This is a genomic window from Anabaena sp. AL93 (genome assembly GCF_001672085.1).
GTDB lineage: Bacteria > Cyanobacteriota > Cyanobacteriia > Cyanobacteriales > Nostocaceae > Dolichospermum > Dolichospermum heterosporum.
On the sequence record NZ_LJOU01000007.1, the window covers coordinates 1 to 57,671 of the forward strand.

General features: G+C 38.6%; 43 protein-coding genes and 1 pseudogene (1 of these 44 running past the window's edge). 9 read left to right on the forward strand and 35 right to left on the reverse strand.

Features of this window, described 5'->3' with window-relative positions:
- The 23 genes from AN486_RS02965 to ilvN form a co-directional block, all read right to left on the reverse strand.
- Nucleotides 1–1,386: DUF4347 domain-containing protein (locus tag AN486_RS02965; RefSeq protein ID WP_290599183.1), on the reverse strand; the 1,386-nt coding region annotated here is incomplete at its 3' end.
- 593 nt (nt 1,387–1,979) lie between these two features.
- Nucleotides 1,980–4,166, reverse strand: a complete 2,187-nt coding sequence (locus AN486_RS02970; protein ID WP_053537479.1) for a polysaccharide biosynthesis tyrosine autokinase — start codon at nt 4,164–4,166, stop codon at nt 1,980–1,982.
- Nucleotides 4,167–4,194: 28 nt separating this feature from the next.
- Entirely contained in the window at nt 4,195–5,325 is a 1,131-nt protein-coding gene (locus AN486_RS02975; protein ID WP_290599186.1) for an aminotransferase class I/II-fold pyridoxal phosphate-dependent enzyme, read from the reverse strand.
- A 13-nt stretch (nt 5,326–5,338) separates the two neighbouring features.
- Nucleotides 5,339–6,352, reverse strand: coding sequence for an ATP-grasp domain-containing protein (locus tag AN486_RS02980; protein ID WP_053541144.1), 1,014 nt, complete (start codon nt 6,350–6,352; stop codon nt 5,339–5,341).
- Nucleotides 6,353–6,363: 11 nt separating this feature from the next.
- Nucleotides 6,364–7,605, reverse strand: coding sequence for a hypothetical protein (locus tag AN486_RS02985; protein WP_290599188.1), 1,242 nt, complete (start codon nt 7,603–7,605; stop codon nt 6,364–6,366).
- 334 nt (nt 7,606–7,939) lie between these two features.
- The gene (locus tag AN486_RS02990; protein WP_290599190.1) at nt 7,940–8,587 is read right to left on the reverse strand and encodes an acetyltransferase; all 648 of its coding nucleotides are present in this window, start codon (nt 8,585–8,587) and stop codon (nt 7,940–7,942) included.
- Nucleotides 8,588–8,599: 12 nt separating this feature from the next.
- Entirely contained in the window at nt 8,600–9,652 is a 1,053-nt protein-coding gene (locus AN486_RS02995) for a 3-oxoacyl-ACP synthase III family protein (RefSeq protein ID WP_290599192.1), read from the reverse strand.
- A gap of 34 nt (nt 9,653–9,686) precedes the next feature.
- Complete coding sequence (locus AN486_RS03000) at nt 9,687–9,932, reverse strand: phosphopantetheine-binding protein (RefSeq protein WP_053537484.1); 246 nt, start codon at nt 9,930–9,932, stop codon at nt 9,687–9,689.
- A 340-nt stretch (nt 9,933–10,272) separates the two neighbouring features.
- Nucleotides 10,273–15,000: a MupA/Atu3671 family FMN-dependent luciferase-like monooxygenase gene (locus tag AN486_RS03005; RefSeq protein ID WP_290599195.1), complete on the reverse strand. Its 4,728-nt coding sequence runs from the start codon at nt 14,998–15,000 to the stop codon at nt 10,273–10,275.
- An 80-nt stretch (nt 15,001–15,080) separates the two neighbouring features.
- On the reverse strand, nt 15,081–16,208 hold the full coding sequence (locus AN486_RS03010) for a DUF362 domain-containing protein (RefSeq protein ID WP_053537486.1): 1,128 nt from the start codon (nt 16,206–16,208) through the stop codon (nt 15,081–15,083).
- A gap of 61 nt (nt 16,209–16,269) precedes the next feature.
- A complete protein-coding gene (locus AN486_RS03015; RefSeq protein ID WP_053537487.1) occupies nt 16,270–16,926 on the reverse strand; it encodes an acetyltransferase in 657 nt (218 codons plus the stop codon).
- Nucleotides 16,927–16,929: 3 nt separating this feature from the next.
- Entirely contained in the window at nt 16,930–17,613 is a 684-nt protein-coding gene (locus AN486_RS03020) for a sugar transferase (protein WP_053537488.1), read from the reverse strand.
- A 355-nt stretch (nt 17,614–17,968) separates the two neighbouring features.
- Nucleotides 17,969–19,201, reverse strand: coding sequence for a glycosyltransferase family 4 protein (locus AN486_RS03025; RefSeq protein WP_053537489.1), 1,233 nt, complete (start codon nt 19,199–19,201; stop codon nt 17,969–17,971).
- A gap of 136 nt (nt 19,202–19,337) precedes the next feature.
- On the reverse strand, nt 19,338–20,348 hold the full coding sequence (locus tag AN486_RS03030; protein WP_027403384.1) for an NAD-dependent epimerase: 1,011 nt from the start codon (nt 20,346–20,348) through the stop codon (nt 19,338–19,340).
- An 11-nt stretch (nt 20,349–20,359) separates the two neighbouring features.
- On the reverse strand, nt 20,360–21,637 hold the full coding sequence (locus AN486_RS03035) for a nucleotide sugar dehydrogenase (protein ID WP_053537490.1): 1,278 nt from the start codon (nt 21,635–21,637) through the stop codon (nt 20,360–20,362).
- A gap of 37 nt (nt 21,638–21,674) precedes the next feature.
- Nucleotides 21,675–23,639, reverse strand: a complete 1,965-nt coding sequence (asnB, locus tag AN486_RS03040; protein ID WP_290599202.1) for an asparagine synthase (glutamine-hydrolyzing) — start codon at nt 23,637–23,639, stop codon at nt 21,675–21,677.
- Between the two features lie 246 nt (nt 23,640–23,885).
- Nucleotides 23,886–25,247, reverse strand: coding sequence for a glycosyl hydrolase family 28-related protein (locus tag AN486_RS03045; protein ID WP_290599204.1), 1,362 nt, complete (start codon nt 25,245–25,247; stop codon nt 23,886–23,888).
- Between the two features lie 163 nt (nt 25,248–25,410).
- Nucleotides 25,411–26,661, reverse strand: coding sequence for an O-antigen ligase (locus tag AN486_RS03050; protein ID WP_053537492.1), 1,251 nt, complete (start codon nt 26,659–26,661; stop codon nt 25,411–25,413).
- Nucleotides 26,662–26,673: 12 nt separating this feature from the next.
- Complete coding sequence (locus AN486_RS03055) at nt 26,674–26,892, reverse strand: hypothetical protein (protein ID WP_053537493.1); 219 nt, start codon at nt 26,890–26,892, stop codon at nt 26,674–26,676.
- A 55-nt stretch (nt 26,893–26,947) separates the two neighbouring features.
- Entirely contained in the window at nt 26,948–28,375 is a 1,428-nt protein-coding gene (locus AN486_RS03060) for an oligosaccharide flippase family protein (protein WP_325064594.1), read from the reverse strand.
- Nucleotides 28,311–29,294, reverse strand: a complete 984-nt coding sequence (locus tag AN486_RS03065; protein ID WP_053537494.1) for a hypothetical protein — start codon at nt 29,292–29,294, stop codon at nt 28,311–28,313. Before AN486_RS03065 ends, AN486_RS03060 begins: the two co-directional genes overlap by 65 nt.
- A gap of 58 nt (nt 29,295–29,352) precedes the next feature.
- A complete protein-coding gene (locus AN486_RS03070; RefSeq protein WP_053537495.1) occupies nt 29,353–31,398 on the reverse strand; it encodes a nucleoside-diphosphate sugar epimerase/dehydratase in 2,046 nt (681 codons plus the stop codon).
- 571 nt (nt 31,399–31,969) lie between these two features.
- Complete coding sequence (ilvN, locus tag AN486_RS03075; protein WP_027403392.1) at nt 31,970–32,488, reverse strand: acetolactate synthase small subunit; 519 nt, start codon at nt 32,486–32,488, stop codon at nt 31,970–31,972.
- A 362-nt stretch (nt 32,489–32,850) separates the two neighbouring features.
- On the opposite strand from ilvN, the gene AN486_RS03080 reads away from it, so the two are divergent.
- Nucleotides 32,851–33,189, forward strand: a complete 339-nt coding sequence (locus AN486_RS03080; protein ID WP_290599210.1) for a BON domain-containing protein — start codon at nt 32,851–32,853, stop codon at nt 33,187–33,189.
- 106 nt (nt 33,190–33,295) lie between these two features.
- Here AN486_RS03080 and AN486_RS03085 read toward each other — a convergent pair whose 3' ends face one another.
- Nucleotides 33,296–34,198, reverse strand: a complete 903-nt coding sequence (locus tag AN486_RS03085) for an alpha/beta fold hydrolase (protein WP_168635633.1) — start codon at nt 34,196–34,198, stop codon at nt 33,296–33,298.
- A gap of 551 nt (nt 34,199–34,749) precedes the next feature.
- On the opposite strand from AN486_RS03085, the gene infC reads away from it, so the two are divergent.
- Both infC and AN486_RS03095 read left to right on the forward strand, forming a co-directional pair.
- Entirely contained in the window at nt 34,750–35,283 is a 534-nt protein-coding gene (gene infC, locus AN486_RS03090) for a translation initiation factor IF-3 (RefSeq protein ID WP_015083285.1), read from the forward strand.
- Between the two features lie 580 nt (nt 35,284–35,863).
- Nucleotides 35,864–36,844 carry a folate-binding protein YgfZ gene (locus AN486_RS03095; protein ID WP_053537497.1) on the forward strand — a complete coding sequence of 327 codons (981 nt, stop codon included), beginning with the start codon at nt 35,864–35,866 and terminating at the stop codon, nt 36,842–36,844.
- 149 nt (nt 36,845–36,993) lie between these two features.
- Here AN486_RS03095 and AN486_RS03100 read toward each other — a convergent pair whose 3' ends face one another.
- The 11 genes and pseudogenes from AN486_RS03100 to AN486_RS26595 all read right to left on the reverse strand — a co-directional run.
- Nucleotides 36,994–37,584: a DUF5331 domain-containing protein gene (locus AN486_RS03100; protein WP_168635632.1), complete on the reverse strand. Its 591-nt coding sequence runs from the start codon at nt 37,582–37,584 to the stop codon at nt 36,994–36,996.
- A gap of 57 nt (nt 37,585–37,641) precedes the next feature.
- Nucleotides 37,642–37,965 (reverse strand): (2Fe-2S) ferredoxin domain-containing protein, encoded by a 324-nt coding sequence (locus AN486_RS03105; protein WP_052149939.1) that lies wholly within the window; start codon nt 37,963–37,965, stop codon nt 37,642–37,644.
- A gap of 144 nt (nt 37,966–38,109) precedes the next feature.
- Nucleotides 38,110–38,526 (reverse strand): type II toxin-antitoxin system VapC family toxin, encoded by a 417-nt coding sequence (locus tag AN486_RS03110; protein ID WP_053537499.1) that lies wholly within the window; start codon nt 38,524–38,526, stop codon nt 38,110–38,112.
- A 4-nt stretch (nt 38,527–38,530) separates the two neighbouring features.
- The gene (locus AN486_RS03115; RefSeq protein ID WP_027403399.1) at nt 38,531–38,752 is read right to left on the reverse strand and encodes a hypothetical protein; all 222 of its coding nucleotides are present in this window, start codon (nt 38,750–38,752) and stop codon (nt 38,531–38,533) included.
- Nucleotides 38,753–39,398: 646 nt separating this feature from the next.
- A complete protein-coding gene (locus AN486_RS03120; protein WP_290599222.1) occupies nt 39,399–40,379 on the reverse strand; it encodes a cysteine synthase A in 981 nt (326 codons plus the stop codon).
- Nucleotides 40,380–40,638: 259 nt separating this feature from the next.
- Nucleotides 40,639–42,510, reverse strand: a complete 1,872-nt coding sequence (locus tag AN486_RS03125; RefSeq protein ID WP_168635630.1) for an ABC transporter ATP-binding protein — start codon at nt 42,508–42,510, stop codon at nt 40,639–40,641.
- A 23-nt stretch (nt 42,511–42,533) separates the two neighbouring features.
- The gene (locus tag AN486_RS03130; RefSeq protein WP_053537502.1) at nt 42,534–44,696 is read right to left on the reverse strand and encodes a tetratricopeptide repeat protein; all 2,163 of its coding nucleotides are present in this window, start codon (nt 44,694–44,696) and stop codon (nt 42,534–42,536) included.
- Nucleotides 44,697–44,911: 215 nt separating this feature from the next.
- Nucleotides 44,912–45,091 (reverse strand): ssl1498 family light-harvesting-like protein, encoded by a 180-nt coding sequence (locus AN486_RS03135; protein ID WP_015083315.1) that lies wholly within the window; start codon nt 45,089–45,091, stop codon nt 44,912–44,914.
- 617 nt (nt 45,092–45,708) lie between these two features.
- The gene (thiO, locus tag AN486_RS03140; protein ID WP_290599227.1) at nt 45,709–47,667 is read right to left on the reverse strand and encodes a glycine oxidase ThiO; all 1,959 of its coding nucleotides are present in this window, start codon (nt 47,665–47,667) and stop codon (nt 45,709–45,711) included.
- 292 nt (nt 47,668–47,959) lie between these two features.
- Nucleotides 47,960–48,391 carry a hypothetical protein gene (locus AN486_RS03145; protein WP_053537504.1) on the reverse strand — a complete coding sequence of 144 codons (432 nt, stop codon included), beginning with the start codon at nt 48,389–48,391 and terminating at the stop codon, nt 47,960–47,962.
- 269 nt (nt 48,392–48,660) lie between these two features.
- Nucleotides 48,661–48,731 (reverse strand): annotated as a pseudogene (locus AN486_RS26595) ((2Fe-2S)-binding protein); the annotation flags it as partial.
- 444 nt (nt 48,732–49,175) lie between these two features.
- On the opposite strand from AN486_RS26595, the gene cimA reads away from it, so the two are divergent.
- The 6 genes from cimA to AN486_RS26600 form a co-directional block, all read left to right on the forward strand.
- On the forward strand, nt 49,176–50,855 hold the full coding sequence (gene cimA, locus AN486_RS03150) for a citramalate synthase (protein ID WP_053537505.1): 1,680 nt from the start codon (nt 49,176–49,178) through the stop codon (nt 50,853–50,855).
- 457 nt (nt 50,856–51,312) lie between these two features.
- A complete protein-coding gene (locus AN486_RS03155; RefSeq protein WP_290599231.1) occupies nt 51,313–53,412 on the forward strand; it encodes a hydantoinase/oxoprolinase family protein in 2,100 nt (699 codons plus the stop codon).
- 164 nt (nt 53,413–53,576) lie between these two features.
- A complete protein-coding gene (locus AN486_RS03160) occupies nt 53,577–54,257 on the forward strand; it encodes a Uma2 family endonuclease (RefSeq protein WP_053537507.1) in 681 nt (226 codons plus the stop codon).
- Nucleotides 54,258–54,329: 72 nt separating this feature from the next.
- Nucleotides 54,330–55,880: a hydantoinase B/oxoprolinase family protein gene (locus AN486_RS03165; RefSeq protein WP_290599234.1), complete on the forward strand. Its 1,551-nt coding sequence runs from the start codon at nt 54,330–54,332 to the stop codon at nt 55,878–55,880.
- Nucleotides 55,881–56,387: 507 nt separating this feature from the next.
- A complete protein-coding gene (locus AN486_RS03170; protein ID WP_290599236.1) occupies nt 56,388–56,651 on the forward strand; it encodes a glutaredoxin family protein in 264 nt (87 codons plus the stop codon).
- A gap of 148 nt (nt 56,652–56,799) precedes the next feature.
- On the forward strand, nt 56,800–57,671 hold the start of the coding sequence (locus AN486_RS26600; protein WP_367142415.1) for a GUN4 domain-containing protein. 1,471 nt of this gene lie beyond the right edge of the window; only the first 872 of its 2,343 coding nucleotides appear in the window; its start codon is at nt 56,800–56,802; the stop codon falls past the right edge of the window.

The following is a 57,671-nucleotide window of genomic DNA, read 5'->3' on the forward strand; positions in this document are numbered from 1 at the left end:
ATTACCCGCTTCACCATAAAGGTTATCATTCCCCCCTAACCCTGAAAGAGCATCATTACCGTCCCCACCATAGAGGTCATCTCGATTGGTATCACCTCCTTGTAGACTGTCATCTCCGGCTTCTCCAAACAGTTGGTTCCATCCCGTTGCACTACCAATGACCGTATCATTGCCTGCACCCGCATAAATTTGATTTTTCCAATGGCCATCGTAATTATCTGTAGCCGAAACGTTGATATTATCGTTCCCTGAACCTGTTTTGAGTCGAGTTCTTTCTATTCCTTGGAAAACTGTGCCGTTATTTGACCCACCTGTGATAGTGCCATTGTTGACATTGGTATAGATAATGGTGGTGTCGGCTGTGTCGTTACCGTTGTCAATGTCTAGATAGTCGCTGCCATTTCCCCCATCAATACTATCTGCACCTGTTCCTGGAGCTAAATAGTCGTCTCCGTCTCCCCCATTGAGGGTATCGTTACCTGCTTCACCAAAAAGGTAATCATTCCCCCCTAACCCTGAAAGAGCATCATTTCCTTCTCTTCCACTTAGGGTATCATTTCCTTCATTTCCAGTCAGGATATCATTGATCAAACTGATGGTATTAGAACTATAGATGGTTGCATTGATATCTGTAACTAAGTATGGCTCATCAACTGCTAAGATGCCACTGTATGCTGCTAATACATCCGGGCAAAAAGCTAAAACTACGGATTTTCTGTCATCTGTAACGGGAAAACTCACCTCTAACTGCCAATTTCCGCCTAAAGCTGCATTGCCTGTTTTTGTTGCCGATGCCCTAATATTTGCTTTTGTAATCTGATGTAACTTACGAATAAATTCTTCCCCAACATCTCCAGCAGCCACATTACACCCATAAAATAAAATGCTATTGCTTTGCCAATGCTGTAATAAATCAGCATATTTACTGATATTATCTAAATTAAGTTGACTATTTCCTAAATATAAACATCCGGGCGCACCGTGAGAAACGATATGAATAGTGGTAATTTCGGGATGCTGTCGTAAAAATGCGGTGATTTGTTTGATACCGTCTTGATTTGGGTTAAGAGCGATCGCTTCTACCCCCTCTGCAACTCCCGCCTGTAGAGTTTGATGATCGGAAACAGATGGATCAATAAAGACAACTATTCCTGAATCTTCTTTTGTCTTAAATCCCACATTCCTCACCCCATTTGCCCAAGCACCCTGTAAACCTGCTGGTAATCTACCAAAGGCCAGTATCATCTTTTCACGAAAATCCGGTCTTTGAGTAAACTTCTGAAGCTGTTCCTCAGTATCTCGAATTGCTATTTGCACAACACCTAATAGATCATTATGGGTTAGCCCATTCAAGTTCAGTGTTTCAGAGGATTTGATTAGGATCATCGGTTTAACTGGGTGCTTGGTGTAGATATTGTCAGATTACTTATAATTGACAATACACTAAAGCGTAAATACAAGCAAGTGTTACTTTGAACAAATTAATAATTGTTCACTGTAGTACCTAATCCCCATTACCCATTAAACATCTAAGTAGGTGAACACAATAAAACCAATCTGTGTAAAGAAACATAAAATCGCCCAAACCCTCTTCACTCTTGCCTTGCCATAACAACGATTTTCAACGCCAACCTACTTAGTATAAGATTGGAGGTAGGAATAATGCTAATTTTTGAGTTTAAAACGTAAAATTAAGATAAATAAGTAAAAATATGACTCAATATACTGAGATAGTGTTGGTGGCTGATTCTATCTTCATTTCTCACTCCTGACTGGGCGCAGACCCTGCGCCCCTACCTCCTATCCCTAAGTAGGGTTTGCTGATAGCGTAGCGTTAGCCATACTCCTAGTACACTGTGGCGTAAGTGAATGAACTATTCTAAATCCTCCAAAAGCCTATACTGTCTTCATTTTGACTTTTGACTTCCGCCTTGCGGTACTAGCACTCACAGACAACTTTTTCAGCAAACCCTAATTAGTTAAATTTTTACAGATTCCTGAGACTCTACATTGATTGTTTGTAAATAGTCTTCTTTTTGGAAGTAGTAATAGCTATGGGGTTCATTTTTCACAATTAGACCATTAACTACCTGTCCTAAGACATTTTGACCAGATTTTGCCAATAGTTCTTTAGCAAAAGTCGCATTCACAGAATCAACTACACCAGGACGCACTACCAATAAAACACCATCAGCCATTTGTCCTAAAGTAACAGCATCAGCAGCCACATTTAAAGCTGGTGTATCAACAATGACAAAATCATACTTGTCAGAGAAGTTAGCCATTAAAGTTGCCATGCGTTGTGAGTCGAGAAGAGATGCTGGACTGGGAGGAACTATACCAGAAGTCAAAATATCTAAATTAGGCATGACTTTTTTAATTATCGCAGTAATTTCTTCCTGTTTGAAAATTAAATTACTTAAACCTTGATTATTTATTACGTCCCAAATTTTATGCTGAACTGGACGGTGCAAATCTCCATCTATTAATAAAACTTGTTTATCCATTTGTGCCATTGCTGTAGCTAAATTAGCTGCTACTGTTGATTTACCTTCCTTGGGTACAGAACTGGTGACAATAATAACCTTTAGCTCTTTATCAGCACTGATAAAATTAAGATTTGCCCTCAACATTCGGTAAGCTTCACTAATAGAAGAACGAGGAAAATCTCGAATTATAATTCTTTGACTATAGCATTCATCTGGTTCATTATTTTTAGAGGTTCTTTTCCACTTAGTAGCGGTAGGGATAACTCCTAACAAGGTTAATTCTAGTAATTTTTTGGCTTCATCAATAGTCTTAATAGATTTATCTTTCATTTCTAGGATGTATATAGTCATAAGAGCTGCCAGTATACTCAGTAATGCTGAACTGAGATAGGAAATTATGACAGAAGAAATAGGTTCATCAGGAACTTGAGCTTCGGATATTCTAGTTGCATTACCTAAGTTTTGATTTTCAGCTATCCTACTTTCTTGGAGTTTCTGAAGTAATAAGGAATAGGTAGATTGTCCTACTTGAAGTTTACGTTCTAATTGACGCTGTTGTTCTTCTAATTTAGGTAACGTATTCAATCTTTGTTTATAGGTAGATTGTAATTTTAATAAGGAATTAGCTTGATTGGCTAAACCTAGACGGTTGGATTCTAATTCTACGAGTTTACTAGAGAGTTGTTGCTGTAAAGCACTCAATTGTAAATTATCTTCTGCTTGTAGTTTATTTTTACCTATGGACTGATTTATCCTTTTGTCAATAACCTTGTTTAGAGAAGCAATTTTATCCTGTAAATCTATGATTTGTGGATGATTTTCCTGTAAAATTGTTTGTCTGTTTGCTAGTTGTGATTGTAGTTGTTGGATTTCTCTAAGAATATCTTGAATTCCAGAGATTTGGCTAATAGAAGTCATTGTTAATGCTTGTTTTGGGTTCATTCCCAATTGCTGAATGACTACTTGATACTGTGACTTAACATTAGCTAATTGAGATTGAGTATCGTTGATCCTTAATTGTAAATTACCAATAACTCGTACTGCTTCAGTAGCTTCTTCTTGTAAGGAAATAATTTTGTTTTTTTCTTTAAAATCTGCTAATTCAGATTCGGCTTGACGGACTACTAATTCGGCTTTGGGTAATTGTTTTTCTATGAATTTACGTCCTGCGCTTGCTTCGGCTCGCCGTGAAGACAGATTTTGCTCTAAATAAACTTTAATTATTTCATTTACAACTTGGGCGGCAATTTTGGGATTAGTATCTTTGTAGCTAATTTGGATAACATTAGTGCCTTTAACTTCTTTGACAACAAGATTTTTGAGAAATAGCTTAGGTTTTAGGGTAAAACCTTGACTATCTTTGAGATTTAGTCGTTTAATAGTTGTTTCTATAATAGGGTAAGAAGTTATTACTTCTACTTCTGTGCTGAGGGGGTTATTTTGTTCCATTAAAGGATCTAATTTGCCTATTTCTGCACCTAATCCTGTGATAGATGAGGCTATATTGCTTCTTTGAAACCGCAATTTACCTTCTGCAAAATAAATAGGTTTTTTCAAAGATGCAGCCAATTGTGCTATGATAAAAACGGAAATAGTAATTAATAAAGTGGCAAGCCAACGACGTTTGAGAATTGTCCAATATTTTTGCGGTGATATAGAAGATTCTTGTAGTTCCATAATAAATTAACTTTTTTATGTATGTTTTTCAAGTTGTGGAGTGAATGGTTTTAATGGCATTAATTACTCTTGCTAAATCTTCGTCCGTTAAATTAGAACCAGAAGGCAAACAAAGACCATGTAAAAATAAATTTTCGGCGACTTTACCACCAATACATTCATATTCAGAAAACACGGGTTGCAGGTGTAATGGTTTCCATACAGAACGAGCTTCAATTTGTTGTTTAGTAAGTTGGATGCGAATGTATTCTCGATCTGCACCAAAAGCTTCTGGGGTGATTGTTAAAGCCGTTAACCAGCGAGTAGAATAGCCAAAATTAGCTTCGGGCATAAATTCTATTCCTGGTAGATTTCCCAAAGTAGATTGGTAAATTTCAAAGTTGCGCCGTCTAGCAGTTACCCTTTCATTTAAAACCTGTAATTGACCTCGACCAATACCTGCTAGAACGTTACTAAGACGATAGTTATATCCTATTTCTGAATGTTGATAATGGGGGGCAGGATCGCGGGCTTGAGTTGCTAAAAATTTGGCTTTGGCAATTAGTTGATCGTCATCAGAAACTAGCATTCCTCCACCGGATGTAGTGATAATTTTATTACCATTGAAGGAGTAAATACCAAACCGCCCAAATGTACCGGGAGAAAGCCCTTTGTAGGTAGCACCTAAAGCTTCGGCGGCATCTTCAATTAGAGGAATATCATATTGATTGCAAGCTTTGAGAATAGGTTCAATATCTGCACTTTGACCATACAAATGTACAACTATAACTGCTTTGGGTAATTTACCAAAGTAGGCGCGTTTTTGTAAAGCCTCTTGCAACAAGTCTGGGTTCATATTCCAGGAAATGCGATCGCTATCAATAAATACTGGTTTTGCGCCTAAATAAGTAATCGGATTAGCGGTGGCTGCAAAGGTTAAGGTGGAGCAAAAAACCTCATCTCCTCTGGTGACTCCAACTAATTGCAAAGCTAAATGTAAAGCCGCAGTTCCCGAACTTACAGCAGCAGCATGACTAGCGCCAGTTATTTGACAAAATTCCTGTTCAAAAGCATCAACATGGGGACCAATAGGGGCAATCCAATTGGTAGCAAATGCTTCTTTGACGAATTCTAATTCTTGGTTTCCGATATGGGGAGTGGAGAGGAGAATTGGCTTCATGGTTTTTTATTCTTTATCGTTTAAAAGTGATCAGGCGATCGCATTTGGCACTTATTATATTAGTTTGAACCTTCAGCCATTTGTCATTTGGCATTTCCCCATTAGCCCAAGCAATCAAAGCTGCGGGAATATTTGCTCCGGCTACATGAGAAAATGGATATCCACCACCAAAACGCGGGTTCATTTCTAATACGTAGTTCCCCTTTTTTCCGACAATTACATCACAATCTAAGTTGCCAATATGACCTAGTTTTTGTCCAATTTTCTCACCTATTTTTTCAAGTTCCTGATTTTCCACTGTGATAGCCCGGTCTGTTTCTCCGGCTCGCATGGTTAGCTTACGCTTCACAAAAGTGGTAATGTAGGAAGTTTCTAAATTACTAATGATATCAAGACCATGCTCTTGTCCAATTAGCTTTTCTTGAATTAAGATACATTTTTCAAAATCAGTAGAGCTTACCGTCGCTAAAAATGACTTTTGAATAGCTTTTTTCACAAATCGGTAGGCTAATTCTAATTCTTCATAATCTTCAGGATATTCAATACCAATTGATGCACTTCCCCACCGAGGCTTAATAACTACAGGAAAATCTATTTCTCCTCGCTCAATAGCTGCTTTTGCTTCTGCAAGAGAAAGATAAGTTTTTGGAGTCGGTATACCGATTGTTTCTAAGAATTGAAAAGTTAACCACTTGTCAAAACAAACATTAATAATTTCCGGTGAAGAGACAACTGGGATAGTTCCTATTTTAAGAAATTGATCACGTTGTTTTGCTAAATATGGTAGTTCCAAATCATTGAGAGGAATTAGTAACTTGACTTTTTTATTCTGACAGATATCCAGCAGCTTATCAAAGTAATCACTATCATTTACAGATGGTAATAAAAAACTTTCATCTGCTTCCTTTAATGCTGGGGCCTCTAGACTAGCATCACCAGCAAATACCAATCCTCTATTTTCTAAAGCTGCTTGAAAGAATTTTAAAAGGTAATTTCTTCTTCCTGCACAGGTCAACATAACGTTCATATTTTTGTCACTCATATTACATAAGTAGAAAACACATCTTGAGAAGTTTCTTGCCGTCTGACTAATGTATAATTCTTAAGGGTGGAATCATAGCTAATAATCGGAGGATTTGGGCGAATAAAAGGTGGTTTAAATACCACTGTATATGCACCTAAATTATCAAAAACTGCATAATCACCAATCCCAATTTCATGAGGATAATCTGGATATAAACAATCATGTTCCATACAAGTATAGCCAACTAAATCTACTGGAATACTTAGTTTCTTGGTTTGATAATTTTCCTCATCACTGTAAACTTGTAGTGATAATTTTTTATCAGTTAAAGTTGGTTTAACATTGTGAATACTGCCAACCACAAGAGCAATCTGGCGTGATTTTATTGTTTTAATTCCCACCACCTTAGCGACAAATTTGAGAACATCTGCAACAATAACTACACCTGGTTCAATAATTAATTCTGGTTTAGGATTATCAGAAAATCTACTGCTTAATTGCGGGGCAATTGCCTCTGCATATTCCTGATAAGTGGGAATATAACAGTCAAATTGTGCCTTTAAATCATCGTTCATTCTGCCAAAGAAACCACCACCAACATCAATAAATTGAGGTGGTTTATCTGGGAAATAATCATCGCTGAGTTCGATAATTTTCTGCGTGCGTAACTTATAGGATTCTAAACTTCTTGTTGACGTAGAAATGTGACAATGTAATCCCAAGACTGAGCAATTATTTAATTCTCGGAATGTTTTAAAAACATTATCTAGTGCGCCTCCTTCCACATCAAATCCAAAGCGAGATATCCTCCCAGCACCCACATCAAAATTACATCTTAAACCGACTGCAATTTTTTGTTCTGGTAATCTTCGTGCTAATGCTGCAACTATTTCTACTTCTTCCAAACAGTCTAAGTTAACAATAGAACCAGCGAGAATTGCATTTTCCAGGTCTTCTGGAGACTTTAGCGGACCATTGAAGATAATTCTAGTTGGAGAGACACCAATACGCAAAGCTAGATCATACTCCATTTGAGAAACAACTTCCGCATAGCCGCCCAAAGAATCTACGGTTTGACACAACTTGGGAATGTAGTTAGTTTTATAAGAATAGCCTAAGTTGGTATGGGGATAAATCGAGCGAAAACCATGCAGGAACTCTTGATAATTGCGTTTGAATTTATCTAAATCAAGGATAAAAAAAGCATCACCAAATTCTTGCTCTAAATTCTGAAGTGTTTTCCAAGAAAGTTGCATTTTTAGTTCCTCAATTCAGTATGGATTGCTAGTACACAACGGCCTAAATAAATCAACCATTCTCAATCTCTCAAAAGCTTACGACCTATTCATTTTGACTTTTGACTTCACGGCAGTACTAGTCTTCACTCAATTAAAAGTAAGTAGGTTGACGTTGAAAATTGTCGTTATAGCAAGGCAAGAGGCAAGAGGCAATAGTAAAGAAGTTTTCAGCGATTTTACGTTTCTTTACACAGTTTGGTTTTATTGTGTTCACCTACTTAGGAACGCAAATTTAATAACCTGCAATTCTGACTTAACCTGAAATGGTGCGTTACGCTGTCGCTAACACACCCTACTTTTGCACTTTATTTAATTCATATTCCTTAGCTTCTTTAATTAATCGAGCCGGCACACCTGCTACTGTACTTTTTGGCATAACATCCTTCATTGCTACCGATCCTGCACTCACAGTAGCCCAAGCTCCAATCTGAACTCCTGGAAATACAGTGCTTCCCAAAGCTAGAAAAGCTCCCTCATGGGCTGTTGCACCGCCAGCAAGGTGGGAGAACGCTAGATGTGCATAATCTCCTACGCAGCAGTCGTGATCAACGCTGGTTCTAGTATTAATAATTACGTGCGATCCAATTCTTGAATAGGGCTGGACTATTGCACCAGCACAAACTACTGTACCTGCACCTAATAAAACTTCAGGATGAACCCAAGCATAGGGATGAATCACTGTTATCCAATTAAGATGAAGTTTTTCTACTAAACGCTTCCGGGTCTCATTTTGACCAATACCAATGATTGCATGAGAGAAGTTGCCAGATGTCAGCTCACTGACTGGACCAATAACTGGAATACCAAAAATATTCGTTCCTCTCTTTTGCAGATTATCATCGTAAAAACCTACTACTTGGTGGCCTGCTGCCATGAGCGTACTTGCTACTACTTTGGCATGACCTCCTGCTCCAATTACAGCTATTCTTTCTTTATTCATAACATCGTGAAATTATAGTGAAGTGACAATTAAATCTTCTACTTCGATAATTATGCTACTAAGAGACAAGCCAGTCCCAAACCCAGTCAGACATAGCCGACCACTAATTTTATTAATTCCTTGATTTAAGGCATAGCGACTAATAGCAATTGGTATGGAGGCACAACTTGTATTACCTATCCCTTCTACAAATATGGGAACTTTTTCTGCACTAATCTTTAATTTTGTGCGGATAGAATCAACCATGAATTTATTAGCTTGGTGAAATATAAATAAATCAATATCGTCACTGCTTAAATTGCAACTTCTCAGCGCAAAATTGACGATATCTGGCACTTCTTGAATTGAAAATGAAAAAACAGCAGCACCATCCATAGCAAGGTTATTCTCGCTTCTGTAGATTCCATTTTTTCTTAAATTAGTAATGTTTGTTTCCTCGGTATTTGGCTTTCTCATGCCACCAGCAGGGACAATTAACTTATCATAATCATCAGCAATAGTTCGCCAGCAAGCTGTTAGCCCTTTGCCTTTTTGATCAAATTCTAAAACACACGCAGCCGCACCATCACCAAATAACAATCGCTCAGTTTTATCTTTGGGATTTACCAATCTTGTAAGTGTATCTCCAACAACCAACAATCCGCATTTCATATCACCATTATTAATTAATCTTCCCAGTACAATTAGACCATGTGTAAAGCCCGCACATCCAGCATTTATATCTAGTGTAAAAATGCTTGCTTTTAATCCTAATTTATGACATAAGAGGAATGAATTACCAGGAATCAAATAATCTGGAGTCTGGGTAACACATACAATACAGTCTATATCTTCTTTCTTAAGATATGTATTTTTAAGAAGATTTTCGACGGCTTGGTACATCAGATCAAAAGCTGTTATATCGTCTTCGGCAACTCTTCTACTGTAAATGCCAATTCTTTGACTGAGACGCTCTATTTCTTCATAATCTAACACATCAGATAATTCATAATTAAATTCAGTTTTTTCAGGTAAAGCAATTGCTATACTTCGCATACTAATGTTGGAAATCATCACTTGTTGCATAGTATTTTCCTAAATTGAGAACAGATATTTCTGTTTAAATTCTTACTTTATCATTTACGCAAATAAGATTAATCAAATCTTTAATTGTTTTACTCTCGACTATAGAATTCACAGGAATAGCCCGATCAGCATAACTATCAATGATTGATATTATAGATAATATAGCCAGTGAGTCCCACACATCTCCTAAGTTTTCTAGCACTGTTTCTTCCGTAAGATTTGCACTGCTGATTTCCATGGCTTCGCCTAAAATTTCCAATATTTCTTGGTGATCTATCATCTTTTATCCCATAAAGTTGTATTGTTGTAATACTCTGAACAGTAAATTATTATTCGCATCTATTAATTACCAATTTCTAAATAATATACTCTAAATTTCCTGGAATAATCTTGTCATCCTGGCATTATCTTTATCAATAAATTACTGAATAAAAATACAGGGGTTAAATTAATTCGTAATTTATAATTAAGTTTTGCAACGGAGATTTAGACCTCGACACGAAACTTGCTGCCTTGAGAGGCAGGGGAATTAAACCCCCAAACTTTGTTAATTACACAATGTCATTGCGATTGCTTCATGCTAATATGGCTACGAAATAACTGGAAATATTTTTGTCCAATTACTTATTATGAGATTTATTCGCAAAAGTTTGTGCTGAAATCTGCTGGGCGAGATCGGTTATAGTTGGAGAGCGGAACAAGCTAATTAATGGTAAATCCACATTAAATGCTGAGAGAATTTCCCTAATTAATGTAACTGCCACTAAGGAATTACCCCCTAGATGAAAGAAATTGTCTTGAGTTCCCACTTGAGGTATCTGAAGCACTTTTTGCCAGATTTCCATGAGGGTTTGTTCAATATCGTTTTTAGGTATTGTTGTATTTACACTATCCTCAGACTGAACAACTAATAGGGGAGCCGGTAAAGCCTTGCGGTCAACTTTATGATTAGGAGTAAGGGGAAATTTCTCCAGAACAACAAAGTTAGAAGGAACCATATACTCAGGCAATAGAGAGAGCAAGTATTCTCGCATAGTTGCATGAGATGGCTGATACCCTGGCTGTGGGAGTAGATAGGCTACAAGGCGCTGATCTCCGGGCATATCTTCACGAACGATAATCACGGCTTCCCGAACTGCTTCATGGCGGCTTAAAATCGTCTCAATTTCTCCTAATTCAATGCGGTGTCCCCGTACTTTTACTTGGAAATCCATCCGTCCCAAAAATTCTACATTGCCATCTCTTCGGTAGCGAACCAGGTCGCCAGTCCGGTATAAACGGGCAGTGGCATCATCACTAAAGGGATTAGGTACAAACCTTTCCTGGGTTAATTCTGGTCTGTGCAAATAGCCCCGTGTCACGCCTTGACCGCCAATATATAGTTCACCAGCGACACCAACAGGCACAGGTTGCTGATTCTTGTCGAGAATGTATAACTCAGTGTTGGCAATAGGACGACCCAGGGGAACTACACCATCAACTTCAGCCAGAGTATGGGTTGCTGACCAGATGGTGGTTTCGGTCGGACCATACATATTGTGAATCTGTCCGGGAATAATTTGCTGAAGTTGATTTGCTAAGGCTTCAGTCAAGGCTTCACCACCAACCATCATTTGCCGAAGTTGCCCCATAGCCTCGTGGTTAGCGGTTTCTGCCATCAATAAACCAGCCATAGAAGGGGTACATTGCAGGTGTGTTACCTGATGACGGTTGATGAGATCCGCTATAGATTCAATTTTGCCCTGTTCCCGATTCCCGATTCCTTCCTGTTCCTTCCTGTTCCTTCCTGTTCCCGATTCCCTGTTCCCGATTTCCTGTTCCCTGTTCCCTGTTCCCTGTTCCCTGATTTGATAATTAGCCCGTGTCTTCAATTCATTCAGCAAGGGTAGTTGAGATAGCACTGTATTCGTATCTACCCCATAGTCAATCAGACAGGCAATTTCATTGATACCAATGGCTTTAATCCGATCAACCATCTGCAAACAGGTGTCCACAGTTCCAAATAGACCACTAGTTTCAAAGTACCGTTCAAAGGAGAAATCTAGGACTTCCGCCATATCCGGTTCAGATAGATGAGATACTGCAAACTGTCCTTTGTCGTTGGTGGTTTTCTGTTTAAAAGTGGGGAAAGACCAAGCTGCAAGCTTGATTAAATCCAGGGAACTAGCTAGGTATTGCCGCATGGGCTGACGGACAATTTCTTTGACAATATCATCACTTTCTCCCACAAAAGTATGTATCATCAGGCTGACAATACCTTCGCCAGAATGTCCGTTTTCTGTATAAGCTTGCCGATAGATGGCAATTTTGGCGGCTAACTCGTCTAAACTTTGCCCCAGTAAGTGAGTCAAAATATTAAAGCCTCTCGCTCCTGCCATTTGAAAGGTTTCGGGGTTGCCGGCGGCTGTGATCCAAACGGGGAGGTTGGGTTGAATGGGAAGAGGTAGGGTTTGCACCTCGATGATTTCGCCTTTACCGTTGGGATATGGTAAGGTTTCTCCGCGCCAAAGTGCCTGTACCTCCTCAATTTGCTGGAACATAATTTCCTTGCGGTTCTCGAAGGTTTGGGGAGAGAGGATAAAGTCATTGGGTTGCCAGCCAGCCCCAAAGGATATTCCTACCCGACCGTTAGAAAAGTTATCTACTAAAGACCAATCTTCTGTGAGTCGCACGGTGTTATGTAGGGGGGAAATACAGCTACCTGCACGAATTTGGATGTTTTTGGTGGTTGTGGCGATCGCTGCACTGCTGACTACAGGATTGGGGAATAGGCCACCAAAGGCGTGAAAATGACGTTCTGGAGTCCAAACTGCTTTAAAGCCGTTGGCATCAGCAAATTTAGCCCCCTCAAACAACAGCCGATACTTGGCCGCTGCATCTTGCCCTTGTTCATGGCTAGAAAAGTAAAAGAGACTAAAATCGGTATCTTGTAATTTATTTACAGCTATGGGTTGTTGGGACTTAGACTGCTGCCGTTCTTGTTTGGGGTTATAGATAACTACTTTAAATCCCCTAGCCAATGTCCAGAACAGTTCCAAGACAGAAATATCAAATGACAAACTTGTAACTGCTAACCATACTCCCGGTGGTTCATGGTCAATGACAGCATCCATACCCGTGAAGAAGTTAGCCACGTTACGATGTTCTACCATCACACCCTTGGGTTTCCCCGTAGAACCGGAGGTGTAAATTACATAACTCAGATTTTCGGGTTTAACTCCACTATGAGGATTCGTGGTGGGTTGTTGAGTAATTTCTGCCCACAGCGTATCAATGGGGATAATGCGGGTCATCCCCAGATCCCCGACTTCTTTGAGAAGTCGGGGATCTTGATCAAGTTTTTCCTGGGTTAAGATGACGGTCGCTTGGGAATCTTCTACCATGAAAGCCAGACGATCTGGGGGAAAACTGGGATCAAGGGGAAGATATGCCCCACCGGCTTTGTGAATTGCCAATAAGCCGATCATCATTTCTAGCGATCGCTCGATCTGAAGACCGACGATTACATCGGGCCCAACCCCCTGTAGTTGCAAATAGTGCGCTAATTGATTGGCTTGGGCGTTTAATTGCCGGTAAGTTAATTCTCGGTCCTGGAAGACGACAGCTACAGCATCAGGAGTAAGTTCTGCCTGAATTGCCAATAACTCATGGATACACAGATCAGTCGGGAAGGGTTCGGCTGTGTCGTTCCAATCCACCAAAATTCGCTGTTGTTGGGCAACGGAGAGTAGTGGTAATTGATGCAGTGATTGTTGAGGATCTTCAATACAGGCGGTGATTAAACTCTGAAGTTGCTGAACAATGGCTTTAGAGTCAGTGTTATTGAGTGACCCAGTATGTACTAATTCCGGTAAAGTTCCATCTTCATAAGCCACCAACGCCATAGACGCTCCCAGGGACTGCCAATCTAGTTGATCAGGGGACGCAACAAGGGCGATCGCCACAGGCAGAAAATTATCATCGCTACGTCCATTCCCATCACCATGCAATTGTGGATAACGTCTCAACAGCGTATTTCTAAAACTACCCAGACGACAGGTATCATCTAGGGCTGTTTCAAATCGCCGTTGAAAATCATGGAAAGACTCATTAACCTGAGTTTGCACGCGAAGAGGAACTCGTTGGGCAAATATTTCGGGAGCAATACCACGCTGGGCATCGGTTTGTAGTCCCAGATCAAATTCCATTTCGCTTGTCAGTCGCCCACAGTAAGCAGCAAACATAGACAACAGGGATTTCGCTGCTACCTGCCCCGTCAGCGACAAAATAGAATAGCGGTGCATAGAGATATCTGGTTTTTGACCAGATGTTGTCAATGGTGAATAGGGATGCCGAAAAGCTGCAAGCTGCATCAACCGTTTTGCCCAAGCTTGTTCATGACCACATAAGAAAGCATTCCGTTCAGTAATTGCCTTTCTGATATTGGTGTCAATTGCCGGTAAGACATCACCGACGCGGACACCATAATCTGTTTGCAACTGTTCTAGGGAAATATCCTTGCCGTTTAATGTGCTGAACTCACTTAACTGCACAGCCCCATTTATGGTGGCGACACACATCCCTTGGGAATCCAGTTTTAGCACTTGTCCAGGAGTACCATACTCAGATGCAATTGAACGGGCAGATCCCACAACAATCACCCCTCCTGGTAGCCAAGTTTTGGGTAGACCCAATTCATTACGAGTTGGACCAAAATCTAATGCTTTGACTAGATTACAGATATCTTTAGTAGTAACATCATAGGAGATCAGAGCGGCGGCTTCTGGGCGATCTCTAGGACTAAAATAACTCCGTTGCGATAGGTCTTGAGGATAGGGCTTGGCAACATCAATTACTAGTTCTTCTACCAGTTCCCTGAAGGAATTAACTGCTGCATCAAAGCATCGCAGATTGAGGTTAAATACTGTATCATCTGCCAAAATTGGCACAGATGCTTGTTTAAATATCCGTCCAGCATCAATTTCAGCAGAGACTTCATGCCAGGTAACAGCATATTCAGTTTCACCGTTCAGCAAAGCCCAAGTAGTGGCATACAAACCAGCATATTTGGGTAACGGCGAGTCATGGTAGTTAATAGAGGCTTTTTTTGCCCGTGTGATCACATCCTCTGGAATGATCCACTGGACGTTATTAATACTGAAAAGATAATCGTATTTAACACCCAGAAGTGTTTTGTGAAACATGGAGCGAGAAGCAGCATGAGTAATGCCATGTTCCTGAGACCACTTTTGTAGTGAATTATCTGTGGAATACACTCCCAACACTTGGCAGTCTTTCTGTAACAGGATTTCCAAGCAACTCAAGGCTAGAATACCATTGCCCACAACAAAACAGGAAAAGCTGGACATAGTTCATTTATCCTCGTGAATTTGCACAAATTTTCTGGGTATGAATGAGAGACTGAGGATAGATCAGAAATCATACATTCTCATCCCAGTATGTATGGACGAATCTGATCCGCAATTTTTTGACTGGTGCGATCAGCAGTAACTAATTCAATTTGTTCTGGACTAGATGCCCCCAAACCCAAGGCCACTGCTGTGCGAATCTGTTCTAATTTCCAAATAGATCCTTGCATTACCTCATTTGTTGTTCCCAGTGAACGCAACATTGCCAACGCAATGACATCAATGGCTATGGGATCTGTACTTGCCAACATGACATTTGCCGCCACTTTCTTGCCGGCATCTGGTCCCCCTGACACAAAGGCTTCCACACCATCTATTAACACCAGACTAGGCCGATAAACTGCATTAATTTCCGCGATCATTTGCTGCATATACGGTGAACGATGCAAGTCACCCATATAGTTAAATGGATCACCCGGAACATACTTAGCTACCATGCCTACAGTATTTTTTAATGCCAGTGTATAGTGCGCTCCTCGATGAGTTTTTAGACAACAGGTATTGATCACTGCTCCCGCTTGGAGAACTGGTCGGGCAAAAGCGAAACCTTGTTGCCAGTGAGTTCCCGATGGGGAAAAGTATTGCCATTGTTCAGTAGACATTTCATCAAAAACAATGACTTCCACCCCATAGCGATCTGCAAGTTGAAATACTCCTTTAAGCTTCATGGCCTCACGAGTCTGCGCCATTCCTGAGCGATCGCCTATGGTAATTTGCCCTACTCCAGCTTTTTGGAGTTTTTCTACCAAAGTTGCTAACAATTTTGTATCTGTTGATGCTGGAGCTGGATCGGCAGTATTATAGTTGGGCTTCAGAAAAATGCTTTTTCCCTCCATCCCCCCTGGCTGCAACAAATCAAGTATTCGTTGAGTTCCCGATACCCGATCTTCAGTGTGAACCAATGCAACTTTGCTGATCCCTGTAGGTTTGGGTAATGGCAACACTTTCATTGCCTGAACGTTCTTGGCATTGGCAGCATCCAGAATATATCTAGATGTTTTCAGGGTATGAAGAAGGGATGCGGGGGAAACACCCAGGGTTTTGAGACTGTGAAGAATAGGAGGAACAATTGCTGCTCCCGCAAAAAGTCCAGCTACTCGGAGAATATTCCGTCTTGTGTGCTTGGGGTGAGAAGATTTAGTACGCATAACACAACTGATTAAGGGAATGTGTTTATATAAGAGTTGATAACAGAAATATCAATCTTTTTCAAATACGTACTAAGTCGCTGGGTACTTCAAATTTTGGGGTTTCTCCTGGGGAATAAACAGCCCTGTCTTCTGTATCACTGAGAATAATTGATCCTGCCCCAATAATATTTTCTTTGCCAATGTTGATGTAATTTCTAATCGTAGTATTCAAACCAAGGAAAGTATATTCTCCTATGTTTACTCCACCACCAAGCACAACATTAGAAGTCAGAAAACAATGATCATTAATTATACAGTGGTGCGCGATAGAATTTACACCCAAAAGCAGACAGTTATTACCAATGGAAGCAAAAGGTTGAATAACATTATTTTCCATGATAAAGCAGTTTTCTCCCACTGATTTACCATAATAAAATGCCTGAGAACTAATATAGGAAATAAAGCTATATCCTCTATTTTTGGCATTTAAATATTTTTCTGCCCGTAATTTATTCACTTGTTGGTAACTAATGGCGATAAATAATTTATACTCATCAGGTGAATAATATTTTTCCAGTTTTTCATAGGGGACTACTGGTAAATTATAAAAACTCTCTGTTTTTAGATAAGCTTCATCAACAGTAAAGCCAACTACCTCATGTTCAGAATCACGGCTGAGATAAAAGTGAGCTATTTCTGCAATTTCACTAGTTCCGAAAATAACCACTTTAGCCATAAATTATCCTCCAATAATATCTTGTTTGTGCTGATAGTCATGAACGGTTTGATCTCCCATAAATTCTTCCATCGTTGCATGATTATCTTGACTGATTCCTTGTTGTTTAATGACTGTCCAAACAGTGAGGAAAATTATTTGTAAGTCTAGTAATAAACTCCAATTGTTGATATAGAAAATATCTAGGTTAAATTTTTCTTCCCAACTCAGAGAATTTCGACCTCGAACTTGAGCTAAACCTGTAATCCCTGGCTTGACTTCTTGCCGTCTTGCTTGTTCTGGGGTATAACGGTCAAGATATTTGACTAATAATGGGCGTGGTCCGACAAAACTCATGTCTCCTTTAGCAATATTCCACAGTTGAGGAAGTTCGTCAAGACTTGTTTGCCGCAAAAATTTACCCAAAGTTGTGAGACGTTTTTCATCAGGTAGAAAATTACCATTGACATCATGATCATTGGTCATAGTGCGGAATTTATAAAAGTTGAAAATTCGCGCATCTTTACCTGGACGGGGTTGGATAAAGAAAATTGGCTGCCCCATCCGTAAATAAATAGCGATCGCAATCATTAGCATTAAAGGAGCTAAAATAATTAAGGCGATTGCTGCTATTATTCTATCCAATAAATATTTAATAAACTGACTAAAATTGATTGCTTTCCAAACCTTAAAATTTCCCTTGATCATAGAACTTCCTTGAACTATTACTGTGTTTTTTGAGGTAAAAACCCAATCAATTGCCAATTATTTATTTGGGATTCCTTGAGATTGTTGGCACTAAAAACCACGATAATTCTCTATGATTTTGCAAATATCTGAGCAATTGCAAAACCAGACTTGTTTTTAAAAGATAACTAAGATGTAAATAAAAATCTTGTCATTTTGACATTATTCCTATCTCAATTATTTTGGGAAATATTTGATACTTTCAGTGTATTTATAACGACTGAGATGAGCATTTTTAGAAGATTAAGAAAAACCTAAATTTGTAGGGGTTTAGCATTGCTAAACCCCTATTTATAGAATCAAACTTAAACTACTTCTACATCAATATTTCTTCTATCTGACGAGGGAGATTAGAAATAGGTAATCCCTGCGCTTTTAAAATTCGCACATATTCCTGATCTAGCGCATTCCAAATATCTTCTTGACGAAATTCTCGCAAAACCCGCTCTCGTCCAGCCAAACCATGTTGTTGTCGGAGTTCGGAATTAACCACATAATGACGAATTCCTTCGGCTAAAGCTGACCCATCATGGGATGGTACAAGTGTCCCTGTTACTCCATCTTCAACTGCATCTATGCAACCAGGAATCTTGGTGGCGACTACAGGTAGTTTCATGGCCGCAGCTTCCAGAGGGACATTAGGAAAGCCTTCACGATAAGTTGGTAAAGTAAACACATCCATTGCCGCGTACAATGGCGGGGTGTGATCTTTGCCCCCTGTTGCATGGATGCGATTCCTGCGGAGCGCTTCGCTATCGTCAGTTTGCAGTATTTCCTTGGTTTGAGCAGATATGGGGTCTTGAGATTCAAAATACCCAACTAGGAGTAAATGCAAATTGGGAAACTCTGCGCGGAGAATTTTCCAAGCTGCAACCAATTCTTCCACACCTTTATCGCGGACAATCCGACCGACAAAGCCAATGACAATGGCATCATCAGGAATACCATATTGTTGACGAACTTCTTTTCTGGTCTGAGGTGGTAGATTAGCGGGATTAAAGCGATCGCTTGCATCCACCCCATTACTACTTCCTCCACCTAATACGGTAATCTTTTCCTGGGGACAAAGACCCTCACTAATTGCCACTTCTCGCAGGGAATGACTCACACAAATCACCTGATGTGCCAGTAAACAGGAAACCTTTTCACTCCATGATAGTAGGATGCGTTTATATCCTGTTGCTGTCATTAAGGGCAATCCCCGAATATGATAAATTCTCACAGGTACTTGTGCTAACCAAGCCGCAATAGTTCCTAATAATCCACCTTTAGGAGTATGGGAATGTACTATCACAGGCTTGATAGTGCGGATTTGTTGCCAAATTTGCCAAATAGCCACAATATCCTGGAGTGGTGTGATCCGTCGGGGCATTGTCACCGTGTGGAATGGTATATTTTCACGGGAACTAACTTCTTCTACAGCTTCTCCAGGTGAGGATAGAGCATGAATATCATATCCTCGTGCTTTCATATAAGCAATCTGTCCACGAAAAAAGGAAAAGGTTTCGGGAACGGTGGTAATGTGCAGCAATTTAATTTTTTGTGACATAGAAAGGTAAGTATTTCTGGCGTTGCTGAATTAAGATATGAAAATCAAAAATTTCATTTCTCTTACTCTTACTCTTTGCGCCTCTGCGCCTCTGCGTGAGATAAATTCATACTTTCATTCGCCAACGCCGGATTTTTTAAACTTGGTAATATGACCGATACCATTTCACAAATCGCTCGATTCCCTCCTCAATTGAGGTATTCGGTTTAAAACCCACATCTGTCACTAAGGCATCAACATCGGCATAGGTTGCTGGTACATCACCAGCTTGCATGGGGAGCAAATTTTTCTCTGCTTTCATTCCCAAGCAATTTTCTAAGGTTTCGATAAAGTGCATTAATTCCACCGGCTGATTATTACCGATATTATAATTTTTGTAGGGGGCATAACTTGTGGCAGGATCTGGGGCATTTCCTGACCAGTTGGGATTTGATGCAGCCACGTTATCAACAACACGAATTACGCCTTCTACAATGTCATCAATATACGTAAAATCCCGCCTCATTTTCCCGTAATTAAAAACATCAATTGGTTGTCCTGCCAAAATTGCTTTGGTAAACAGAAATAATGCCATATCAGGACGACCCCAAGGACCGTAAACTGTAAAAAATCGCAATCCTGAAGCCGGCAAGCCATACAAACTACTGTAGGTATGTGCCATTAATTCGTTGGCTTTTTTGGTAGCTGCGTACAAACTTACGGGATGATCTACATTGTCGTGAACGGAGAAGGGAGTTTTTGTATTTGCACCGTAAACTGAACTGGAAGAAGCAAATACTAAATGTTGAACGTTGGTATGCCGACAACCTTCGAGAATATTCACAAATCCCACTAGATTACTATCTACATAAGCATGGGGATTTTTTAATGAATAACGGACTCCGGCTTGGGCAGCTAAATTGACGACTTTATCAAAACTAGATTGAGCGAATAATTTGGGGATGCCTTCTCGGTCTGCTAAATCCAATAAATGAAAGCTAAAATTGGGGTTCGCTAAAAGTTGCTCTAATCTGTCTTTTTTTAAGGTAACATCGTAGTAATCGTTGAGGTTATCTAAACCTACAACTTGATCACCTCTTTCTAGTAAGCGTTGGCTGAGGTGAAAACCAATAAAACCAGCCGCACCTGTAACTAAAATTTTCGCCATAATTTCACCGTTTATAAACTCCAATAATTAATATTTGCTGGTATATCCGCAGGTTCAAATATTGATTTGATATCCATGAAGATTCCACCTGGACGAATGTGAGCAAATAGTCTCTCTGCTGGCATTTCTAAATATTCTTGATGGGGAACTGCTAAAATTAGGGCATCAAGATATGTAAGTTCTTTCCAATCAGATAATTGAATACCATATTCATGTACTGCATGACTATTTTCGGCTAAAGAGTCATGTACTAGGGGGTCAATCCCAAATTGTTGCAATTCATGAATGATATCCGGAATGCGACTATTTCTTAAATCTGGGACATTTTCTTTAAAGGTAAGTCCCAAAATCCCCACTCGCGCATTTTTGATGGTCACATTGGCTTCTACAAGCAGTTTCACCAACCGACTACCCAAGAATTGACCCATGTTGTCGTTAATCCGTCGTCCCGCGAGAATTACCTGGGGATAATAGCCAACTTGTTGGGCTTTGGCTGTGAGATAGTAAGGGTCTACACCGATGCAGTGACCCCCGACAAGACCTGGAGTGAAGGGTAGAAAATTCCACTTTGTCCCCGCAGCCGCTAAGACATCACGGGTGCGAATATTCAGGCGATCGCAAATTATCGCTAGTTCGTTCATCAAAGCAATGTTAAGATCCCGTTGGGTATTTTCAATGACTTTTGCCGCTTCAGCTACTTTAATTGATTGGGCGCGGTAAACACCAGCGTCAACAACAGCACCATATACATTAGCGATTTGTTCTAATGTTTCCGGGTCTTCACCTGCGACTACTTTAACAATTTTTTCTAAGGTATGTGTTTTATCACCTGGGTTAATTCGTTCGGGTGAGTAGCCCAATTTGAAATCAATACCCTGTTGTAAATCAGATACCCGTGCTAGAACAGCACCACAAACTTCTTCGGTGACTCCTGGATAAACAGTGGATTCATAAACTACTACATCACCTTTTTTAAGAACTTTACCAATAGTTTCCGAAGCTTTAATCAATGGAGTCAAATCAGGAACACGGTTATCATCAATTGGCGTGGGGACTGCAACAATAAAGAAGTTGCAATCAGCTAAATCAATTGGATCACAAGTAATATTGAGAGATGTATTTTTGAGTTCATCACTAGTAACTTCTCCTGTAAAATCTATGCCTTGATTTAATGCGGTAATTTTCTCTTGATTAATATCAAACCCAACTGTATTGGGAAATTTTTTTGCAATTGCTAAAGCCACAGGTAACCCAACGTAGCCAAGACCAATGACTGCGATATTATTCATGTTTTTATTTTCTGAATGGAATTTGAAAATTTTTTATTTATTCAGCAAGCCCTAATTGGTTTTCAGCTAACCAAGCTTGGAACATCAGTACATCCCAAAGATAATATTGCCAGTTGAATTTGCCACTTTGGTGTTCATCCCACTTTTGCCGAATTGGTTGAGGATTGAAATAGCCTTCTTGTCTCAATCGAGACTCATTCAACAAATCTTCTGCCCATTCTCGTAATGGTCCACGCAACCAGCTATCAATGGGAATACCAAAGCCCATTTTGGGACGCTCGATTAATTCTTTGGGTACGTATTTATACAAAAGCTGGCGTAATAACCACTTCCCTTGATTACCACGTATTTTCATGGATAAGGGGATTTGCCAAGCAAATTCTACAACCCGATGGTCTAGAAAAGGTATGCGACTTTCTAGACTCACACCCATGCTGGCACGATCTACTTTCACCAAGATGTCATCTGGTAAGTAGCTGATTAAATCCAAGTACATCATACGTTCTGTGAAATCTGGTAGGCTGTCCGACAAATTGCGCTCATTCAAAACTGTGCTAAGTTCAGAACTACCAATAACAACTTCCTCTGACGCTTGCCAATGGGATACTAAACCCGCATACATAATATCGGGGTTGGGAACTGCTAAAATGCTTGCTAACTTATGTAATTTATAACCGGAAGCTTCTACTTTAAGCTTTGTAGGCAACATGGCATCTACAGATGCAAAACCTTGATTCCAAGTTTGGGGGGAAACACTTGTTAAAGCTTTTGCGGTGGAATGACGAACTGTTTTCGGTATCCAGCCTATTTTCTGCCAAATACTACGTCCCCAAAAATAGCGATTATATCCAGCAAACAATTCATCACCTGCATCACCTGAAAGGCTGACAGTCACATGATTTCTAGCAAGTTGAGATACTAAAAATGTGGGAATTTGGGAAGAATCAGAAAACGGCTCGTCATATAAACTGGGTAGTTTGGGTATAACTGCTAGTGCTTCATTTGCCGTTACATAAAATTCTGTATGGTCTGTACCCAAATGCTGGGCTACAGCTTTAGCATATTGAGCCTCATTGTAAGCATCTTCATAAAAACCAATACTAAAGGTTTTTACAGGTTGATGGCTTTGAGCTTGCATGAGAGCTACAACTATAGAGGAGTCAATTCCCCCAGATAGGAATGCACCCAAAGGCACATCTGCCAGCATTCGCATTCCCACTGCATCTTTTAATAATCCCTCCAGGTTTACTATAGCTTCATTCTCTGAGCCTGTGAAGGGATAAGCAACACCTGATTCTGCTACAATTTTTGCCGACCAATAGGCCACTGGTTGGGGGTGAGTTCTACTCCCATTCCAACTGAGGAGAGTCCCAGGGGGTAATTTATAGATACCTTTATAGATGGAATAAGGGGCAGGAATATAGGAAAAACGCAGGAATAAAGCCAAAGCATCGCGGTTAATTTCTCGCTGAAAATCAGGATGGGCTTTAAAAGCTTTTAATTCCGAAGCAAATATAAAAGTATCACCACACCAACCATAATATAAAGGCTTTTCACCAATGCGATCGCGTCCCAAATGTAAAATGCGTTCTGCTTTGTCCCACAATGCAAACGCAAACATCCCATTAAATCGTTTGGTTGCTTCTATAACCCCCCATTCGCAAAAACTAGCTAACATTACTTCCGTATCAGAATGACCTCTAAAGTTATATCCAAGGCTTTGTAACTGCTTTCTTAATTCCGGAAAATTATAAACTTCACCATTGAACACAATTACATAGCGACCATTAGCAGAGATCATCGGTTGATGTCCTTCTGGTGATAAATCTACTATAGATAATCGTCTGTGTCCTAGAGCTATCCCCACCTCTTCATCAATCCAAATTCCACCATCATCAGGACCACGATGAATCAGAGATTGGCACATATTTTCGACTATATTGCCAATTTCTTCACTAGATAGTTGTTTTTCATTGGTAAAAAAACCAGTTATTCCACACATTTATTGAATTACTCCTTCAAGAAATATATAAATTTTTAGAGGTTATTTCTTTGGCGTGATATATGCAGAAAAAGATCAAAATTTCACTAAGTGAGAATAAATAAATTCTGGATTTTTTGAATTACAGCAAATTGTCATCAAACCCGGAACAAGAACCCCACCCCCAACCCCCTCCCCGCAAGCGATGAAGGGGGCTAAGATGTACCTTTATGTAAATTTTCGCCGATCTAATCTGTTGAAAATTAGCTATTCCCTAAGAATAGGAACTAAAAAATCTTTGGAAATATTGCCCCCACGGACAATTAAACGATTGTTGTTTACTTCTTGATCTTCGCGGAGATATATTGCATAAACTTGATCAGTTTTCTGAATATTTTTATCTATGTTGAAGTCACAATTATCAAATACCAGTCGCTGGTTAGTTTGATTAGAAAAGCTAGGGTGTTGCCACCAAATATCAGCACCAGCAAAAAAATCGTATTGTTCGCCTGTTAATTTTCTCGTGACAGTGAATTGACAATTTTCAAATGTAACATTATGAGGAAATAAAATCCTGTTCATGTAAGTATCCGCTGCACCAATTTTAAATTGAGAATTCGTAAATTTCATTGTTGAATTCAAGCTAAAAATATAAAAAGGTGCATTGCCAGAAATGATATTATTCCCAATTACTGTAGAACCTTCATCAACAGCAATATCAAAATCCCCATCAATTAGGTTTAGGTTTTCAAGTTTAACATCTACCTTTAATGTTTCTCCATAACCTCGTCCATCAACTTCAATATCAATTCCGGTCGGATCAATTTTGCCTTGTGTAGTCAGATTATAAACTTCAGCCGAAGAATTTCCACCCGTTAAGACAAACCCACCTCGAAATACATCAATAGCTTGACAATTATTGATTTTAACATCAACATTTGTATATACAGAGATTCCATCAGCAACCCCATTTTTAAAATTGCAATCTTCAATAAATACTTGCAATTTACCAGGAAGTTCAGGGTCAGCAGTCAAGAATATCAGATGCGCTTGTTCTAATTCATATTTTTTGTAATGACCTTGATTTTGGCTATTACCATCAAAGGTAAACCCTTGAATAATTAAAGGTTGAGAATTCTTCTGACTACTATAATTAGTAGTGAAAGTTCGAGTCCACTTTCCTTGTTTATCTGGTCGTTTAATAGTTGCTCCATATCCTTGATAAGTAATGTTATCTTTGAGAATTACAGACGTTACTATATAAACGCCTTCAGGGAATAATATTACTCCTCCTCCTTGCTGATACACTGTATCTATTGCTGTTTGAATTGCCTTAGTATCGTCATTAACACCATTACCTTTAGCACCAAATCTTTTAACAGATACAATGTTTTTTATGTCATTATCTAATATTTGCATGGTATGTAATTTATTGCCGGACACATTGGCATTAGATGTATTTTTAGAGGTTATAGATTGACTCTTTAGGAAATAAACTTGAGGTTTCGATATGGTAACTGATTGGCTAAAGTGGAGAGATTGTATAATCAGTAAGCTTAATAAACTCCAAAATAACCAAAAACGAAATTTGCGGAAAAACATCTTAGCTAATTTTTGATAAATCAACATATATCACCTAACAATGGTAACTTATTTTTATAGGAGGGGAAAAAAGCTTGACAACAGCTATCAACCGTAAAACCTTTTATATAAAAGGTTTTGTGATTAAAATTTGTATCTCATTTACTTACAATATGTTGTATGTCTCTGATTACTATTGAAATCAGTTGTATCACACATTTATTATTTTCCTCTGATTTTTATAAATTTGAGATTTAGTTTTGGAAGTCTGGTTAGTTAAAGAGTTTATAGATAGTAAATAAAACCAAAAAATTGGCTGTCGTAATACATAGTGAAAGCAACTAAATATCGTTAAGCATATAACGGCTGCGAACATGATAAATGATTGCTTTTTCCATGCTTGCCAACCTATCCATCCTAGTAATGAAATATAGGCTATTATTCCCACAATTCCAGAACTACTACCCCAATCTATAAACGTATTGTGTGCTTCCTCATCTAAAAAAGGTCTAGTCTCACCTGAATGGGCGCCAGGACCAAGACCAAATAAAGGGGAAGAAGAGATTGCAGTGATGCCATTTTTCCATAATGTCACTCTGACGCTTCCTTGATTACCCTGATCATATACATTGGCAGTATTACTATATAGTTGTTGATAGCTAAATTCCGCCAATATTAATATAATAATAGCTGCTGATATACCCATAATAGCTCGAATAAGTCCTTGCATTTCTAATTTAATATTTTTTTTAAGCACAAGATTTTTGTCAATTAATAAATATAATTCTAGAAATATAATTAAAGTAAATCCAATTATCCATCCAAAGAATAGGGCATCAGACTGTGTAGCTGTACCTAAAATAAAGCAAATAACTATTAAAAATATAAATTTTGATTTTGAAAAAAATTGACTACTACTTCTGAAAAGATAGAAAGTAAAAAATGGTATTACCGTTAAAAATAAAGCTAATTGGTTGGGGTTTTGAGACCAACCTAGAAATCTGACTCCTCCATACCAAGAAGTTAAAAAAGGTATAAAAGAAGGAAATAAAAATAAAGTCAACAAAGCTAATAATGAGAAAGAAATCACATAATCAATCATTTTCTTTATTTCCAAATAAAAAAAATAAGAATTAGCTAAACATAGTGAAAAAATAAATGAAAAGCCAAAAGCAAAATAATCATGATGCCATGCGCTACTTTTTAAATTTAGTGAGTCTGCAATTGACAAACCCAAGGTAAGAGAAATAAATCCAACTCCCCAAAACGAGTAAATTAATTTTACAATTGGTGTAATCAATAGACATTTATTAGTTAAAAGTTTAACAAGAACGAATATTATCCAAATAAATAAAATAATTTCGCCAATGCCAATCGGAATTCCAGGGAATCTGAGTTGAGTTGCAGTTGTAAGTATGATTCCAGTTACTAACCAAATTAATTCTAAGTTTGTATTTTTCATCAAATTGGAGCATTAAATTAAATAATGTTTTTCAACGCAATTAGCCCAAAATCTCTGCGATTCATTTAAATTTTCTTCACTTAATGGAGAACCAACACGATGCTTTAGTATCTTAAACTTTAGACCTGTAGTAATAGCAAAAATATCTACTAAAGATTTAGCAGTTTGTTCTATTACTCCCCAAAATAAAAAATAATTTTTATCAGCAAGTCCTCTATGAATTAGAGCCAATGAAAAATGAAAATACTCATAGCGATTGCTTAGTTTAATCGTTTAGAAATTCCCATCATCGCTTGTGTAGTAAATGAAGAATAACTGTAAACGTAAAACCTATGCGAATAACTGCGGCAATCAATAAAGCGATCGCTGCCCCTACCAAACCCAGCTTCGGCAGCAGCCATAGACAACCTACAGTTGAAATACTTGTCACAGTAACAAACAAAGGTATTTGGATACGAAAATATCGAGCTGCCGTCATTCCACAGTCTAGGAAAGATGATATGTAATTAAACCCAGCAATAACCATCAGCCAAATAAATAAAGTTGTCTGCTCGGCATATTCAGAGCTATACAGCAGCATTAGAATTTGTCGTCCACTCGTCACCGCTACTAAAACACCTATTCCGCCTTGTAAAGCAGCTATTCCCACTAGTTTCAGCAGGAGGTTACGAAAACCTATAAGATTTCCACTAGCATAATATTTTGCTAGACGGGGACTGGCTGACTGCCCCAAGGCATTCACTACTATGTTTCCAGCCATCATCATATAAGCCAAAGCCGTAAAAATACCCAGTTTCCTTTCATTCAAGTAATACTCAATCAAGTATTGAGGAATGTTGGTATTGAGCGAAACTAGCATCATCGCAAACCCCAATGGGAAACAAAGCCATACTAGATGTTTTAGAGTTTTCAGGTGCCAACGAGGTTGCAATTCTGAGATATCTTTTAGCATCAAAAGACCACTAGGAAGGTCATAGCCGAGTAGAACCACAGCCCAAACGCAGACTAACCCAAATACACCCCACAAAATATTACCGGATATATATATTCCTCCGCCTAAAAACAGCAATGACAGAAGTCCTTTAATCATCATCGAAATGGCAATCCGATCCATTCGTTCATGCTGCTGAATTAGCCCCTGAAATATATCACTAATAGACTCGAATACCTTGGCTGTTCCTATGAGGAAGATTACTAAAGATGTTTCCCTTTGATATCCACCTAAAAAGCTAATAACTGTAATAGTTAGAAGTGCCAGTGTTGTTGATATTAGCCTTAACCCAAAGTAATCACTAAACAAAAACTGTTTTTGAGCATCTGTTGCTTGGACAGCCCTTAGTTGGAGATCTGTAAACATGATTATAGGTGCTGTTACAGCCAACCCCAAGGTAAACTGCCCTACCATTTTTGGGCCGCCAAGTTTAGCCAAAACTACTAACATTCCCCATTGGCAAGCTGAATAAACAAAATTACCAACAAAAGTCCAAGAGAAATTACGACGTAGACTCATGGAATTATTTTTTTTTGCATTGGCTTTAGTCATGAGATTGAGTCTTTCGTCAGAGGAAATAGTATGAGGGATACCATCTTGAGATTTGACGAGTGAAAGATCAAAAATCCCTGCATCAGTGGAATACTCCGAAATAATATCATGAAAATATCTTCTCGAAATCACTGCTATTGAAGCCAAAATTGAAGGAAGAATGATAGCCATCTACACAAGCTATCCAGTCACCTTTATTAACTATATGAGGATCAATATTATGCATTCCATCAGCATTCCAACCATATCCACTTGCACCTATGATTGGATTTTCATTTACTGATTTTTCTGAATAATTTGTTGTACTCAATTCTGTTATTTCAAAAGCCCGAACTTTGTTTCCATAGCGGAATGGCTGACAATCTTGGCTATATCTAAAAAGCTTATTATCAAATATTGTCATCCTTCCACCAGGTCTAGCGATATGGAAATCTCTTTGAATAATAGGGCTTTTAGGATGCTCAATCCATTTTCCCGTTAAGGACTCAGCATAGTATAGCCGCAAAAAATCATTGTTTCCAGTAGTTGTAAATAGCCACCATTTATCTTGAAAATAAACAACGGATGAATCTTTAAAATTCTGCCCTTCAATTAAGGTGTTTAAGTATGACCACTGTTCAGGAAAATCAGTTGCTTGATAAAGGCGAATAGAATTTGATGCGTTGCTTTCTGGAACCATATAATAACTATTATCCCATTTAAATACATAGGGATAAGACAAATGGAAAGATTCGCGCAGAATAATTTTTTGATAGTTCCATTCTATGCCATCAGTGCTTGTTGCCAAGCCAATTTCTCCTCTATTTGTTTCAATGTTCATAACCTCAAAAAACATATACCAAGTCCCATTTTCATAAACCATAAATGGATCAGCAACAAACTCTGCTGAAACATCTATAACATCTTTAGCTGTTAAAACTGGATTTTTGATATTCTCTTGAGAACTTAACTTAAAAGGTGATTCCCCTGTATAAATTCCTATTGACCAATCACATTTCCTCCGGACAAAAATTTTTGCAATCTTTTTAAGAGAAGATAAATATGTTGACATTGACAAATTTTCTGTCTGAACTTTATTGCTTGATTTCATATTTTTCTACAGATTTATTAACACTACGAAGATAAAAGCAGCAAAAATCTTAATCTATTTAGGCAATTTTGGGTTTGGTACTTTTCGGAATATTTATCCAACTATTTGATGTGTGATTAGTAAATTGACCAGGCTCTAACAAACTTATTTCTTCTGGCAATTTTGGTTTATAACCTGCCACTAATTGTGACAGCAATAGCATAATCGAATCAGCATCATTTTTAGCTGCTACTCCCAGTAAAGTTTCTACCGTAATATCCAAATAACTAGGAATAATCTGGCTCGCATTTTTCACAATTAACAGTTTTTCATGCTCCGTCTTTTCATATTCTTCTCCCTCAATAAACAATTCTTCAAATAACTTTTCCCCTGGTCTTAAACCTGTAAATACTATGTCAATATCTTTGTTAACCTCATATCCTGAAAGATGAATTAGTTCTTTTGCTAAATCTACAATTTTCACCGGTTCACCCATATTTAGCATTAAGACTTCACCACTACGACCCAGGACAGATGCTTGTAAAACCAGTTGCACTGCCTCTGGTATGGTCATAAAGTAACGGCAAATATCGGGATGAGTAACTGTAATTGGTCCACCTGCTAAGATTTGTTTTTGGAAAGTAGGAACTACGCTACCTCGACTCCCTAAAACATTCCCAAAACGCACAGCTACATAAGATTTACCACTTTGTTTTGCAGCTTGTAAAACTAACATTTCGGCTACTCTCTTACTAGCACCCATCACATTAGTAGGATTAACTGCTTTATCTGTGGAAATCATCACAAAATGTTCAACATTATATTGCAGTGCTACCTGTATTAAATTCCGTGTACCAATCACATTATTAGTAATTGCTTCTGCGGGATTTAATTCCATCAGAGGGACGTGTTTATGAGCAGCAGCATGAAAAATTACATCTGGTTTAAATCTCTCAAAAGCGTATTCCAATCTCGACCGCACTCGAATATCAGCAATGAATGTATAAATCTGCGGTATATTGATGACTGATTGACCATTATTTTTGAGAATTTGGATTAGTTGTTCTAGTTCTTGTTGGATATTGAAAACAGAATTTTCTCCATGTCCAATCAGGATGATTTTAGCTGGATGACAACGGAAAATTTGCCGGCATAGTTCACTCCCAATTGATCCTCCTGAACCTGTAATTAAAACTGTTTTATCTTTAATAAATTTAGACACCCTTTTAATGTCTATATGAATAGGTTCTCGTCTGAGTAAGTCTTCAATTTTGATATCTCTAATACTATCCAATCGGACACGACCATTGAGGATTTCATGTATTCCTGGTAAAGTGCTAGGTTGGACTCCATTGGCTTGACAAATATCAACAATTTCTCGAATAATTTGTCCAGAAACTGTAGGCATGGCAATAATAATTTTCTGAATTTTTAATGTTTTGATTACCTCAGAAATTTTATAGCGATCGCCCAATACCGGAATTCCCCGTAAATGTATATGCTGTTTTTTGATATCGTCATCAATAAAGCCTACAGGATAAACCCCAGACTGGGGATTTCTTTGCATATCTTCCACAAGAGAAACCCCCGCATTACCCGCACCAATAATCAGCACTCTCTCCCTATGCTTAGATATTTTCTGTCTATGATTTACCCTTTCTACAACCCGCACACTAAACCGTAGCGCAATCACACAAATACCAGAAAGTATTCCCTCCAAAATCGGTAGTGATTGCGGAAGATTACCTAATAGCATATTGAATGTTTTATCCAATATATTAAATAGCGTTGTTTGGATGACTATCACACCCATCATCAACATGACTATATAGATTACTTCCTCAATACTTGCATATCGCCAATAGCGTTTATAAAAACCACAGCCCCAAAAAACAATTAGTTTAACTACTAAAAATAAAATTGTAGCAACTTCTAACTGTGAAATATATTCTTGCAAATTCAGATCACCATCTAAACGCAAGAATAATGCTAACAATGGTGTCATCGCAAAAATAGTAATATCAAAAATAAACCAATGTCTATTTCTAACTTTACTTAATTGATGGGATAAGGTTTTAATTGTTTTCTGAACAGTAAAATGAGAGACGAAAAACAGGATATTCACATCAACATCTCCAGGAAAATATATGAAATCTTTTCACTAGATAAACACCTGAGATTTTAATTGTTAATCTCAAAGACATGACATATTCAAATCACCGTCTTGCAGCAGAAGTCAGGATTCAGGATTCAGAAGTAAAACTGGCTTACTGTCCGGCTTAAAATTTAGATTCTGTACCTCATTAATCTGCAATCTGCTCCCTTCCAATCACCCTCTTAAATAATTAATTATGTGGTGATTTACAAAAATAAATCTTCACCAATTAAATGAAAATGTCATAGCGTTGATAAATATCAACTAAACATAAACATTAATGTATGGGTTATTATTTTTTATCTTGAACTTATAGAGGTTTTATCAAATTTCCACTGCTTAAGTCATGCCAGTTTGACACAAATTCCCTATTAAATAAAAATAATAGCAGCAAGTATAGTGTTTACACCATATCTGCTGCTTGATTGGAGCGAAAACTCCGATTGTTGACTTTTAATCCAACTATTAAAAATTCATAAACAGCCTGTTGAATTTGCTGTGTGAATTTTTAATTACTAATGTTTAATTCTGTTTTGCGTTACTAGACTTTTGCTTGTAACGACTTCAGTAATTCAGTATTCACACCCGATTCACGAGTCAGAGAAATTTTACCTGTGCGAGCAATTTCTCTCAATCCAAATTTCTGTAGCACTTGCACAATCGCTACCATTTTACCAGGATCACCAACAACTTCCAAGGTCAAAGAATCTTCAGCCACATCTACAATTCGCGCTCGGAAAATCTGAGACAATTCAATAATCTCCGAACGATTAATGCTAGTAGCATTAACCTTGAGAAGCATCAATTCTCTTTCTACACAAGGAATTTCTGTAATATCCTGCACTTTGAGAACATTAACCAACTTATATAGTTGTTTAGTAAGTTGCTCAATAATGCGATCATCGCCAGGGACAACCATCGTAATTCGGGATACTCCATTCTGTTCCGCAGGTCCCACAGCCAGGCTTTCAATATTAAAACCCCGACGAGCAAATAAACTAGCAATGCGGGATAGAACCCCCGCTTCATCTTCCACAATAACTGACAGCGTATGTTTCATCGGCGACTAAAGGAGCATGACATGAACGCAGACCGGCACTCATGACTGCAAAGCGAGTTTCTACTACGCTGCATTGTCGGTCTGAATTTTTATTTTATACTTAATAATTGCAATCATTCCGTTCCTGTGGAAAACTTATCTATAAGAATAATATTTAATTTTTGTATCCCTTACGGGAGGTATCAGCCATAAATATCCGTAAGATGTGTTGGCGACAGAGTAATACACCATGATCATAAATATCTAACTCTTAGCAGGAATATTACTAATTTAGATATATCTATTTTCAAAGGTAGATGCAGCCTTTAAATTAACGCCATATATTGTCATCAGCAGTGAAAATTGACAGGAACAAAGTATTTATGGGTTGGTTACAAAGAATGTTTGGCTTAGAAAAATCGGAAAGCACCCAAGTTAATCCAAATTCTAGCTATGATGCTAATACACAAACCATAGAGTCAGAACGTATAGGACTAAATGGAGAATATGATCAAAGTGGTTTAGCCAAGCGAGTAGCATTAGCATTTGATCAAGATCCTGACCTTAATGATATTGATACTCTCTGGGTTGCTCAAACAGGTAGCATTGTGGTACTAAAAGGTCAAGTTCCCACTCAGGATATTCTTAATCAACTAGTTGCCGTAGCTCACACTGTTGATGGCACTACAAATGTTGATACTACACAAGTTAATTTAAATTAGATTAATTAGGGTTTGCTGAATAAGTTGTTGATGAGGACAGGAAGTAGGGGTAGATGTTTACCAATTACCCATTACCCATTACCCATTACCCATTACCCATTACCCATTACCCATTACCAATCCAACCTAAAATCGCCTGGTTAACTTGTTCTGGTGATTCGTCATGGGGACAATGACCGACATCTTCCAGATATAGCAATTGCAATCTTTCATTGTAGCCCACAAATTGATTTGCTAGTTTTGGCGGCACAAATCGGTCTTTTGTTCCCCAAATTAACAGCATAGGAATTGTTAAGTTTGGTAAAATTTTCTTGACACTAGGACTAAAGTTAATCCCTGTTGTGGCTTTGAACAAGGCTCTAAAGGCACGAGCAGATCCCCTATCCTGGGGTGGTCCTGCTAAAATATCTATAAGTTCATCAGTAATAGCTTCGGGATTGGCATAAGCTAAACTAGCCCAAGGGCGCAGCACACTAGGACGACGCACAAAATAAAATATCGGTTTCAATATTAATCTGGAAGTAAATATACTTTTAATCCCGCTGACAAGAGGTTGCAAAGCAGTCGGAATCATTTCTTGTTCCAAATTAGGATCAGGTAAACTGATCATCACTATCCCCTGTATCATGTCAGGATGGTTAGCGGCTGCGACGAGAGAAATCAGTGAACCGATGGAATTACCTACCAAAACCACTGGTTGACGGATAAAAGTTTTCCAAAAATCGTAAACCTGCTCTACCCACAGTTCCACATTGTAGTTAGTTGCAGCTTTTTCCGAAGCCCCAAAACCAATCATGTCCAAAGCGTAAACCGTGTGAGACTTACCCAAAACCTCTAAATTATGTCGCCAATGACCAATGGAAGCGCCGAAACCATGAAGTAAAATTAAGGGTGTTGTTCTTGCATAATCATGGGGAGGACGAATATAAGTATAACGGGTTTGCCAACCACGCCACACCCAATCCCTTTGATTACCAACTCTTTGCTGCCAATCTCTTGCGGTAGTCACAGTTATCTCTTAGTGATTAAGTAGGTGAACACAATAAAACCAAACTGTGTAAAGAAACGTAAAATCGCTGAAAACTTCTTTACTCTTGCCTCTTGCCTCTTGCCTCTTGCCTCTTGCCTCTTGCCTCTTGCCTTGCTATGACGACAATCTTCAACGCCAACCTACTTAGTTGGAAACTATTAATTTTGTGCGTTCTTTCTTAATATGTTACATTATATTTGGTTAGCTTCAATGTATACCTAATTTTGCTATCATAGAAACATCTTCTAGATATCATACCTCTATGTATCTCAGAAGAAAATTGTAACAATAGTTATTAGTGTCAAATATCATGTAATTTACATTAAATAATGCAGTGGAATCAACTCAGAGTCCGGCTATACAGTCAACGACTTGATCGAACTTCTCTTATAAATTTGCTACACTAGAGAGGGATATTCATTTTCCAATTCTGAGTTACTGTTGTATTTTGCCTTCAATGGCATATCAGACTAAACTAACTAAATCAAGACCAGTCCAAAATCTTAACTAAAGAGCTGCCACTAATCATAATGCCTGTGATTGAGAAAAAAAGAACTCGCGATCTGCCCCAAATTAACGAACGGATTCGCTTCCCGAAAATTCGGGTGATTGACACTGATGGCGCACAACTGGGAATTATAACTCCGCAGGAAGCGATACAATTAGCAGAGGAAAAGGAATTAGACCTAGTGCTAATTAGTGACAAGGCTGATCCGCCAGTATGTCGAATAATGGACTATGGGAAATATAAGTTTGAGCAGGAGAAGAAGGCGCGGGAAGCCCGGAAGAAGCAGCACACAGCTGATGTAAAAGAAGTGAAGATGCGCTACAAGATAGAAGAACATGACTATAATGTGCGCGTTAAACAAGCCGAGCGCTTCCTCAAAGATGGCGATAAAGTTAAGGCTACTGTGATGTTCCGAGGGCGGGAAATTCAACACAGTGACTTGGCAGAAACGTTGCTTAAACGAATGGCTACGGATTTAGAACCTTTTGGTGAACTTCAGCAAGCACCGAAGAAAGAAGGGCGGAATATGATGATGCTGATTTCACCAAAAAAATAATCTTGTCAACAACCTAGTAATGAGTGCTGTATAAATTAGTGAATAATAGGATCTAAAATTGACCCCAGGGAAATTCTTCCCATTCCCTCAGCATTCATCCATAATTAGATTTATGTCAATTTATTCTAAAATGATAGTCCTGACGGCTGAGTGGGAAAAATAATCCTCAGTTGTTCAGGACTTTTCCTATGTTATGAAACAAGAGTCACCGGGTACTATTAAAGCACAGGAAAGTTTATGGGTAAATCTAGTACAGCATGGCGTTATGGGTTGGGGTAAATAAATTTCATGCTGTTATTGATGAATCGTTTCTGGGCGCAGACCCTGCGCCCCTACTTTCTGAATTTTTCATGGTCAGAATCTACTAGTACAGCTTGGCGGAAATAATATGACTATTAAAATTTTCTCTGTTCTCTGTTAAGAGTTTCCTGCCTTCACGGTTATATCATGCTAAAGAACAGGGACGCGATCGCTATTGTATGGCAGAATAGGGTATTGCCAAGAGTTTTTGCTAATTACCAAATTATTTGCTAATATTTTTCAAAAGATAATATTAAAATTAAGGTAAATTTGTACCACTATGTTAACATCCGCAATTGATACTAAAGATGTAAATGCTATGCAATCGGTACAGGAAGGGGTGGTAGTGTGCGATCGCTCTCCCTGGGGACTTATCCGTATTTCTGGCGATGATCGTCTTCGCTTCTTACACAATCAAAGCACTAATGATTTTCAATCTCGCAAACCTGGTCAGGGCTGCGATACTGTGATGGTGACATCTACAGCCCGCACGATAGATTTAGTCACAGCTTATGTCTTAAATGATGCTGTTTTATTATTGGTTTCCCCGAACCGTCGTCAGGAACTTATGAAATGGTTAGATCGGTATATCTTCCCTGCTGATCAGGTTAAATTAACTGATGTGACAGAAGAAACAGCAATATTAAGCCTCATTGGACCCCAAAGTCATGCTGTTATCGAAAAATTGGGGGCTGGTGATTTAATTGGTCAACCAAATGGTAATCACATTTTGGTTGGTGGGGTGATAGTTGCGGTGGGTAGCGGCTTGGCTGCACCCGGATATACACTGATTTTACCCCGCGCTGAAAAACAAACATGGTGGGAGAAAATACGGTCATTGGGGGCTGTGGAATTGGGCGATCGCAATTGGGAAATGTTACGAATATTACAAGGTCGTCCCGCTCCCGACTCGGAACTCACGGATGATTATAACCCCTTGGAAGTGGGCTTATGGCAGGCAGTTTCCTTTAATAAAGGTTGTTATATCGGTCAAGAAACCATTGCCAGACTTAATACATACAAAGGTGTAAAACAATACCTTTGGGGAATTCGTCTTAGTGCTGGGGCTGAACCAGGAACAGTAATCACCATTGGCGAAGAAAAAGTAGGTAAACTCACTAGCCATACAACCACTCCTGATGGTCATTTTGGACTAGGTTACATCAGGAGTAAAGCTGGTGGAGTTGGCTTAAAAGTGCAAGTTGGAGAAGCAGCAGGAGAAATAATTGCTATTCCCTTTGTCTCCCACGAATATCCATAAATTCATGTCTATACTGCAAACGGTTCATAGTTTAACCAAATATGAAACCCCTCTGGTAAACCTCTCCCCGCAACGGGGAGAGGCTTTGAACCTTGTTCTTTGTATGAGAAAAAAGTCCAGCTTCTAGCCGTTTTGAGTATAATTGTCCATTACCCATTTCCCCTACCTGGACACAATTCATCTATCCAAGAAGGCAAAATATTGCTATGAGTAGATGAAATCCGGGTAATATTTGGGCTGGGAAATCCCGTGGTTATCAATCGTTTATCTATTTGTTCCCTTCCCAATCCTAGAGGCAGCTTAACTGAAGAATGGTCATGAATTGGTGTAGCAACTGCAATCACAGAAATGCCTGTAGTCATTTTTAATAACACCTGTTTATGTTCTTTGGGTACAGGTGAATCTGTCAGGACTATATGAGCCGGAGAGGTACTAACAATCTCATTTTTGGCGGTAGAATGCTGGGATTTTAATAAGTTTAGCTCCTGTTCAGGATTGAAGTGTAAACACAAAGCTACAATTATCTGATCAGGATCATTGTTTAAATCCAAAATGAAAGGGAGAATTTTTTTTAACTCTGGTTCTAAAGTAGATAAAGTCGCTAAGATGTAACCAGAAGAAGGTCGGCGAATACCATAATAATCTTTCCATATCCGCATTTTCACTAGCCAAGAACGATTTTGTTCGTAATAAATTAGCCACTTCTTTTTTAATGATTGACGTAAATGCTGAATATCCATTCATTCCCTCACTTCTTACTGTACCAAATTACAGCATTTATATATTTTCAGTGATCTTTATCCCTGGGGATGAAACCGATAATAAAGCATTTTCTTCACTCTTTTACCACCTAATAAATGTTGTTCCACCAATCTGGGTACTTCTTCGGGTAACACCCGACAATACCAAACCATTTCGGGTAAAACTAGCACCATTGGACCATTACCGCATTGACCTAAGCAGCCACTAGATGTAACTGTCACATTAGGTATAGGTAAATCGTGTAAAGCTGCTAAAACTTCCTTTGCACCTTGTTTTCTACAAGTACGATGTTGACATACTTTTACAGAAATCAGAAGAGGCTGTTCCTGGGTTTGGATATTTGATATTAATTCATTCATCGCCTTTTTGACTATAAACGCCAGTTATTTAGTAAGTAGGTTAGCATTGAAAATCGTCGTTATGGCAAGGCAAGAGGCAAAAGGCAAGAGTGAAGAGGGTTTGGGCGATTTTACTTTGCTTTACACAAATTGGTTTTATTGTGTTCACCTACTTATTAGTGAATAACCCAAATCTTGAATTCTTTGATAATGAGATAAATTACCTGTAACTAAGGTAAGATTATGACTAATAGCAATAGCAGCAATCATGCAATCAGGATAACCAATCCTCTTTCCTGTTATTTCTAAATCAGCATAAATTTTTCCGGCTAATACAGAAGCTGTTAAATTAAAAGATAATATTTCCTGTGAAATTAGGATGTTTAAAAATTGCTGAAGACGTTCTTTTTGCTGACGTTTCTGCCATCCTTCGACAATTTCCATAACTGTAATTGCAGAAATTGTATATTTCTCAAACTGGCTTAAGTAAATATCGGCTTTGGCAATAATCTGAGGATTTGCCCGTTTAATAATTTCTGAAAGAATATCAGTATCAAGTAGGGATTTCTCTACTTTATTCATTTTATCAACTATATCCTCTTTTTTCCATTGCCTCAACGACAATTTCATCAACGATTTCTGGAACATCCGCATATAATCCCATTAAGGGATCTTTCTTTTCCTGAATTTCTGCTAAACGTTCAATTACTTGAGTAATCAATTCTGATAACGTTGACTGATTGACTATTGCAATAGTTTTTGCCCGTTCAAAAGTCAGTCTATCTAATTCAAGTTCTATTTTTTCCATGATGGATTTACCCCTTAGTTAGGAAAACGGACAACGGTAATAATTCTGATTATATCATTTCGATCAGTAATAACTGTTGACCGTTCCCTGTTTTTACCCGCTAGTAACTTTTTTATCCAGACGTTCAGCCAGCCATAATTTAATAATAGAATCAGAAGTAACACCCAAACCCTTAGAGGTTGTTTGAAAACTTTTTCGTGTGGGATCTGACACCCGCAGATCCCCCTAAATCCCCCTTTCCAAGGGGGACTTTGAGGAATTTAGCCCCCCTTTGTAAGGGGGGTTGGGGGGATCTCGATTAATTCTGATACTTTTCAAACATCCTCTTAGCTTCATGTTCTAAAGCTGCAATCATCCAAATTGGGAAATCAATATTAATTCGTTTTTGTTCATTACCAGGAAAACCGTCACCACCATCATCAACTAAGCAAAAACAGCCACCAAAACCGGAATTACCTCCTCGTCCTTCCTTGCCTTAAAAATAGGCTAAATCGCCACTATCATACTATATGTTGTATATGTGGCGATCGCTAAAAAATCCTAACTGATCACTAAGAGACTTCCAAATAAAAAAATGTCCCAAAACTGATGCAGAAATTCTCTCTCTGTGTACTCTGTGCCTCTGTGGTTCGTTTCTTAGGATAATTTATTTCTTGGAAGTCTCCAATCCTTTACTGGCTAACCATGCACTATTAAATATTCGTGACTGATAGCGAGAACCACTGTCACACAAAATAGTCACAATAGTATGTCCTGGACCCAATTGTTTAGCTAAAGCCACAGCCGCACCGACATTAATTCCTGTTGAACCACCCATTAATAAACCATCTTTTCTTAATAGTTGATAAACAACACGCAAGGCTTCAGAATCATCAATTTGGATGGCATCATCAATGGGTGCGCCTTCCATATTAGCAGTAATCCGACTATTCCCAATACCTTCAGTAATAGAATTACCTTCGATTTTGATTTCCCCAGTTTTGATATAGCTATATAGTCCACTACCTAAAGGGTCAGCCACCACACATTTAACGCCCGGATTTTGTTCTTTCAGGTACATTGCCACACCAGCATAAGTACCACCCGTACCAGTTGCCGCTACCCAGCCATCTATTTTACCATGAGTCTGTTGCCAAATCTCTCTACCTGTGGTTTCATAATGGGCAATACGATTGGCTAAATTATCAAATTGATTAGCCCAAATGGCGTTTTCCATTTCTGCCGCAATTCTACCAGATAGTTTGACGTAATTATTCGGATCTTTGTAAGGTACAGCAGGAACAGGACGAACTTCCGCACCCAGGGTAGTTAAAGCATCTATTTTTTCTTGGGATTGGGTATTGGGAATAAAAATCAAGCATTTATAGCCTTTGACATTGCAGATATGTGCCAGCCCAATTCCCGTATTTCCCGCTGTTCCTTCTACTACTGTACCACCGGGTTTGAGGAGTCCTTTTTTTTCTGCATCTTCGATAATATACAGCGCAGCCCGATCTTTGACAGAACCACCAGGGTTCAGATATTCGGCTTTAGCCAATATTTCACAACCTGTTTCTTCACTAAAACTGTTTAAACGAATTAATGGGGTGTTACCAATTGTACCAACAAATCCATTTTTGATATCCATTTTGCATCTACCTGAGTTTTTCCCGATTTGCTTGCAGCAGCGCTTCGCTATCAAATTTTGACATTTCTAGCCATTTTTATGTGAATGAACCAAATCTTGATTTTGTTTCCCGCAAAGTCGCTAAGAGGGTGTTTGAAAAGTCATGATTGCTGTATCAAATATTTTACCCCTCCCTAACCCTCCCCTTATAAAGGCTACGGTGTACACACAAGTGATCCTGGCAGAGGTTTCAGCCTTTTTTCATCCAGGAATTTAAGCTTCACGACCGCATAATTTCATTGTGCCGATTTCTGATTCTTTCTGGACTACCTGTAGGAATTGCAGCAATTAGTTTTTGGGTGTATTCTTCTTTGGGGTGGAGATAAATACTTTCAGATGTCCCTGATTCCACTATTTTCCCTTGATTCATCACCAAAATGCGATCGCTCAAAAATTTGACTACACTTAAATCATGGGAAATAAAAATGTAAGTTAGTTGAAAATCCGCTTGTAATTCTTTCAATAAATTCAAAACTTGCGCTTGCACAGACACATCCAAAGCTGAAACAGATTCATCACAAATAATAAACTTAGGATTTAAAGCCAAAGCGCGAGCAATACAAACCCGTTGACGCTGACCACCAGAAAATTGATGAGGATATTTTTTCATATCACCCGCACTTAAACCCACCCGTTCCAACAATTCCACCACCCTAGCTTGTCGCTGTTGTTTCGACTTCCCTACCCCATGAATCAACAGAGGTTCTACAATCGCTTCCCCAATTTTCATCCGGGGATTGAGGGAACTAAAAGGATTTTGGAAAATAATCTGCATTTCTCGTCGTAAATGCTGCAAAGTTTTCCCAGTCAAGTGCGTAATATCCTGTCCATTAAATAATATTTTACCGCTCATCGGTTCGACTAATCGCAGCAAGGTTCTTCCTAAAGTAGTTTTACCGCAACCAGATTCTCCCACCAATCCCAAAGTTTCTCCCGGAAAAACATCAAAGGAAACCCCATTTACAGCCTTATGGTAACGTTTTGTACTGCCGAATACTCCCCGGACTGGAAAACCGACTTCCAAGTTACTAACGGTCAACAGCGGTAGTTGTGAACGAATATTTGCTAATCTGGCGTTCATCTCTTCCCCAGTAATTTCCGCTGGTTGTGCAGGTTCTTTAGTCTGAATTGTCACTTTTCCAAATTCATCTTCTGTCACATTCATGTAGTCAGAAACAGTCAGTAGTTTGTGGGGACGACGATTCAGACTAGGACGACAAGCTACAAGTCCTTTAGTATAAGGATGTTGGGGGTTATTAAAAATTTGTGTTGCTGCACCATATTCAACAATTTTACCTTTATACATTACCGCTACTTGGTCAGTAATTTCCGAAATTAAACCCAAGTCATGGCTAATAAAAATCATTGCCATATTGCGACTTTGTTGCAGTTCATATAACAATGCTAGAATTGTCGCTTGCACAGTTACATCTAAAGCTGTGGTTGGTTCATCAGCAATTAATACAGATGGATTACAGGAAATAGCCATTGCAATCATGATTCGTTGCAATTGTCCTCCAGATAGCTGATGAGGATATCTTTCCAACATAGCTTCTTTGTGTTCTTTCACCAACTGTGCCAATTTAAAACTACCGGGTGCTGACAAATCATGATCAAGATACTGTTCCTCAATTTGTTCATCACTAGGTAAAAGTTTAACTTCTTGCAACCCGGCGATCGCAATTCTTTTTGCTTCAGTTGCATTCACATTTTGATGGCGTATAATAGCTTCTTGCAGCTGAAACCCGATACTATAAACCGGATTTAAAGAACTCATTGGTTCTTGAAAAATCATCGCAATATCACCACCTCGATAAAGCTGCATTTCGTCAGGTGATAATGCTAATAAATCCAACGGTTGTCCACTTGTCCGAGAAAATAAAATTTCCCCTCCACTCACTTTTCCCGGATATTGCAACAAACCCATAATTGCTAAAGCCGTAACTGACTTTCCACTTCCCGACTCTCCCACTATTCCTAAAGTCTCACCCTGATGTAGCTGAAAGCTAATATCATCAATAGCTTTTACTTTACTGCTATCACTGATAAATTCAACTTGTAGATTGCGAACCCCTAAAACTATTTCTTTCATAACACCAATTACCAATTACCAATTTACAACTTCCGCAAAACATCTGGTAGCAATTGTCCTGGAAGTTTAGACAAAGCTAAATTTTGTCCTTGAATTCCTAACTCATTGTGAAAAGTACGAATTGTGTTAACAATATAACCGATTGTTGTTTGATAGTTTTCTGTTTTTCTATCAAATCCACTGAGCGCGTGTAAATGATTTTCTAAAGCAGCTTCTAAATGTTGAGACAGTGTTTTTTTGTCACCATTAAAAGATAAATTTGTCACTAAATCATGATGAGCTAATGCTAAATTATTGTGTGTCACATATAAATCAAAATTTAAAGGCAGATTACTAAATGAGTGAGCTATATTCACAGTTTCTTCATAGGCATTAATACATAATTTTATGAGCTTTTGTTGATCTTCCTTTGTTGTTTGCGGCTGATTTGCTAAATGCCAGTAAGCGATACCCAGATTATTTTGAGTAGCAGCATAGGCTTGGGGAACATCAGCAGATGTCCGATATTTTAGTGCTTCATTATAAACCTGAATTGCTAACTGGAGATTTTCTACTGGTTGTTCATACTGGGAAAGATTCCAATAAGCAGTACCAATATTATTTTGAATCATGCCATATTTTAGGGGTTCATCTGTCGGTTGATAGTGAATAACTGCTAATTTATAAGCAGCGATCGCCCTTGTCAAATGTTCCACAGGCTGATTATACTGTCCTAGATGCCAGTAAGCTGTACCTAAATTATTCTGACAAGCAGCATATTTTAAAGGTTCTATATCCTCCTGTCGGTAACGCAACGCCTCATCATAAGCCACAACCGCAAAACTCCAGTTTTCCACCGCGTCAGCAAACCTAGCTAAATCACCATAGGCAGTACCAAGGTTATTTTGAATACGAGTATAAGTTTCCGGCTGAGTATCACCTGTAATCAACTTGAGTGCTAACTTATAAAAATCTATCCCTTGCTGAATATAAATCTTTGCTTCTTCAGAATTATCGGGGATACGGTGCAACATCCAGTAAAGAGTCCCCAAATCATTCAAAACATCTGGAAGTTGTGGAGAACTTTCATCATAACTAACAGCCTCCTGATAAGCTAGAATTGCTATCATTAGATTTTCCGCCGTTGCTTTTCCTTCCTCAATCTGCAACCGATAGAAATTACCAAGATTCTGATAAGCTATCCCTAACTCTTCCTCCTTAGCCTTTTGAATATGTAACTGTTCAATTTCTCCAAGTATTTGTTGAATTTGATCACTATTATCAGCAGTTATTGTTTCCTTAATTAATCCTTGCAACTCCTGATTAATATGAGATAAGGCAAGTTCGCGCTGATTATTCGTAATTTGAGGAGATGGAACAGGAGATTTTTCTGGTATTTCTGTGCTTAAATATGTAGTTGTTGTTAAAGGTAAATCAGGTTTATTTGTGGCTTTAATGTCTGGAGAAATTTTTTCCTCATTCACAATTAAATTATCTAAATTTTCTCGTTCTAAACTACGGGAGTCAGCCACAACCTCTGAATAACCCCTATTATCTATAGTTGGTGTCGGTTCTCCCTCAAATACAAATACACCCGTGCGACAATGCCAAAATTTGGGTGCTGATTGCTGAATTGCCGACAACCAAGGACGAGAAACCCAAAATAACAAACTAGATTCTAAAAAGCGACTAGATTTATAACCAGATAAATGTTGTTCACTTAAATGGAGATAATTCAAAAATAAACGTTGGACTGCAACTGGTTCTTTAGTCAGCATTTCCACCCCCACAATCTGAAATCCTGGAATTGGTAAAGGACGACCAGGATTCTCTGTTGAACCTCCAACCAGTGGAGGTGGGTAATTAGCTAACCATTGGTTAATTTGCGCGATGGGATTAGGATCACTGAGATTTAATCGTATTGTCACCAATCGTGGATAGGCTGGTGTGCTAAAGTCTCCCACATTATCTCGTTGATATAAAACCTTGCCCACTGGATAAGCAAGGGTCGAGTGTAAACGTGCTGCTATCCGGTTTCTTAAGTGTAAATCATCACATATAGCAAATAAAATTTGTCTACGTAAACCCAGACTCAGAGCAAGTTTTAGGCGTTGATATACTTGCCGATTCAAACCAGTGTTTTCTGTGTGGACAGTTTCATTCACGCTTGTATTTAGTTGGGTTTTACCCCTTGTTTCTGTATACATCCCGACTGAATAAATTAAATATTAATGTCACATCTCATAATTTGGATTTTCACGGAGATGCTCTCTTTGTCAGGATGAATCAAGTTTTACGGGCTAGAATATCAAAAAAAAAGACTATAATTATACTTGTATTTTGCCATTCTAGCAAAAAATCAGGCTCTTGATCAAAATAAGAACCTGAAATCAGAAAAGGCGATTAAAGGGCAGTTTTTCAATTAGCTAACATTAGAGACAGTGAAAGCGACAAAAATTACCCCTCCAATTAAAAGCACCGCTGCAATTCCTAAGATAATATAAGTACGCTTTTGGGAGTTTGTTGGTGGTTCAGCTTGATAAAGCTTGGGTTCTTTAGCAAAGTTATTGAGAAGACCACCCTCTTCGTTTGTGTAAGGCATGAAGTGATTCCTTATTATCTTTCTTTACTTAATGTTAAATAAATTTTACAGCACTCTCATAAAAATAAAAAAATAATTAGAGACTTCCAAATAAAAAAATGTCCCAAAACTGATGCAGAAATTCTCTCTCTGTGTACTCTGTGCCTCTGTGGTTCGTTTCTTAGGATAATTTATTTCTTGGAAGTCTCTTACATGAATCTACATTCCTGGTATTTTGATTTATCTCTTTTCACTTTTGGTAGACATAAAAAAGACAAAATTAAGAGGATGTTTGAAAAGTGGTATCCCGTAATTTTTATCACATTGTTACCCCCCCTTTCCCCTTATGAAGGGAAACAAGAAAAATCCAGTTCCCTCCCCTTCCATCGGCCACGGTGTACACACAAGTTATCTAATCACCATTATTCCTCAAATTACCCCTCCCTAACCCTCCCCTTTGCAAGGGGAGGGAACTAATTTTTCCTTAATCCCCCCTTGATAAGGGGGGATTAAGGGGGGTAATTTAACTTGTGTGACACCGTAGCCTTTGAGGAGAGGGCTAGGGAAGGGGGGGTTAGGTTTCTGAAGATTATCGGTTCATATAATACTTTTCAAACACCCTTGAGAGGATAACAAAACTAACCTGTAATCGTTCCCGTCAAAGGAGAACTAGCACTAGCGTAATTCTTCATGGGCATTCTGCCGGCTAAGTAAGCCATGCGACCGGCTACTGTTGCCAAATTCATCGCATAAGCCATTGCTGGAGCATTCTCAGCCAGGGCGATCGCACTATTAATTAATAACGCATCCGCCCCCAATTCCATCGCCTCAGCAGCCTCAGAGGGCGCACCGATGCCAGCATCTACCACTACCGGAATATTGGCATTTTCAATAATAATCTGAATATTGGCGGTAGTTTTTAGCCCTTGTCCCGAACCAATGGGGGCAGCTAAAGGCATGACTGTGGCACAACCTACTTCTTCTAACCGCTTGGCTAACATAGGATCAGCATTAATATAAGGCAATACAGCAAAACCTTCTTTTACCAACTGTTCCGCAGCTTGCAAAGTGCCAATGGGATCAGGTAGTAAATACTTGGCATCAGGTATCACTTCTAACTTGACAAAATTATTATCTTCCTGTCCTAATAACTTAGCCATTTCTCGTCCCAACCGTGCCACCCGAATAGCTTCCTCCGCAGTTTGACAGCCGGCAGTATTGGGTAACATCCAGATTTTACTCCAATCCAAGGCTTCGGCTAAACCTTCATGTCCTGGGGCGTTAGTTTGTACCCGTCGCACAGCCACCGTGACAATTTGACAACCGCTTGCAGTGACACTTTGCTGCATTTCTTGGATATTGCGATATTTACCGGTTCCCGTCATTAACCGAGATTTAAAGCTTTTTCCCGCAATAATTAATGGTGAATCGGGAACAATTAAATCTGATATTTCTGGGTTACGGTGTCCTTTAGTAGCAGGAGTTGCGTGAATTAACATCGGTGTAGTAGTAGATGACACAGTAGAAAAGCGAGAATAATGAAAATTAGCTAAAAGAGGATCTGCTTTTTGTTCGCAAATCAAATCAGCAATTAATGTGGCTGTAATTGGTGCAAGTAAAATCCCATTGCGGTGATGACCAGTCGCAAAAGTTAAATTATCACAATCACTATGACCCAAAATAGGTAATTCATCGGGGGTAGCGGGACGAAATCCCCACCACAGTTCTTGAATAGGATAATTTTCTAATTGCGGATATAGGCGAATGGCTGATTGTAGTAAATTTTGAATTCCCCCAGGGGTATTATCGGCAGTAAATCCTACATCTTCACTAGTTGCACCAATAATGATAGAGCGATTCCTTCGAGGAACAATGTAAATATTTTCACCAAATAACACCCTAGTTAAGGGTAATTCAGTCAGAAAATCTGGGACTCGCAAACTCAGCATTTGTCCTTTGCGGGGACGCACTGGTAAAGGTAACAACTGATTTACCCAAGCACCGGCAGTTAAAAGATAATGGTCAGCGCGAAATAAACCAGTATTAGTTTGTACACCAATAACTTTTCCCTGTTGTTGAGAAATCGCCGCCACTGTAATTCCATCTTGGAAGACAACACCCAAAGAGTCAGCCGCAGTCCGCAGAACTTTAATTAACGCCCGGTTATCAACTTGCCCATCTTCAGGATACCACCACCCCCCCACCACATCTGCACCCAAACCTGGTTGATATTGGTTAATAGCATCTTGATCTAACCAGTAAGCGGTTTTGTCTCCTGTGTCTTTAGGTTGTTGATAAACTGGTGCGAGGATACCACAGGACCAATAGCCTGTATTGTTTAAATCTTTTCCCGTAGTTAATTCTGCTAGTTTTTGTGTCCAGTCTAAATATAAATTACGCGATCGCCTACATAAATCCAACATTGCCTCATTAGGAATATTTTCCGCATCAGGAGCTAACATTCCCGCTGCGGCATGGCTGGCTGCCGCAGTAAAATCACGGCAAAGTACAGTTACATTTGCACCCCGTAATCGCAGTTCAACACCGCAAGCCAACCCAATAATACCACCACCAATAATTAAAACATCATTAGTCATTAGTCAGTAGGGGCGCAGGGCCTGCGCCCAATCATTAGTCATCAGTAAATAACTAATAACTCATAAATGGCTCACAAGGGGCGCGAAAATTGGTCATTGGTCACGGGAATTTTAGATTTTAGATTTTAGATGAAAAAAATTTGGTATAACTCCCCGTCCTTGAGGACGGAAAAATACTCGCTGCGTTGCGTACGCTTCGCTAACGTCAATCCCAAATCGTTCGACTGAGCGAAGTCGAAGTCCAAAATCGTCAATCCCAAATCGAGTGACCTTTGACTTAATTTTTCCCTAATTACCACAAAGCGCGAATTGGTTCTTTCTTCTGACCTTCATTACCACTAGCACTTGAGTTACTCTGTGTAGTGTCAGTTTCATTGGTAGAACTGGAACTGTCATTACTACCACTTGTTTCTTGAGTAGTATTAGAAGAATTGTTAGTAGTCTCCGTAGAAAAATTACCTTGAGCTACACTAGTACGGCGGCTTTCACTGGCAGAATTACTTCCGCTGGAAGTTTCTGACTCATTACCACTAATATTTTCTGAATCCTTCCCATTGGCAGCACTATTAACATTAATATTAGCCGGGAGAACACTAGATGCTTTCCGTCCTTGAGGAACATTAGCAGTTTGTTGTCCGCCCATAGGAAAATTAATCCCCAGTAACGTACCTAGCAAAATTGCTACGCCGCCAGCCATTAAAATCAAGGGTGTCCATCTACCCATCTTGTTTCTCTCCTTGTAAACCTTCTGGTGTCCAAACTAATTGAGAACCTTGATCCCAAAACCCATGAAAAGAATTTTAGATTTTAGATTTTAGATTTTAGATTTTAGATTACAAAAATTTGGTACAATCCCCGTCCTTGAGGGTGGAGTCAATCCCAAATCGTTCGACTGAGCGAAGTCGAAGTCCAAAATCGTCAATCCCAAATCAAGTGACAAGCTAAACCCAAGCAACTTGCAGGAAAGTTGGCAAGAAGGGAACGTCGTGTTCACTTACGCCAATTTGCTGCGGCTACTCACCTTCTACCTTAACCGCATAAGTACCATAAGTGCCAATGCCTCTACTCAGATTTAACAGGATTTTGGGTAGTATTCCCCTGGGTTGTCTTTTGCATTAAAACAGCCTAGTACCGCAAAGCGGAAGTCAAAAGTCAAAAGTCAAAAGTCAAAGGTAATATTGAGCAAGCTTTTTGGCGATTGAGAATGCTTGGTTTATTTACGCAGTGCTGTACTAGAATTGAGTTATTAACAATAGTCATTAAATCCTCACCCTATAGAAGTTTTCGCAGCTTCTACGATACATATAGTGGTCAGGTAGACTGTGTTAGCTTATGGATTGGTACTGCCAACACTTTCAGAGGGAAACAGGAAAAAAATGTTAGCCATTGTTAGCATTTTTTTATCGGCATATTGAAATTACCGAAATAGCGTTTTGTAGTATGTTGGCATATCGCCGCAAAGTTGTCTCTTAGGTGTAAGTGTTGAAGCAAAGGTTCACCAAATTTTTATGACCAAAACTCCCTCAAATCAACTTTGGCTCTACGACACTACTCTCCGCGACGGGACTCAACGGGAAGGATTGTCAGTGTCCATAGAAGATAAGTTACGCATTGCTCACAAACTTGATGAATTAGGTATTCCTTTCATTGAAGGTGGTTGGCCGGGAGCAAATCCCAAAGATGTCCAATTTTTCTGGCAACTTCGAGAAAATCCCCTCAAACAAGCAGAAGTTGTCCCCTTTTGTTCCACCCGTCGTCCTCATACCAAAGCCGGAGATGAACCCATGCTGCAAGGGATTTTGGCAGCAGGAACGCGCTGGGTGACAATTTTCGGTAAATCCTGGGATTTGCACGTTACAACCGGACTCAAGACCAGCCTAGAGGAAAATCTAGCCATGATTGGTGATACCATCGAGTATCTCCGTTCTCAAGGACGACGGGTAATTTACGATGCTGAACACTGGTTTGATGGTTATAAGCAAAATCCTGATTATGCTCTACAGACGCTCAAAGCAGCAGTCACAGCAGGTGCAGAATGGTTAGTTTTATGTGATACCAATGGGGGGACTTTACCTCATGAAGTTTCGCAAATTGTGGAAGATGTTGTCAAGGGGACTGGGGACTGGGGACTGGGGACTGGGAATGAGGAAAAAACTCTTACCCAATCACCAATCACCAATCACCAATTACCACTTCCCAAAATCGGCATACATACCCATAATGATTCAGAAATGGCGGTTGCTAATGCCTTAGCAGCAGTTATGGCTGGAGCTAAGATGGTACAAGGAACAATTAACGGTTATGGGGAACGTTGCGGGAATGCAAATCTGTGTTCTGTGATTCCCAATTTACAACTAAAATTGGGTTATAGTTGTATCGGTGAACACCAGCTAAATCAACTTACAGAAGCTAGTCGGTTTGTGAGCGAGGTTGTTAATCTCGCACCTGACGAACACGCACCTTTTGTTGGACTTTCAGCTTTTGCTCATAAGGGTGGGATTCATGTCTCTGCGGTGGAACGTAATCCTTTAACCTATGAACATATTCAACCAGAATTGGTAGGAAATCAACGCCGTATTGTCATTTCTGAACAGTCTGGTTTAAGTAATGTCTTAGCTAAAGCTAAAACTTGTGGGATTGAATTAGATAAAGATCATCCTCAAGCTAGACAAATTCTCCAACGCATGAAGGAATTGGAGAGTGAAGGCTATCAATTTGAAGCCGCAGAGGCTAGTTTTATTCTTTTGATGTATGAGGCTTTATCATGTCGTCAACAGTTTTTTGAAGTTCAAGGTTTTCAGGTTCATTGTGATTTAGTAGAGGTGAAAGAAACTACTAATTCTTTAGCGACTGTTAAAGTAGCTGTTAATGGTAAAAATATTCTAGAAGCCGCAGAAGGTAATGGACCAGTGGCGGCTTTAGATGCGGCTTTGCGTAAGGCTTTAGTGAATTTTTATCCTCAAATTGCCGATTTTGAGTTGACTGATTATAAGGTGAGAATTCTTAACGGAAATACGGGAACATCTGCCAAAACTCGTGCTTTAGTAGAATCGGGTAATGGTCAACAACGGTGGACTACTGTAGGAGTTTCTAGTAATATTTTGGAGGCTTCTTATCAAGCTGTGGTTGAGGGTTTAGAATATGGATTATTGCTGCATTTCCAAGCTGAAAAGACGTTGAAAGTTTAGGAGTTGATAAATTTTGGTAGGGATGTCTAATGTCTCTACCTAATTACAGCGATTTCCAATCTTATGAGGTACATCTTAGAGGTTGTTTGAAAACTTTTTCGTGTGGGATCTGACACCCGCAGATCCCCCTAAATCCCCCTTGAAAAGGGGGACTTTGAGGAATTTAGCCCCCCTTTGTAAGGGGGGTTGGGGGGATCTCGATTAATTCTGATACTTTTCAAACATCCTCTTAGCCCCCTCATCGCTTGCGGGGAGGGGGTTGGGGGTGGGGTTCTTGTTCCGGGTTTGATGACAATTTGCTGTAAGAGGTTGTTTGAAAAGTATTAGATGAAACCGATAATCTCCAGAAACCTAACAGTAGGTATCAATTCTGTCTTTCCTCTTCCCTGACCACACAAGTAAATTCACAGAATCAAACCGGATTCCTATATTTTTATAATATTGAGGAAATTAAATAATGTTCAAAGTATTTGGAGACCGGGGTGGCACGTTTACAGATATAGTTGCTGTCACTAATAATCAAACAATAATCAACAGACTTTCAAAACATCAAGAACGGTTTTTAATCGTTCCTCTCCCTAATCAAGAATGGATAATAGTCTATAAATTACTCTCAGAAAATCCCGAACAATATCAAGATGCAGTAATTCAAGGTATTCGGGATATTTTGGGTATTTCCAACCAAAAACCTATTCCTAGGGAAGCCATAGAAATAGTCAAAATGGGGACAACAGTAGCCACAAATGCCCTGTTAGAAAGAAAAGGAAATCGGGTAGTTCTAGCTATTACTAAAGGCTTTAAAGATGCGTTGAGAATTGGTTATCAAAATCGTCCAAATATCTTTGCTAGACAGATAATTTTACCCACCATGCTGTATGAGCAGGTAATTGAAATAGAAGAACGTTATGATGCTCATGGCAATGAATTAATAGCCGTAAATATTGAACAAACTAAAAATGGCTTACAAGCAGCTTATGACACAGGAATTCGCAGTTGTGCCATTGTTTTCATGCACAGCGATCGCTATCCATACCACGAACAACAAGTAGCACAAATAGCTCAAGAAATCGGCTTTACACAAATCTCCATATCCCATCAAGTTAGTCCATTAATGAAATTAGTTAGTCGAGGAGATACAACTGTTGTAGATGCTTATTTAACTCCGATTTTGCGGCACTACATTAACCAAGTAGCTAGTCAACTACCTGGAGTTAAATTAATGTTTATGAAATCTGATGGCGGCTTAACCGACGCACAACAATTTCAAGGAAAAGATAGTATTTTAAGTGGACCGGCTGGTGGTATTGTCGGTGCAGTTCAAACCAGCAAAAGAGCAGGTTTTGAATTAGTAATTACCTTTGATATGGGCGGAACAAGTACAGACGTTGCCCACTTTAAAGGAGAATATGAACGCCAATTAGACTCAGAAATTGCAGGTGCGCGGATGCGAGTTCCCGTATTAGCAATTAACACTATTGCGGCTGGAGGCAGTTCAATTTTATATTTTGATGGTTCTAGTTATCGTGTTGGACCCCAATCTGCGGGTGCAAATCCAGGACCAGCTTGTTACCGACGTGGAGGACAATTAACCGTCACAGATGCTAACGTCATGTTAGGAAAAATTCACCCTCAATATTTCCCCTCTGTGTTTGGTATTGCAGGCAATTTACCCTTAGATAAAGATATCGTCAAAAAACAATTTATCCAACTCTCCCAGGCGATTTTAGCCGCCACAGGCAACACTTCTACACCCGAACAAGTAGCAGCGGGATTTATAGCGATCGCTGTGGAAAATATGGCAAATGCCATTAAAAAAATCAGTTTACAAAAAGGTTATGATGTCAGCGAATATGTCCTTTGTTGTTTTGGTGGTGCAGGTGGACAAGTTGCTTGTTTAATTGCCGATACTTTAGGCATGAAAAAGATATTTCTTCACCCCTACGCAGGAGTTCTTTCTGCTTATGGCATGGGATTAGCTGACATTCGCTCAATTAAAGAAACAGGCGTAGAAAAACCTTTGAATCAAACATTAATTCCGCAATTACAGCAATTGATGTTATCCTTAGAGACCCAAGCAAAAACTACTATTAACTCCGATGAAACAAGTAGAGAAACAATAGTCCAAAAAATTAACTTAAAGTATGATGGGACTAACTCTACATTAAACATTAATTTCGCCGATAATGTGGCATTAATGCGAAAAGAATTTGAAACTGAGCATAAAAATAGATATGGTTTTATTCAAACTGAGAAAACCTTAATTGTCGAATCAGTCTCAGTAGAAGTAATTCAAAAAATGGACACTCCTGAAGAACCATTAATTACTCGTAATCGTCCTTTTGATCAAAATCCCACACCTGTGGAAATAGTAAAAATGTTTACGGCTGATAAATGGCATGATACTCCTGTTTATTACCGGGATAATTTACAACCAGAAGATAGTATAGTCGGACCTGCTATCATTGTCGAAAAAATCAGCACAATTGTCGTTGAACCTCACTGGGAAGCAACATTAACGAAACAAAATCACTTAATTTTACAACGCCATTTTTCGTAGGTTGGGTTGAGCCTTTGCGAAACCCAACATTTCCAAAGAAAATAAGATTTTCAGAATATTTGAACGCAGATAAACGCAGATAAACACAGATAAGACCTTGAATGGATTAATTATCAATTGGTAATTAATGTTAGAATAAACAAATAACTACTTGGTATCATATCATGATGATTACTCAAGAAATAGCATCTGAAAAAATCATCTCTCCAGATGTTATTTTTCCTCCCAGTGACCTATATAGTGATGAACCTCCCGTGGAAACAGAACTACACCTACGACAAATAATCCTACTTTTCAAATGTTTGGAATGGTTATGGAAAGACAGAACTGATTTCTATGCTGCGGGAAATCTGAGTATTTATTATAGTCCACATCAGAAGAAAACAGAAAATTTTCGTGGGCCTGATTTTTTTGTAGTCTTAGGAACTGACAGAAAAACTCGTAAAAGTTGGGTAGTGTGGGAAGAAAACGGTAAATATCCTCATGTAATTGTCGAAATTCTCTCACCAACAACAGCCAAAATAGATAGAGAATCAAAAAAAGAACTTTATCAAGAAACTTTCCGCACACCTGACTATTTTTGGTTTGATCCTTATACATTAGAATTTGCAGGATTTCATATCACAGACGGAAAATATCAACCTATAAAAGCCACCGAAAAAGGGCATTTATGGAGTCAACAATTAGGTTTATATTTAGGAATTCATGAAGGTTTATTGCGTTATTTCACATCAGAAGGCAATTTAGTCCCCACACCTGAAGAAACCGCAGAACAGGAAGCAAGAAAAGCAGAACGTTTGGCCACAAAACTGCGGGAATTAAATATAGATCCAGATACAATTTAATAAAAAATGTAGGTTGGGTTGACGCAAGGAAACCCAACATATTGTTTATCTTGAAATTAATTAAGTGAAAAAATGTATACCATATCTCAACCAGATCCCATTCGTTTAGAAATATTCAAAAACCTCTATCAATTCATCGCCGAACAAATGGGAATTGTGCTGCAAAATACCGCAACATCAGTTAATATTAAAGAACGGCTAGATTTTTCCTGTGCTATTTTTGATGCTTCCGGTTTATTAGTTGCAAATGCACCTCATATTCCTGTACATTTAGGCTCAATGAGTGAAAGTGTCCGCAGTTTAATTAATGATCAAGGTGACAATATTAAACCGGGAAATGTTTATTTATCAAATAACCCCTATAACGGAGGAACACATTTACCTGATGTCACAGCCATTACCCCAATTTTTGATGGAGAAAAAACACAAATTATCTTTTATGTTGCTTCTCGTGGACATCAAGCAGATATAGGTGGTATTACTCCTGGTTCTATGCCTCCTCACAGTACCACAGTCGCAGAAGAAGGAATTATATTTGATAATTTTCTCTTAGTTGAACAGGGAGACTTTCAAGAAACAGCCGTGAGAAATTATCTCTTAAATCATCTCTATCCTAGTCGAAATCCTGACCAAAACATTGCCGATTTTAAAGCTCAAATAGCTGCTAATGAAAGGGGAGTCCAAGAACTTGGTAAAATGGTCAATCAATATGGACTAACAACAGTACAAACTTATATGCAGTTTGTCCAAAATAATGCTGAAGAATCCGTCAGACGAGCAATTGATGTTTTGAAAGATGGTGCATTTATTTATGAAATGGATAGCGGTGCAAAAATTCAAGTTGCAGTGACAATTAACCGAGAAAATCGGAGTGCTAAAATTGATTTTACGGGAACATCTGCACAACTAAATAGTAATTTTAATGCCCCCAAAGCCGTAACACAAGCAGCAGTTTTGTATGTGTTCCGTACTTTAGTTGATGATAATATTCCTCTTAATGCTGGATGTCTTAAACCTTTAGAAATTATAATTCCTGAAGGTTGTATGTTAAACCCAATCTATCCCGCAGCAGTGGTAGCAGGAAATGTAGAAACTTCACAAACAATTGTTGATGCTTTATATGGTGCATTAGGTGTCATGGCTGCTTCCCAGGGAACGATGAATAATTTTACTTTTGGGAATGAAAAATATCAATATTATGAAACCATTTGTGGTGGTTCAGGTGCGGGGATGAATTTTCATGGTACTGATGCAATTCATACACACATGACTAACTCCCGTTTAACTGATCCAGAAGTTTTAGAAACTCGTTATCCTATCCAAGTAGAAAGCTTTAGTTTGCGTTCTGATAGTGGTGGTAAAGGTAAATACACAGGTGGAAATGGCGTAATTCGTCGTCTTAAATTTCTCGAACCAATGACAGCTAATATTCTTTCTAGTCATCGCTTAATTCCTCCCTTTGGTTTGTATGGTGGAGAAAGTGGAAAAGTGGGAAGAAACTGGATAAAACGTGAAAATGGAACTGAAGAAAATTTAGGGAATACAGCTACAGTAGAGATGCAGTCGGGGGATGTTTTTATCATAGAAACTCCTGGAGGTGGAGGATTTGGTAAGGTTTTGTGAATGTAACAAGACTTACGCAACTGGAACATTGGTAGGGTGCGTCAGACTGCATAAATCCTGTAAATAAACAGATTATTGATATCTGACGCACCCCATAATAGATTTTTAGTTTTTGTAGCTTGGGTTAAGCGACAGCGCAACCCAAAAAATGCTTATAAATGTTGGGTTTCGTTTCTCAACCCGACCTACATAATTCTATTTTTTGAGCTTAACCGACAAGTATTGAATTGGGGTTTTTATGTATATCATTTCCCAGTCTAATGAGGTACAAAATCATCTGTGTTTATCTGCGTTTATCTGCGTTTAATTCTGACTTCTTGTACCTCACTTACATGGAAATTGCTAGATCACCATTAATTATCATCTATTTTTTCATCCTGTTAATCTTGTAATCCTGAGTATCCTGATATGGCTTACGCCACGCTACGCTATCAGATATTTTTCTATAAAATTGTATTTTTAGTTAAAATAACTATAAAACACATTTTCATTGTTTAATCTCAACTCATGCAATTAATTCTCTACAGCAAACCCGGTTGTCATCTTTGTGAAGGATTACAGGAAAAACTGGAACAAATCAAAAATCTTAGTTTTGAGTTGGAAGTACGGGATATTACCACCCGTGATGATTGGTTTACCGCATATCAATATGAAATTCCGGTACTACATTTACTCATTGGTGACGGTAAAGAAAAACTGATACCCCGTCCTTCTCCTCGTCTGAGTGTGGAACGTCTGGAAAAAATGTTAAGTGATTATGTGAAAACTTGAAACTCTAATATTCAGATCCCCGACTGTTTAAAAAATTCGGGTATCTAAAAGCACGTAAGTATTCCCTATATATTTTTTATCCCATCTATGGTAAATTTAAACAGGATAAAGCCAATATTCCTGTTTTTTAGCCTATTCTAAGATCCTCATGGCAGATAACACCAATAATCATCAATCTATTCTTAATGCTAGTGTAGGTGATCAAGCGTCGGAAAATGACTATCTTGGTTTTGAACCTTACGTTGTAGCTATTGCTGAGTTCTTAACTAATCCTGAAACTAAACCTCCTCTGACTCTTTCTATAGAAGGTGAATGGGGTAGCGGTAAGTCTTCTTTTATGAAGCAATTAGAAAAAGCTATTCAAGAAACTGAGAAAAAAAAGTTTGATGATGAGATAAATCAGGAAAAAAAGGAATTAAAAGAATACTTAGAAAAATTTAACCAGAAAAAAGTCCAAAACAAGATATTAAGTTTATCTTCTCTACTAAATAATTTATTAAAATGGCTGAAATTAAAACTAAAAATTATTACATTTCGTCCTCCAACCACAGTTTGGTTTAATGCTTGGAGACATGACAAAGCCGAAGCACTTTGGGCAGCTTTTTCATTAGAATTTCTGCGGCAAATTTCTCAGATTCGCCATAAGCGTGATGTATTGCCTATCTTAAAAGGTAATATTAGACTATCTTTTCTGCGTTTTAACTGGATTCAAGGAATTTATTATTTATTCTTAGTTGTTGTTGGTTTATTAGTCCTGATAGCATCAGTTGTATATGCTATTAGGGTAGAAAATAATGTATTAAAGGTAGTTAAGAATTTAAAGGAAATTAAAGAATTCATAACATTTATTTTTCAACCAGAATTAGAACTTCCTAGATTAATTACTAGAGTTATCATATATGTTTCTCCTTTTATAGGCTTTGTATCTCTAGTATTAAAAATTTTTAATATTGGCAACCCCAAAAATGATTTAAACAACTATCTTAAATCACCCAAATACGAAAACCAGATTGAGTTTAT

What these genes read in the sequence shown, in the direction of transcription:
- AN486_RS02970 (WP_053537479.1), bottom strand. Translation starts at nt 4,166, where the DNA reads ATGGAACTACAAGAATCTTCTATATCACCGCAAAAATATTGGACAATT.
- AN486_RS02975 (WP_290599186.1), bottom strand. Translation starts at nt 5,325, where the DNA reads ATGAAGCCAATTCTCCTCTCCACTCCCCATATCGGAAACCAAGAATTA.
- AN486_RS02980 (WP_053541144.1), bottom strand. Translation starts at nt 6,352, where the DNA reads ATGAACGTTATGTTGACCTGTGCAGGAAGAAGAAATTACCTTTTAAAA.
- AN486_RS02985 (WP_290599188.1), bottom strand. Translation starts at nt 7,605, where the DNA reads ATGCAACTTTCTTGGAAAACACTTCAGAATTTAGAGCAAGAATTTGGT.
- AN486_RS02990 (WP_290599190.1), bottom strand. Translation starts at nt 8,587, where the DNA reads ATGAATAAAGAAAGAATAGCTGTAATTGGAGCAGGAGGTCATGCCAAA.
- AN486_RS02995 (WP_290599192.1), bottom strand. Translation starts at nt 9,652, where the DNA reads ATGCAACAAGTGATGATTTCCAACATTAGTATGCGAAGTATAGCAATT.
- AN486_RS03000 (WP_053537484.1), bottom strand. Translation starts at nt 9,932, where the DNA reads ATGATAGATCACCAAGAAATATTGGAAATTTTAGGCGAAGCCATGGAA.
- AN486_RS03005 (WP_290599195.1), bottom strand. Translation starts at nt 15,000, where the DNA reads ATGTCCAGCTTTTCCTGTTTTGTTGTGGGCAATGGTATTCTAGCCTTG.
- AN486_RS03010 (WP_053537486.1), bottom strand. Translation starts at nt 16,208, where the DNA reads ATGCGTACTAAATCTTCTCACCCCAAGCACACAAGACGGAATATTCTC.
- AN486_RS03015 (WP_053537487.1), bottom strand. Translation starts at nt 16,926, where the DNA reads ATGGCTAAAGTGGTTATTTTCGGAACTAGTGAAATTGCAGAAATAGCT.
- AN486_RS03020 (WP_053537488.1), bottom strand. Translation starts at nt 17,613, where the DNA reads ATGATCAAGGGAAATTTTAAGGTTTGGAAAGCAATCAATTTTAGTCAG.
- AN486_RS03025 (WP_053537489.1), bottom strand. Translation starts at nt 19,201, where the DNA reads ATGTCACAAAAAATTAAATTGCTGCACATTACCACCGTTCCCGAAACC.
- AN486_RS03030 (WP_027403384.1), bottom strand. Translation starts at nt 20,348, where the DNA reads ATGGCGAAAATTTTAGTTACAGGTGCGGCTGGTTTTATTGGTTTTCAC.
- AN486_RS03035 (WP_053537490.1), bottom strand. Translation starts at nt 21,637, where the DNA reads ATGAATAATATCGCAGTCATTGGTCTTGGCTACGTTGGGTTACCTGTG.
- asnB (WP_290599202.1), bottom strand. Translation starts at nt 23,639, where the DNA reads ATGTGTGGAATAACTGGTTTTTTTACCAATGAAAAACAACTATCTAGT.
- AN486_RS03045 (WP_290599204.1), bottom strand. Translation starts at nt 25,247, where the DNA reads ATGTTGATTTATCAAAAATTAGCTAAGATGTTTTTCCGCAAATTTCGT.
- AN486_RS03050 (WP_053537492.1), bottom strand. Translation starts at nt 26,661, where the DNA reads ATGAAAAATACAAACTTAGAATTAATTTGGTTAGTAACTGGAATCATA.
- AN486_RS03060 (WP_325064594.1), bottom strand. Translation starts at nt 28,375, where the DNA reads ATGGCTATCATTCTTCCTTCAATTTTGGCTTCAATAGCAGTGATTTCG.
- AN486_RS03065 (WP_053537494.1), bottom strand. Translation starts at nt 29,294, where the DNA reads ATGAAATCAAGCAATAAAGTTCAGACAGAAAATTTGTCAATGTCAACA.
- ilvN (WP_027403392.1), bottom strand. Translation starts at nt 32,488, where the DNA reads ATGAAACATACGCTGTCAGTTATTGTGGAAGATGAAGCGGGGGTTCTA.
- AN486_RS03080 (WP_290599210.1), top strand. Translation starts at nt 32,851, where the DNA reads ATGGGTTGGTTACAAAGAATGTTTGGCTTAGAAAAATCGGAAAGCACC.
- infC (WP_015083285.1), top strand. Translation starts at nt 34,750, where the DNA reads ATGCCTGTGATTGAGAAAAAAAGAACTCGCGATCTGCCCCAAATTAAC.
- AN486_RS03095 (WP_053537497.1), top strand. Translation starts at nt 35,864, where the DNA reads ATGTTAACATCCGCAATTGATACTAAAGATGTAAATGCTATGCAATCG.
- AN486_RS03100 (WP_168635632.1), bottom strand. Translation starts at nt 37,584, where the DNA reads ATGGATATTCAGCATTTACGTCAATCATTAAAAAAGAAGTGGCTAATT.
- AN486_RS03105 (WP_052149939.1), bottom strand. Translation starts at nt 37,965, where the DNA reads ATGAATGAATTAATATCAAATATCCAAACCCAGGAACAGCCTCTTCTG.
- AN486_RS03110 (WP_053537499.1), bottom strand. Translation starts at nt 38,526, where the DNA reads ATGAATAAAGTAGAGAAATCCCTACTTGATACTGATATTCTTTCAGAA.
- AN486_RS03115 (WP_027403399.1), bottom strand. Translation starts at nt 38,752, where the DNA reads ATGGAAAAAATAGAACTTGAATTAGATAGACTGACTTTTGAACGGGCA.
- AN486_RS03120 (WP_290599222.1), bottom strand. Translation starts at nt 40,379, where the DNA reads ATGGATATCAAAAATGGATTTGTTGGTACAATTGGTAACACCCCATTA.
- AN486_RS03125 (WP_168635630.1), bottom strand. Translation starts at nt 42,510, where the DNA reads ATGAAAGAAATAGTTTTAGGGGTTCGCAATCTACAAGTTGAATTTATC.
- AN486_RS03130 (WP_053537502.1), bottom strand. Translation starts at nt 44,696, where the DNA reads ATGTATACAGAAACAAGGGGTAAAACCCAACTAAATACAAGCGTGAAT.
- AN486_RS03135 (WP_015083315.1), bottom strand. Translation starts at nt 45,091, where the DNA reads ATGCCTTACACAAACGAAGAGGGTGGTCTTCTCAATAACTTTGCTAAA.
- thiO (WP_290599227.1), bottom strand. Translation starts at nt 47,667, where the DNA reads ATGACTAATGATGTTTTAATTATTGGTGGTGGTATTATTGGGTTGGCT.
- AN486_RS03145 (WP_053537504.1), bottom strand. Translation starts at nt 48,391, where the DNA reads ATGGGTAGATGGACACCCTTGATTTTAATGGCTGGCGGCGTAGCAATT.
- cimA (WP_053537505.1), top strand. Translation starts at nt 49,176, where the DNA reads ATGACCAAAACTCCCTCAAATCAACTTTGGCTCTACGACACTACTCTC.
- AN486_RS03155 (WP_290599231.1), top strand. Translation starts at nt 51,313, where the DNA reads ATGTTCAAAGTATTTGGAGACCGGGGTGGCACGTTTACAGATATAGTT.
- AN486_RS03160 (WP_053537507.1), top strand. Translation starts at nt 53,577, where the DNA reads ATGATGATTACTCAAGAAATAGCATCTGAAAAAATCATCTCTCCAGAT.
- AN486_RS03165 (WP_290599234.1), top strand. Translation starts at nt 54,330, where the DNA reads ATGTATACCATATCTCAACCAGATCCCATTCGTTTAGAAATATTCAAA.
- AN486_RS03170 (WP_290599236.1), top strand. Translation starts at nt 56,388, where the DNA reads ATGCAATTAATTCTCTACAGCAAACCCGGTTGTCATCTTTGTGAAGGA.